The 57,671-nt window shown below is 46.1% G+C and carries 43 protein-coding genes and 2 pseudogenes (1 of these 45 only partly in view); 22 read left to right on the forward strand and 23 right to left on the reverse strand.

Features of this window, described 5'->3' with window-relative positions:
• A protein-coding gene (locus BQ7480_RS05440) for a type III pantothenate kinase (protein ID WP_072542037.1) crosses the window boundary here: on the reverse strand, window positions 1-448 show its 5' portion. The gene continues 278 nt to the left of window position 1, outside the view; 448 of the gene's 726 nt are visible here — the first part of the coding sequence; it begins with the start codon at window positions 446-448; its stop codon lies off the left edge, out of view.
• 183 nt (window positions 449-631) lie between these two features.
• Between BQ7480_RS05440 and lnb the strand changes: the two genes are divergently transcribed.
• From lnb to BQ7480_RS05490, 10 genes are all read left to right on the forward strand, one after another.
• Window positions 632-1,843 carry a lipoprotein N-acyltransferase Lnb gene (gene lnb / locus BQ7480_RS05445; protein ID WP_083581765.1) on the forward strand — a complete coding sequence of 404 codons (1,212 nt, stop codon included), beginning with the start codon at window positions 632-634 and terminating at the stop codon, window positions 1,841-1,843.
• Window positions 1,843-3,426 (forward strand): alkaline phosphatase family protein, encoded by a 1,584-nt coding sequence (locus BQ7480_RS05450; RefSeq protein WP_072542039.1) that lies wholly within the window; start codon window positions 1,843-1,845, stop codon window positions 3,424-3,426. Before lnb ends, BQ7480_RS05450 begins: the two co-directional genes overlap by 1 nt.
• A 98-nt stretch (window positions 3,427-3,524) precedes the next feature.
• Window positions 3,525-6,821, forward strand: coding sequence for a preprotein translocase subunit SecA (gene secA / locus BQ7480_RS05455; RefSeq protein WP_072542040.1), 3,297 nt, complete (start codon window positions 3,525-3,527; stop codon window positions 6,819-6,821).
• Window positions 6,822-6,965: 144 nt separating this feature from the next.
• Window positions 6,966-7,952: a DUF6340 family protein gene (locus tag BQ7480_RS05460; RefSeq protein ID WP_072542041.1), complete on the forward strand. Its 987-nt coding sequence runs from the start codon at window positions 6,966-6,968 to the stop codon at window positions 7,950-7,952.
• Window positions 7,953-8,009: 57 nt separating this feature from the next.
• Entirely contained in the window at window positions 8,010-8,459 is a 450-nt protein-coding gene (locus BQ7480_RS05465) for a hypothetical protein (RefSeq protein WP_072542042.1), read from the forward strand.
• Window positions 8,460-8,470: 11 nt separating this feature from the next.
• Window positions 8,471-9,469 carry an MBL fold metallo-hydrolase gene (locus BQ7480_RS05470; RefSeq protein WP_072542043.1) on the forward strand — a complete coding sequence of 333 codons (999 nt, stop codon included), beginning with the start codon at window positions 8,471-8,473 and terminating at the stop codon, window positions 9,467-9,469.
• 753 nt (window positions 9,470-10,222) lie between these two features.
• Window positions 10,223-10,729: an RNA polymerase sigma factor gene (locus tag BQ7480_RS05475; protein ID WP_072542044.1), complete on the forward strand. Its 507-nt coding sequence runs from the start codon at window positions 10,223-10,225 to the stop codon at window positions 10,727-10,729.
• A complete protein-coding gene (locus tag BQ7480_RS05480) occupies window positions 10,726-11,196 on the forward strand; it encodes a hypothetical protein (protein WP_072542045.1) in 471 nt (156 codons plus the stop codon). The genes BQ7480_RS05475 and BQ7480_RS05480 overlap by 4 nt, the downstream gene beginning before the upstream one ends.
• Window positions 11,197-11,219: 23 nt before the next feature.
• Window positions 11,220-11,669 (forward strand): DUF6108 family protein, encoded by a 450-nt coding sequence (locus BQ7480_RS05485; RefSeq protein WP_235816643.1) that lies wholly within the window; start codon window positions 11,220-11,222, stop codon window positions 11,667-11,669.
• A 29-nt stretch (window positions 11,670-11,698) separates the two neighbouring features.
• Window positions 11,699-12,586, forward strand: coding sequence for a hypothetical protein (locus tag BQ7480_RS05490; protein ID WP_072542047.1), 888 nt, complete (start codon window positions 11,699-11,701; stop codon window positions 12,584-12,586).
• Between the two features lie 95 nt (window positions 12,587-12,681).
• Here the strand turns inward: BQ7480_RS05490 and BQ7480_RS05495 are convergent, their stop codons facing one another.
• The 4 genes from BQ7480_RS05495 to BQ7480_RS05510 form a co-directional block, all read right to left on the reverse strand.
• On the reverse strand, window positions 12,682-15,360 hold the full coding sequence (locus tag BQ7480_RS05495; protein ID WP_072542048.1) for a valine--tRNA ligase: 2,679 nt from the start codon (window positions 15,358-15,360) through the stop codon (window positions 12,682-12,684).
• Window positions 15,361-15,653: 293 nt separating this feature from the next.
• Entirely contained in the window at window positions 15,654-17,960 is a 2,307-nt protein-coding gene (locus tag BQ7480_RS05500) for a hypothetical protein (protein ID WP_072542049.1), read from the reverse strand.
• Window positions 17,961-18,000: 40 nt separating this feature from the next.
• The gene (locus BQ7480_RS05505; protein ID WP_072542050.1) at window positions 18,001-20,214 is read right to left on the reverse strand and encodes a hypothetical protein; all 2,214 of its coding nucleotides are present in this window, start codon (window positions 20,212-20,214) and stop codon (window positions 18,001-18,003) included.
• 28 nt (window positions 20,215-20,242) lie between these two features.
• A complete protein-coding gene (locus tag BQ7480_RS05510) occupies window positions 20,243-22,096 on the reverse strand; it encodes a hypothetical protein (RefSeq protein ID WP_072542051.1) in 1,854 nt (617 codons plus the stop codon).
• Between the two features lie 382 nt (window positions 22,097-22,478).
• Between BQ7480_RS05510 and BQ7480_RS05515 the strand changes: the two genes are divergently transcribed.
• On the forward strand, window positions 22,479-23,705 hold the full coding sequence (locus BQ7480_RS05515; protein WP_072542052.1) for an MFS transporter: 1,227 nt from the start codon (window positions 22,479-22,481) through the stop codon (window positions 23,703-23,705).
• Between the two features lie 73 nt (window positions 23,706-23,778).
• On the opposite strand, the gene BQ7480_RS05520 is transcribed toward BQ7480_RS05515, so the two are convergent.
• The 7 genes from BQ7480_RS05520 to BQ7480_RS05550 all read right to left on the reverse strand — a co-directional run bounded on the left by BQ7480_RS05520 (window position 23,779) and on the right by BQ7480_RS05550 (window position 30,899).
• The gene (locus BQ7480_RS05520; RefSeq protein ID WP_072542053.1) at window positions 23,779-24,438 is read right to left on the reverse strand and encodes a carbohydrate-binding family 9-like protein; all 660 of its coding nucleotides are present in this window, start codon (window positions 24,436-24,438) and stop codon (window positions 23,779-23,781) included.
• Between the two features lie 31 nt (window positions 24,439-24,469).
• Complete coding sequence (locus tag BQ7480_RS05525) at window positions 24,470-24,625, reverse strand: YqaE/Pmp3 family membrane protein (protein ID WP_072542054.1); 156 nt, start codon at window positions 24,623-24,625, stop codon at window positions 24,470-24,472.
• Between the two features lie 551 nt (window positions 24,626-25,176).
• Window positions 25,177-25,605, reverse strand: coding sequence for a Fur family transcriptional regulator (locus BQ7480_RS05530; RefSeq protein ID WP_072542055.1), 429 nt, complete (start codon window positions 25,603-25,605; stop codon window positions 25,177-25,179).
• A 78-nt stretch (window positions 25,606-25,683) separates the two neighbouring features.
• Window positions 25,684-26,871, reverse strand: coding sequence for a C1 family peptidase (locus tag BQ7480_RS05535; protein ID WP_072542056.1), 1,188 nt, complete (start codon window positions 26,869-26,871; stop codon window positions 25,684-25,686).
• Window positions 26,872-26,902: 31 nt separating this feature from the next.
• Window positions 26,903-28,501, reverse strand: a complete 1,599-nt coding sequence (locus BQ7480_RS05540) for a dipeptidase (RefSeq protein ID WP_072542057.1) — start codon at window positions 28,499-28,501, stop codon at window positions 26,903-26,905.
• 305 nt (window positions 28,502-28,806) lie between these two features.
• The gene (locus tag BQ7480_RS05545; protein WP_022352996.1) at window positions 28,807-30,381 is read right to left on the reverse strand and encodes an Rne/Rng family ribonuclease; all 1,575 of its coding nucleotides are present in this window, start codon (window positions 30,379-30,381) and stop codon (window positions 28,807-28,809) included.
• Window positions 30,382-30,623: 242 nt separating this feature from the next.
• Entirely contained in the window at window positions 30,624-30,899 is a 276-nt protein-coding gene (locus tag BQ7480_RS05550; RefSeq protein ID WP_007563675.1) for an HU family DNA-binding protein, read from the reverse strand.
• A gap of 205 nt (window positions 30,900-31,104) precedes the next feature.
• Here BQ7480_RS05550 and mutY point away from each other — a divergent pair, with 205 nt between their 5' ends.
• The 6 genes from mutY to BQ7480_RS05580 all read left to right on the forward strand — a co-directional run bounded on the left by mutY (window position 31,105) and on the right by BQ7480_RS05580 (window position 39,360).
• Entirely contained in the window at window positions 31,105-32,187 is a 1,083-nt protein-coding gene (gene mutY, locus BQ7480_RS05555) for an A/G-specific adenine glycosylase (RefSeq protein WP_072542058.1), read from the forward strand.
• The gene (locus BQ7480_RS05560; RefSeq protein WP_072542059.1) at window positions 32,174-32,605 is read left to right on the forward strand and encodes a single-stranded DNA-binding protein; all 432 of its coding nucleotides are present in this window, start codon (window positions 32,174-32,176) and stop codon (window positions 32,603-32,605) included. Before mutY ends, BQ7480_RS05560 begins: the two co-directional genes overlap by 14 nt.
• Window positions 32,606-32,647: 42 nt before the next feature.
• Window positions 32,648-34,012 (forward strand): gliding motility-associated protein GldE, encoded by a 1,365-nt coding sequence (gldE, locus tag BQ7480_RS05565; protein ID WP_072542060.1) that lies wholly within the window; start codon window positions 32,648-32,650, stop codon window positions 34,010-34,012.
• A 2-nt stretch (window positions 34,013-34,014) separates the two neighbouring features.
• Entirely contained in the window at window positions 34,015-34,653 is a 639-nt protein-coding gene (locus BQ7480_RS05570; protein WP_072542061.1) for a 4'-phosphopantetheinyl transferase family protein, read from the forward strand.
• Window positions 34,654-34,697: 44 nt separating this feature from the next.
• Window positions 34,698-37,697 carry an AsmA family protein gene (locus BQ7480_RS05575; RefSeq protein WP_072542062.1) on the forward strand — a complete coding sequence of 1,000 codons (3,000 nt, stop codon included), beginning with the start codon at window positions 34,698-34,700 and terminating at the stop codon, window positions 37,695-37,697.
• 106 nt (window positions 37,698-37,803) lie between these two features.
• Complete coding sequence (locus BQ7480_RS05580) at window positions 37,804-39,360, forward strand: peptide MFS transporter (RefSeq protein ID WP_072542063.1); 1,557 nt, start codon at window positions 37,804-37,806, stop codon at window positions 39,358-39,360.
• Between the two features lie 278 nt (window positions 39,361-39,638).
• Here the strand turns inward: BQ7480_RS05580 and BQ7480_RS05585 are convergent.
• Window positions 39,639-40,385: pseudogene (locus BQ7480_RS05585) on the reverse strand (IS982 family transposase); the annotation flags it as partial.
• A gap of 468 nt (window positions 40,386-40,853) precedes the next feature.
• Between BQ7480_RS05585 and BQ7480_RS05590 the strand changes: the two are divergent.
• From BQ7480_RS05590 to BQ7480_RS05605, 5 genes and pseudogenes are all read left to right on the forward strand, one after another.
• Complete coding sequence (locus BQ7480_RS05590) at window positions 40,854-41,702, forward strand: PD40 domain-containing protein (RefSeq protein WP_139255722.1); 849 nt, start codon at window positions 40,854-40,856, stop codon at window positions 41,700-41,702.
• A gap of 396 nt (window positions 41,703-42,098) precedes the next feature.
• Window positions 42,099-42,332, forward strand: coding sequence for a hypothetical protein (locus BQ7480_RS17700; RefSeq protein ID WP_139255723.1), 234 nt, complete (start codon window positions 42,099-42,101; stop codon window positions 42,330-42,332).
• A 160-nt stretch (window positions 42,333-42,492) separates the two neighbouring features.
• Window positions 42,493-42,960 (forward strand): annotated as a pseudogene (locus tag BQ7480_RS05595) (cysteine peptidase family C39 domain-containing protein); the annotation flags it as partial.
• A 192-nt stretch (window positions 42,961-43,152) separates the two neighbouring features.
• Complete coding sequence (locus BQ7480_RS05600; protein WP_072542065.1) at window positions 43,153-44,754, forward strand: tetratricopeptide repeat protein; 1,602 nt, start codon at window positions 43,153-43,155, stop codon at window positions 44,752-44,754.
• A 146-nt stretch (window positions 44,755-44,900) separates the two neighbouring features.
• Window positions 44,901-47,207: an outer membrane beta-barrel protein gene (locus BQ7480_RS05605; RefSeq protein ID WP_072542066.1), complete on the forward strand. Its 2,307-nt coding sequence runs from the start codon at window positions 44,901-44,903 to the stop codon at window positions 47,205-47,207.
• A gap of 259 nt (window positions 47,208-47,466) precedes the next feature.
• Here the strand turns inward: BQ7480_RS05605 and BQ7480_RS05610 are convergent, their stop codons facing one another.
• The 10 genes from BQ7480_RS05610 to trpB all read right to left on the reverse strand — a co-directional run bounded on the left by BQ7480_RS05610 (window position 47,467) and on the right by trpB (window position 57,639).
• Window positions 47,467-49,254: a sensor histidine kinase gene (locus BQ7480_RS05610; RefSeq protein ID WP_072542067.1), complete on the reverse strand. Its 1,788-nt coding sequence runs from the start codon at window positions 49,252-49,254 to the stop codon at window positions 47,467-47,469.
• Between the two features lie 17 nt (window positions 49,255-49,271).
• On the reverse strand, window positions 49,272-49,958 hold the full coding sequence (locus BQ7480_RS05615; protein WP_072543919.1) for a response regulator transcription factor: 687 nt from the start codon (window positions 49,956-49,958) through the stop codon (window positions 49,272-49,274).
• Between the two features lie 105 nt (window positions 49,959-50,063).
• Window positions 50,064-51,113: an asparaginase gene (locus BQ7480_RS05620; protein ID WP_072542068.1), complete on the reverse strand. Its 1,050-nt coding sequence runs from the start codon at window positions 51,111-51,113 to the stop codon at window positions 50,064-50,066.
• A gap of 86 nt (window positions 51,114-51,199) precedes the next feature.
• Entirely contained in the window at window positions 51,200-51,979 is a 780-nt protein-coding gene (gene trpA / locus BQ7480_RS05625; protein WP_072542069.1) for a tryptophan synthase subunit alpha, read from the reverse strand.
• Window positions 51,980-51,991: 12 nt separating this feature from the next.
• Window positions 51,992-52,615 carry a phosphoribosylanthranilate isomerase gene (locus BQ7480_RS05630; protein WP_022353689.1) on the reverse strand — a complete coding sequence of 208 codons (624 nt, stop codon included), beginning with the start codon at window positions 52,613-52,615 and terminating at the stop codon, window positions 51,992-51,994.
• Window positions 52,612-53,406 carry an indole-3-glycerol phosphate synthase TrpC gene (gene trpC / locus BQ7480_RS05635; RefSeq protein WP_072542070.1) on the reverse strand — a complete coding sequence of 265 codons (795 nt, stop codon included), beginning with the start codon at window positions 53,404-53,406 and terminating at the stop codon, window positions 52,612-52,614. Before trpC ends, BQ7480_RS05630 begins: the two co-directional genes overlap by 4 nt.
• A gap of 3 nt (window positions 53,407-53,409) precedes the next feature.
• Window positions 53,410-54,408, reverse strand: coding sequence for an anthranilate phosphoribosyltransferase (trpD, locus tag BQ7480_RS05640; RefSeq protein ID WP_072542071.1), 999 nt, complete (start codon window positions 54,406-54,408; stop codon window positions 53,410-53,412).
• Window positions 54,409-54,457: 49 nt separating this feature from the next.
• Window positions 54,458-55,024: an anthranilate synthase component II gene (locus BQ7480_RS05645; RefSeq protein ID WP_022353686.1), complete on the reverse strand. Its 567-nt coding sequence runs from the start codon at window positions 55,022-55,024 to the stop codon at window positions 54,458-54,460.
• Between the two features lie 6 nt (window positions 55,025-55,030).
• Window positions 55,031-56,431, reverse strand: a complete 1,401-nt coding sequence (locus BQ7480_RS05650; RefSeq protein ID WP_022353685.1) for an anthranilate synthase component I family protein — start codon at window positions 56,429-56,431, stop codon at window positions 55,031-55,033.
• Window positions 56,432-56,442: 11 nt separating this feature from the next.
• On the reverse strand, window positions 56,443-57,639 hold the full coding sequence (trpB, locus tag BQ7480_RS05655; RefSeq protein WP_022353684.1) for a tryptophan synthase subunit beta: 1,197 nt from the start codon (window positions 57,637-57,639) through the stop codon (window positions 56,443-56,445).
• Window positions 57,640-57,671: the final 32 nt, after the last annotated feature.

Here is a 57,671-nt window from a genome sequence, read left to right on the forward strand (position 1 = left end):
CATTTAATGTCTTAAAACGTGTGTACAGCCCTGGTGAGATGTTCCCACCCCGGTAATTACCTTCTGCGTCAATAAATTCATAGGTAAGGGCGGTACCAGCATCGATTACCAGCAGATTTTTACCTGGAGCCTGATAGTTTGCGCCTACTACGGCGGCCAGTCTGTCCATTCCCAGTGTTTCTGGCGTTTTATACAGATTACGGATAGGGACGGGTGTCTGGTGGTTTAACTCTATGATTTCGAATGGGACCCCTGCCAGTTGCCGTCGTATGGTATTGCTGAGCGTAATGACTGATGCAATGATACCTCTTTTAATCGGATACTTGTTGCATAACATTGACAGCCAGTCCAGCGAATGGTTGGAACCTCTTAACACTTCCACCACTTTGTCACCCTCGAATACTGCCAATTTTGCTACAGTATTGCCAATATCAATTACTAGATTCACTTTTGTCTGCTTTGTTTTGGTTGCAAAGTAAGGTAAAATTTGGATATGTACGTCAATAAAACTGATTATTTATTTCGTCGGTCTGCAAGATTCCATGTATTTTTGCATGCGGAAAAAGGATATTATGTGTTATTCAGATTCTGGCAGGGAATTCTGTCGGCTGATGGATAAGTATTTAAAGTTATGAAGCGTAAGTTTATCTATTTATTATTATGTGTCATAGGACTGGCTCAATTGGCTTCTCCTATGAGAATGTATGGCGATGTCCGGACAGGTACGATGACACCTTCACAAAATGACAGCATTCAATTTAGTTTGTTGACATGTGCGCCCGGCCATGAAATTTATGCGCTTTTCGGTCATACGGCTATCCGTTACCAGAATTTCTCTCAGGGAGTGGATTGGGTATTCAATTATGGGATGTTCAGTTTTAATACACCTAACTTTATCTATCGCTTTGTGAAAGGGGAGACGGATTATCAGTTAGGTATTACGCCTTTTCCTTATTTTGAAACGGAGTATGCTTTGCGAGGTTCTTCCGTATATCAGCAAGTCTTGAATCTGACCCCTTCGGAAAAACAAACGCTGTTACGGTTGCTTCGGGATAATTATCTTCCGGAAAATAGAATCTATCGTTATAATTATTTTTATGATAATTGTACGACTCGTGCGCGCGATCAGATAGAAAAGAGTATCCAGGGGAAGGTGGTATATCCTTCCGTGAGTTGGACGAAGACGTTCCGTGGAATTGTACATGAATTTACGGTAGATTCTCCTTGGGATGAATTAGGAATTGACCTGTGCCTGGGGGCGGAGGCTGATAAAGCGATTGATGCCAGAAAGCAGATGTTTGCGCCTTTTTATATGCGTTATTTTGCGGATGGGGCTTACATTCAAGAGGCAGATGGAAATACTCGTCCACTTGTTTTGAGGGAAGAAAAAATTGTGGATGTGGCACCGGAAATGGAACCGCCTTTTGTATTGACCCCGATGGGAGCAGGTGTGTTGTTTTTGCTTTTGAATGTGCTGATTGGCTTTTGGCAATGGAAAAAGAAATGTATCTTCTGGGGCTGGGATGTGGTGTTGTATGCTGCGCAGGGAATTGCGGGGTGTATCATCGCTTTCTTGTTCTTTATTTCATCTCACCCGACGGTAGGCTCGAACTGGCTTCTGATTTTGTTTAATCCAATTCCTTTGTTTTATCTTCCTTTTATGGTTTATCGCGATATAAAACATAAAAAAGACTTGTATCATTTGGTGAATCTTCTTTATTTAACACTTTTTATGCTGTTATTCCTGCTTTTACCGCAAAAATTTAATTTAACAGTATTACCTTTGGCACTCGGTTTGCTGGTAAATGCTGCAAGCCATGTATTAGTTTTGAATAAGAAATAATGAAAGAACGCATACTGACATCTTTATTGACGGTATTTGTCATTACCGGCATTCAGTCTCAATCTCCCACACCCGTACCCAGATTGGTGGTCGGGTTGACGATTGATCAATTACGTGCAGATTATATCGAGGCTTTTTCGGCATTGTATGGAGAGAGAGGGTTTAAGCGCCTTTTAAAAGAAGGACGAATATATACAAATGCAGAATATGATTTTATCGATGTGGACCGCTCTTCTGCTACGGCGTCCATTTATACAGGGACCACTCCCTATTATAATGGAATACCTGCCAACCGATGGATGGACCGTAACTCCCTTCGGATTATAAAATCGGTTGATGACCAGAACTTCATGGGAGTGTATACTTCAGAAAGTTCATCGGCTAAACGATTGCAGTGTTCCACTCTCTCGGATGAGCTGAAAGTCGCCACTCAGGGCCGGGCTGAAGTTTATTCTATTGCACCTACACGCGAAATGGCTGTTTTAGCTGCAGGGCATGCGGCAGATGGGGCGTTCTGGCTAAATGATGAAACGGGAAAATGGTCCGGTACGACTTATTATGGGGATTGTCCGGTATGGGTTAGCAATTATAATGACAAGGAAGGACTTGATTTCCGTATTAATAATCTGGAATGGCTTCCTTATCTTCCGGTTACTTCCTACCAGTACATTACCACAGAAACCAAGCAGTTAAATTTTAAACATAATTTTTCAGATGAACGTTTGGACAAGTACAAGAAGTTTAAGACGAGTCCTTATGTGAACGATGAAGTGAACCGTTTGGTAAATGTTTGCCTGAATAGTACGCAGATAGGGCAGGATGCGGCCCCAGACTTATTGACCTTGTCTTATTATGCCGGCAATTATGATCATAAGCCCTCCACGGAATATGCCATGGAAATCCAGGATATGTACGTCCGTCTGGACAATAGCTTGGGGGATTTGTTGGATTTGATTGACCGTAAGGTAGGGCTGCGTAATACATTGTTTTTTATCACGTCTACCGGGTACACTGATCCGGATCCGGTGGATCCTGAACAATATAAGATTCCAGGAGGAGAATTCCATATCAAGCGTTGTGCGGCCCTGTTGAATATGTATCTGATGGCTATTTATGGTCAAGGGCAATACGTGGAGACTTATTATGACCGCCAGATTTATCTGAATCATAAACTGATAGAAGAACGAAAACTGAATCTGGTAGAGGTGATGTCTCGTTCTGCAGAATTTGTGGTACAGATGAGTGGGGTTCAGAATGCGTATTCTGCACAGCGTCTTTTGTTAGGTGCCTGGACACCGAAAATCGATAAGATTCGTAACACGTATAATCCGAATTGCTCGGGAGATATCTATGTGGAAGTCATGCCGGGATGGTCTGTAGTGAACGAATACTCCAAGAAGGTGGAAGTCATGCGGGCAGCCTATGCCACGGCTCCTCTTGTCTTTATGGGATTTGATGTAAAGCCGGAAAAACTGTATTCCCCGGTTAAGGTCACCACGATTGTTCCTACATTAGCTCATTTCATGCGCATACGGGCTCCCAATGCCTGTTCCGAAGCTCCAATGCTGAATATTCGTAAATAAATATTGTAATAGAGCGGGAAGATAATTTACAATTTGGTTATCTTTGCAGCGATGAGATAAAATAATTAATTAGCAAATAAATAAAAAAGAAATATATAATGGGATTTAATGAATTTATAAGCAAGCTGTTCGGGAATAAGGCAACTCGTGACATGAAAGAAATCCAGCCATGGGTGGAAAAAGTAAAGGCCGTTTATCCGGAAATCTCCAAGCTGACGAATGATGAACTTCGTGCAAAAACAGAAGAATTGAAGAAATATATCAAGGATTCTGCAGTAGAGGAAAACAAGAAAATAGAGGAACTGAAGGCTACGATTGAATCTACTGAATTGGAAAAGCGTGAAGCCATCTTTTCTCAGATTGATAAGTTGGAGAAGGAAGTGCTGGAGAAATATGAAAAAGCACTGAATGAGGTACTTCCTACAGCTTTTGCAATTGTAAAAGATACAGCCCGCCGTTTGGCCGAGAATGAGGAACTGGAAGTGACGGCTACGGATTTTGACCGTGAACTGGCAGCTCAGGGACGTGACTTTGTCCGCATTGAAGGAGATAAGGCTATCTGGAAAAACCATTGGAAGGCTGGTGGTAATGAAATGACCTGGAACATGATTCATTACGATGTACAGCTGTTTGGTGGTGTGGTTTTGCATCAGGGTAAGATTGCGGAAATGGCTACGGGTGAAGGTAAAACCTTGGTAGCGACTCTTCCGGTATTCTTGAATGCACTGACCGGTAATGGCGTACACGTGGTGACAGTCAATGATTACCTGGCTAAGCGTGACTCTGAGTGGATGGGACCATTGTATATGTTCCATGGATTGAGCGTAGACTGTATTGATAAACATCAGCCCAACTCTGAGGCTCGTCGTCGTGCCTATATGGCCGATATTACCTTTGGTACCAACAATGAATTTGGTTTCGATTATCTGCGTGATAATATGGCGGTTTCTCCAAGAGATTTGGTGCAGCGCAAACATAATTATGCCATTGTCGATGAGGTCGACTCTGTATTGATTGATGATGCCCGTACCCCGTTGATTATTTCAGGTCCGGTACCCAAAGGCGACCAGCAGTTGTTCGAAGTGCTTCGCCCGTTGGTAGAACGCTTGGTAGAAGCTCAGCGTAAGTTGGCAACCCAGTATCTGGCCGATGCAAAACGGTTGATTGCTTCCGATAAGAAGGAAGATCAGGAAGCTGGTTTCTTGGCCTTGTTCCGTAGTCATAAGGCATTGCCGAAAAACAAGCCGTTGATTAAGTTCTTGAGTGAACCGGGTATCAAGGCTGGTATGCTGAAGACGGAAGAAATCTACATGGAGCAGAACAACAAGCGTATGCCTGAAGCGGTAGAACCGTTGTATTTCGTGATTGATGAAAAACTGAAGAGTGTGGATTTGACCGATAAGGGCGTAGACTTGATTACAGGTAACTCGCAAGACCCGACCTTGTTCGTATTGCCGGATATTGCTGCCCAGTTGTCGGAACTGGAGAACCAGAAAGGACTTTCCGATGAAGAAAGACTGGCTAAGAAAGATGAGTTGATGACCAATTATGCCATCAAGGCAGAACGTGTGCATACCATCAATCAGTTGCTGAAGGCTTACACAATGTTCGAAAAGGATACCGATTATGTGGTAATGGACGGTCAGGTGAAGATTGTGGACGAACAGACCGGACGTATCATGGAAGGTCGTCGCTGGAGTGACGGTCTGCATCAGGCAGTAGAAGCGAAGGAAGGAGTGAAAGTGGAAGCAGCCACTCAGACTTTTGCTACAATTACTTTGCAGAATTATTTCCGTATGTATCACAAGCTGTCAGGTATGACTGGTACGGCTGAAACAGAGGCAGGAGAGTTCTGGGACATTTATAAACTGGATGTGGTGGTAATCCCGACAAATCGTCCGATTGCCCGTATCGATATGAACGACCGTGTGTACAAAACGAAACGTGAGAAGTATAAGGCGGTTATTGAAGAAATTGAAAAGATGGTACAGGCAGGCCGTCCGGTACTGGTGGGTACAACATCTGTGGAAATTTCTGAAATGTTGAGTAAGATGCTTACCATGCGTAAGATTGAGCATAACGTATTGAATGCGAAGTTGCACCAGAAGGAGGCTGAAATTGTGGCAAAGGCTGGTCAGAGTTCTACGGTAACTATTGCGACCAATATGGCCGGTCGTGGTACCGATATCAAGCTGAGTCCGGAAGTGAAAGCCGCAGGTGGTTTGGCGATTATTGGTACAGAACGTCACGAATCCCGTCGTGTAGACCGTCAGTTGCGTGGTCGTGCCGGACGTCAGGGAGACCCGGGTTCTTCAGTTTTCTTTGTTTCATTGGAAGATGATTTGATGCGTCTGTTCTCTTCCGACCGTATTGCAACCGTTATGGACAAGCTGGGCTTTAAGGAAGGAGAAATGATTGAGCATAAGATGATTTCCAATTCTATCGAACGTGCCCAGAAGAAGGTGGAAGAAAACAACTTCGGTATCCGTAAGCGTCTGCTGGAATATGATGACGTAATGAACAAACAGCGTACAGTGGTTTATACGAAACGTCGTCATGCACTGATGGGAGAACGTATCGGAATGGATATTGTAGATATGATTTGGGACCGTTGCTACAATGCCGTACAGCAGCCTACTTATGAAGATGCCAAGATGGAGATTCTTCATGTGTTGGCGATGGAAGCTCCGTTCTCTGAAGAAGACTTCCGTTCAAAGAAGAAAGACGACCTGGCTGAACAGACATTCCAGGAAGCGATGGCACTCTTCAAACGGAAAACCGAACGTATGGCCCAGATTGCCAATCCGGTGATTAAGCAGGTATATGAGGCACAGGGTCACATGTACGAAAACATCATGATTCCGATTACCGATGGCAAGCGGATGTATAATATATCTGTAAACCTGAAGGCTGCCTACGAAAGCGAGTCCAAGGAAATTGTGAAGGCTTTTGAAAAAGCTATCCTGTTGCATACCATCGATGATGCCTGGAAAGAAAACTTGCGTGAACTGGACGAATTGAAACATTCCGTACAGAATGCAAGCTACGAACAGAAAGACCCGCTGTTGATTTTCAAACTCGAGTCTGTCAACTTGTTCGATAACATGGTCAACAAGATTAACAACAATACAATCTCTGTATTGATGCGCGGACAGATTCCGGTACAGGAACCGGAACAAGTGCGTGAAGCTGCTCCGGAACCTCAGGCTCCTCGTCAGCAGTATCGTGAAGAAAAGCAGGATTTGAATGATCCGGCTCAGAGCGAAGCTGCAGGACGTGATACCCGTGAACAGAAACAGGAACCCTATCGGGCTGAAAAAACGGTGGGACGTAACGATCCATGTCCTTGCGGCAGCGGATTGAAGTACAAGAATTGCCATGGAAAGAATGCCTGATTGAGCATTTAAATTTATTCAGATAGACACGGATTCCGTCGTTTTCAGATTTTTATTTCTTAATTTAGAATAATCTGTGAAAACGATGGAATCCGTGTCTTTTTTATTTATTACTTTTGTTTCCAAACAAAAAAGTCGCAGATTATGAAGAAATATATGTGGGCCGGAATTATTCTGGCGGCAACGATGCTTGTTTCATGTGGAGGCTTGCAGACGTTTACTTTTGATCAGCTTCATCCGGCTGAGGTCACTTTCCCGGAACAGGTGCGTACAATTGCAGTGGTAAATCATGCTCCTTCCATTCCTTCGCCTAAAAAGAATTTGCTTACTCTGGGAAAACTGGAGGGCGATGGAAAAGTGCTGGCAGAAACCTTGGCAGGAGGATTGGCCGACAGCCGGTATTTTAATCAGGTGATTATTTCCGACTCTGTACTTACTCAGGAAAGAACCGGAGGAGAACTGATCCCTCAGGCGGTGGTAGACAGCTTGAGCCAGGTATTGGGAGCCGATATGATTCTTTCGGTAGATCAGATACAGTTGCTGACTGCCAAGAAGGAAATTTATTATCCGGGGTTTGTTCCGTTGTCTGCTTTCGATTTGAAAATCCGTCCCGTAGTGCGTGCGTATGTGCCTTCACGTCTGATGCCGGTAATGACACTGGCCAAGGTGGATAGCCTGTTATGGGATTTTACACCTGCATTGTCGGACTATAATGTGGTGAATGAGGCTTCCAACCATGCGGCCTACACGCTGGTCAACCAGCTGGTGCCTCATTGGGGAAATGCCGATCGGATTTATTTCGACGGAGGAAACCCGGATATGCGCGATGCGGCTGTGTCCTTGCGTGAAGGCGACTGGCAGGAGGCTGGCCGGATTTGGAAGAATTTGTATGATTCGGTGAAAAAAGGAAAGCTGAAGTCGCGTGCTGCCTTTAATATGGCTTTGGCCTGTGAGGTACAGGGGCGGATGGATGAAGCCAATTCCTGGATTGAAAAGGCCCGGAAAAGTGCTTCTCCAGGTTCTGAAGAGGAACGTGCCGCCACCTTCTATGCAGCCATTTTGCAGGAGCGCACAAAAGATTTCCAGAAATTGAATCTGCAAATGCGGCGATTTGGTAACAATTTCAACTAATAATTCTTGTCTGATTCATTTTTTTTGTACATTTGAGTACATATAAAAATATAGCCTATGGAATTAAGTGAACAGTCACGTGCTGCAATTGCTTCTGCTTTGCAGGAAGCCCTTTGCCGGTATGTTACGGGAGGAGAAGATTCTGTTGTGACAGATATTCATCTGCAACCGAATTCAGACAGTGGGGAATTGGTCATTTATGATGATGATGACCAAGAATTGTCTCGTACGATTATCAGTGAATGGGTGGATTATGAAAGCGATGACTTTTATACCGTAGTGGAACCGATTCTTCGCAAGGAGCTAGAAGCCTTAAAAGAGACGGGACGACTGGATAAACTCTGCCTGATGAAACCTTATTCATTTGTGCTGGTGGACGATGAAAAGGAGACTGTGGCAGAACTTCTGATTGTGGACGAGGAAGATACCTTGTTGTTGAGTGGCGAGTTGTTGAAGGGGCTCGATGAAGAGCTTGATGCCTTCTTGAAAGACTTGCTGGAGCGTTAAAGTCCGATACAATGGGAGAGCGAATCACATTCCGTCGTAACGAAGGGTTACGGAGCATACATCCCCAGTGGAGAGGGAATCCGACAGTCAATGGGAAATTTTTCAATCGCCAGCATCGTTGGAAACCCGGTATGGGGAGTGTGTTGAAATGGCGTTTCTCTCCCAATCCCCAGCGGAAGGAGAAACGGACCATCAAGTGGAATCCAAAAGTCCATTATCTCACTTCTTTGGAAAAAGTGGTGGGAAATTCTTTAATCTGGCTGGGGCATAACTCCTTCTTCCTGCAGCTGGGCGGCAAACGCCTGATGATTGACCCCGTATATGGGAACATTCCGTTTGTCAAACGTCGCAGCCAGTTTCCGGCCGACCCTTCTATTTTTCGTGAGATTGATTACCTGTTGATCAGTCATGACCATTTTGACCATCTGGACAAGCCCAGTGTAGCCCGTCTGGTGGCCGGCAATCCTCAAATCAAATTATTCTGCGGACTGAATACGGGGGCACTCATAAAGAGTTGGTTCCCGGAATTGGAGGTGATTGAGGCTGCCTGGTATGAACAGTACACCGATGGCGACTTGTGCCTCACTTTTCTGCCCGCCCAGCATTGGAGCAAGCGGGGAGTGAGCGATGGGGGAGAGCGCTTGTGGGGATCCTTTATGATTCAGGGAGGCGGCATTACCATCTATAATAGCGGGGATACAGGATATGCCCGTCATTTTGAGGAAATAGCACGGTTCTTTCCGCATATCGACTATTGTATGATTGGAATAGGGGCTTACAAACCTCGCTGGTTTATGAAGCCGAACCATATTTCTCCGTATGATGCCTTGACGGCTTCGGCAGACATGCATGCACGGGTCACGATTCCCATGCACTATGGCACGTTCGATCTTTCAGATGAACCGTTGTTCGATCCGCCTCATGTGTTTGCGGCAGAAGCCAGGAAGCGGGGGATGCCTGTCATCATTCCCGAACTGGGGGAGGTCGTGAAGCTGCAACCTCTTCGCTGAGGAAAATCTTGAAGAAAACGATAAAAAGAGCAGATAATAAAAAAAGTCCGGAAACCAACTTTTCTGAATGATTCAGAAAACTGATTTCCGGACTTTCTATATGAGTCTGTTTTATTCAAGTCGTACATAAATCCGCCGGTCATCGGCAGCGGGTTACTTCGTGTGAGTGTTTTCACTCAACATGACGTACCCCCAGATCATCGGATCTGCATTTGCAATTTTGTTTAGAATCTTTGTTACCTTTTTCATAACTGTTATCCTTTCATTTGCTTTTTGGTTAGTACCTATATCTAATTCTAGTCTAGTTTTTCCGGGTGCTCTTCGCAGAGGACCTTTCGAAGCTTTATGGTTTGTTCTTTTGTTATCCTTAATCTTTTTATCCTTTCCCTCCGGTACCCTTTCGGGTTCCTTCGTTCGTTTTATTACACTGCAAAGGTAATGCCTTTTTTCTGGAAAATATGTTTTATAGCATATAATTTTATTTTTCTCATGTTTTATTGATGTAAATCAACCAAGCCGACTGCTACTGACAAATTGTCGTTTTTGCCTGTCAGTATCAGCTGACAGAATTGCGTTTTTTTGTGTGGGGATAATGAAAATGGCAGTCTGACGAGGGATATGCCCCGATGGAGGATGTGTCAGGTTTCACTTGTCCTGAAAATAAAAGATAAGATTTTGTGTTTCTTTTGTTACAAAAGATATAGCTTTACGTTTACCTTTTTGAAAACAACTTGTACGACCGATTTAAGAAGCATGAGCAAAGAGACACTGACATCGACCTTCACTGATTTGAGAAAGAATTTTCTCAGGTTGGCAATGCGTTTTCTTCCCAATAGAGAGGATGCCGATGACGCATTGCAGGAGGCTTTCTTCCGCTTGTGGAAACATGCAGACCGGATTGACTCGCGCGAAGAGGCAGAAGCTCTTACGGTTGCTACGGTCAAGAACCTGTGCATTGATGTCCTGCGTAAAAAGGAGCATCTGTCTACGGTGGAACTGGACGAACACCGGGACGAATCTGTTACTGATTCGGCTGACGAGATTCTGGAGAAAGAAGAACGTTTCCGTGCGGTGGAACGTATCATTGCGCAGAGGCTGACACCGCTTCAGCAACAGATTTTGCGGATGAAAGAGTATGAAGGGAGAAAATACAATGAAATAGCCGATATACTGGGTATGCAAGAACCGGCAGTACGTATGCAACTGTCGAGGGCGAGAAAGGAAATCAGAGAATGTTATTTAAAACAGATGGAACGATGAAAAAATACGAACGTACTATCTCACAATGGAAAGAGCTGGCCAAACGTTATTTCGAGGCTGAAACAACTGAGGCCGAGGAGGATGCGCTGGTGCGCTTTCTGGCTACTCCTGCCGCGCAAGGCAAGGAATTCGATGAACTTCGTGCCGTGATGGGGTATGCAGCTACCGGACGTGTCCTATATGGCAGACGGCGCACACGAGGCATGCGGTTGCGGTATTATGCGGCGGCAGCAGTGGCAGGTCTCATCGTACTGACCACTGCCTGGCGGCTGACGGAAAGTGCAAATGTATGTGTGGCTTACATCAACGGACAGCGCTGTACCGACAAGGAAGTGGTGCTTTCCGAAGCGCTGAAATCAATCGAAAAGGTGAGTCACCGCTCCTCCGAAGAAACAGTCCAGAGTCAGTTGTCGGATATATTCCAGACACTGGAGGAAGGTGGAACGGAATCAGTTGACAAAAAATAAATTGAATAATAGGAGAAGACGATATGATAAGACGATGGATTATGTTATGGATGTGTCTGCTGGCTGTGCTGCCCGTGTGTGCACAGAAGGGGATGCATGTGGAAGACTTGTTTGGGAGCCGCTTCAAGCATGATAAACAGGCCGTGGAGGTCCTTATCAAAGGAAGGGAATTGAAAAAATATCATCTTACACTTTTCCGCAGCCTGACGATAACCGATGAACCGGCTGTGGCGGAAGAGATAGAGGCACTGGTAGGGCTGGATGCCCAAACCGCAGTCGACAAGGAAGTGGGCAAGGTCGGGAATAGACTGTACTACGGTTTCTACTGCTTTCCGGCACAGGACGATAATTACCGCTATCTGTTTTATCGGAATGCTGCGGTAGCTCCTGGCAGCAGTAAGAAGATGGAAGTGACCGTGGTATATATGGAAGGAAAAATCACGTTGGAAGAGTTGAAACGGATGTTCAAGTAAGAGAAAATAAACAAAATACGATAAGAGACATGAAAAAAATGATTTTGCTGGTGGTCACTTTGCTGACCGCAATGGGCGGATATGCCGAGGGTGGAGATTCGCTGAAAGTGGAAAATGTGATGTGTATACAGAAACCTGAGCAGGTGAAGATTACCGAATCGGGCAGTCGTTTCACAGTAGAAGTGGAGGGGAAGGAAGATAATCCGAATTTCCGTTATGTCCGTGAGGTGGAGATGTCTTCTTCAGACGTGTCGGTGACAAAGGAACGCAGCGGCAACTGGGATTTCCAGATTCCGTTCAGAAAGCGGACGTCGGAACGGAGGCATCACCAGAACCAGCTGGTGGTGAAAAACCTGAAGATAGGACTTTCCTGTGTACAGGGCGCTCCCGAGAACATGGACGTCAGTATGGGGTCGTCGTGGGAGATTACCACTCCTACCTTAGGATGGGAGTATTATCCGTGGGCTACGGAGACTTCTTTTTCCATTGGAGTGGCCTGCAGCTGGCGTAATTACCGGATGACCGGCAAGCAGCGTTTTATAAAAGAGGAGGGAAGAGATATGACGGTGGGACCCTATCCTAAAGGGGCCGATATTCAGTTCTCGCGTATCAAAGTGTTCAGCTGGGCTGTTCCGGTGATGCTGTCTCATAAAACAAAGCGTAATTTCAATTTCAGCCTGGGAGCCATTGTCAATTTCAACACGCATGCCAGCCTGAAAACGCGGTATAAGCTGGACGGAAATGAATATAAACTGACCGACAGCAATATCCATCAGACTCCGGTGACCGTCGACCTTCAGGCAGCCGTCGGTTATAAGACCGTAGGCTTTTATGTGAAATACAGTCCTTGCAAAGTGCTCGATTCTACCTACGGCCCTGAGTTCAGTGCGTTGTCTGTAGGCATCGTCTTGTTCTGAACCGGTAAAAATAAACCCCGTCCTGAGCCACCGTTACCAGGTTTGTGTTGCGTAACGGTTGTTCAGGACGGGGTGTGTTTTATAGAAACTGCGCGTTAGCGTTTCAATGCTGCAATGCTTTCTTTCAAGGCTGCAATCTTGGTTTCGGCGTCAGCCTGTTTCTTACGTTCCATTTCGATGACGTTGGCCGGAGCCTTGCTGACAAACTTTTCGTTGCTCAGCTTTTTCAATACGCTCTGCAGGAATCCTTCCTGATATTTCAGGTCAGCTTCCAGCTTCTTCAGCTCTTCTTCCACGTTAATCAGGTTGCCCAGAGGTACGGCATATTCGGTGGTGCCCACCATGAAGGCGGCTGCTCCGTCTGCCTTGGTAGCTACTTGCTTGATTTCCGACAGGTTGCAGAGTTTGGCAATGACAGAAGTGAACGCGGCTACCGGATTTTCTCCGATGACTTCCAGTGTCAAAGCTTCTTTCTGTGCGATATTCTTCTGCAAACGGATGGTACGGATGCCGCTGATGACTTCCTTCACGGCCTCAAAGCGGGCAATCAGTGCATCGTCGTACGGCATGTCTTTTACGAGGGTCTGCGTCATGATGCTTTCGCCCGGCTGGCGGTCGTAAATGTGCTGCCACAATTCTTCCGTGATGAACGGCATGAACGGATGCAGAAGTTTCAGCAATGTTTCGAAGAAGGCCAGGGTCTTTTCGTAAGTGGTCTTGTCGATGGGCTGTCCGTAAGCCGGTTTCACCATTTCCAGGTACCAGCTGGAGAATTCGTCCCAGAACAGTTTGTATACAGCCATCAGGGCCTCGCTCAGACGGTACTTGCCGAAGAGGTCGTTCACTTCTTCTGCAGTCTTGGCCAGCATGGAGTCGAACCATTCGGTAGCCAGGCGGGCATATTCCGGCTGTTCGATGTCGGCCACCTGCCATCCTTTTACCAGACGGAAGGCGTTCCATATCTTGTTGTTGAAGTTACGTCCTTGTTCGCACAGGGCCTCGTCGAAGAGGATGTCGTTTCCGGCAGGGGCTGCCAGCATCATTCCCATACGTACTCCGTCGGCACCATACTGGTCAATCAGTTCCAAGGGGTCGGGAGAGTTACCGAGTGATTTGGACATCTTGCGGCCCAGCTTGTCACGCACGATACCGGTGAAATATACGTTGCGGAACGGCATGTCGCCCATGTATTCGTAACCGGCCATAATCATACGGGCTACCCAGAAGAAGATGATGTCCGGTCCTGTTACCAGGTCGGAAGTCGGGTAGTAGTATTTGATTTCCTCGTTGCCCGGGTTGTTGATGCCGTCGAACAACGAAATCGGCCACAGCCAGGAAGAGAACCAAGTGTCGAGGCAGTCATCTTCCTGACGCAGGTCTTCCAGTTTCAGGTTGGCATCGCCCGTCTTTTCTTTGGCCAGTTCCAGTGCCTGTTCCGGTGTTTCGGCTACCACGAAGCCGCCTTTCGGCAGGTAATAGGCCGGAATACGGTGTCCCCACCACAGCTGACGGCTGATACACCAGTCCTTGATGTTTTCCAGCCAGTTGCGGTAAGTGTTCTTGTATTTGGCAGGGTAGAACTTCAGTTCGTCGTTCATTACCGGCGGCAAAGCCATGTCGGCAAAGTGCTGCATCTTCAGGAACCACTGCATGGACAGTTTCGGTTCGATGGCCACGTTGGTACGTTCAGAGAAACCTACCTTATTGGTATAGGCTTCCACCTTTTCCAGCAGTCCGGCAGCATCCAGGTCTTTTTCAATCTGCGCACGCACGTCGAAGCGGTCCATGCCTACATACAGGCCGGCAGCTTCACTCAGTGTACCGTTGTCGTTGAAGATGTCGATGGAAGGCAGGTTGTATTTTTCTCCCAGCATGTAGTCGTTCACGTCGTGTGCCGGAGTCACTTTCAAGCATCCGGTACCGAATTCAATGTCTACATAGCTGTCTTCAATCACCGGAATCTCACGTCCTACCAGCGGCACGATGACTCTTTTGCCTTTCAGCCACTGGTTTTTCGGGTCTTCCGGGTTGATACACATGGCCGTATCACCCATGATGGTTTCCGGACGGGTGGTGGCGACCACGGCATAACGGCGGCCCTGTGCGTCGCGGTGTACCACTTCGCCTTCAGCGCCTGTCTCGCCGCTCATGTCGTCGTTGGCAATATAATAACGCAGGTAGTACAGCTTGCTGTGTTCCTCTTTGTAGATAACCTCTTCGTCAGAAAGGGCAGTGAGTGCTTTCGGGTCCCAGTTCACCATACGTACGCCGCGGTAAATCAATCCTTTGTTATACAAGTCCACGAATACCTTGATGACACTCTTGCTGCGGGTTTCATCCATGGTGAAGGCCGTGCGGTCCCAGTCGCACGATGCACCCAGCTTGCGGAGCTGTTTCAGGATGATGCCTCCGTGTTCTTCCGTCCAAGCCCATGCATGTTTCAGGAACTCTTCGCGGGTAAGGTCTGTCTTTTTGATGCCCTGTTGTGCCAGACGGTTTACCACCTTTGCTTCCGTAGCAATGGAGGCGTGGTCCGTACCCGGTACCCAGCAGGCATTCTTGCCCATCATGCGGGCACGTCTTACAAGGATATCCTGGATGGTATTGTTCAGCATGTGTCCCATGTGGAGTACTCCTGTCACGTTAGGAGGAGGAATGACGACGGTGTACGGTTCACGTCCGTCGGGTTTAGAACTGAAAAGTTTGTGGTCCAACCAGTATTGGTACCATTTTCCCTCCACGTCAGCGGGATTGTACTTACTTGCTAATTCCATGGTTATAATAATCTTTTTTATGTATGTTTATCGTATAATCGGGTGCAAAAATAATAAAACTCCTTGGATTTTAGGGGAGATTCCTCCGAAAAGTTCACCTCTCATTGCGCGCGAACAGGCGGAATGTGCCATGTGGAAAGGTAAAATGGGTGTGTTTGGAAGGGGGTAAAAAAACGCAAGTGCGTTTGGAGTAAAACGTCAAAGAGTTTTTGTCCAAACGCACTTGCGTTTCAAGTAAAACGTCCTTACGTTTTCATCCGAACGCAAAGACGTTTTGGGAACGTTATTCATAGTCACTCATAGATATATTCCACGTCCGATTTTTTGAACCGCAGAAGGCGGGAATCATTGGAACCGGCCCCGTTCCTGGAGGCATAATACGCGTTCATGGCACCTGTAAAATACCAGCCTTGTCCGTTTTCTGGCGAGTAGGCAGCCCACAGCATGTTGTTATAGTGTCCATGGAGAATGCCGTTGTCGTTCCATTGTGCGGAAGAACCGTACCAAACCAGAGGTTCGTTCTGCGAAGGTGTGCCGTTGCTGTACATGGCGATGGTAATCAACCCGCTCAGCTTGACATTGCCCACTGTCACATCCTCTCTTCTCCGTTGGCGCCGTTGGATTTTAGTCCCGCCGTTCCAGGCAGTGCTGTGTTCGCCGTCCCACATCAGCCAGAGGTAGTCTTTCGTAATCTTCAATACTCGGTCGAAGTCTTCCACCGACGGCGTTTCGTACCCGTCGGGAGCCATGGCTGTAGGTTCCAGCTTGTTGATATGGACGTTTGAGGTACTGTATCCCTCCAGCTTGGCTACTCCGTTGTCATCTATCACCTGCATGCCTTGGGTGGTCTTTCCCTGATACTGCCATTTCCAGAGTTTGAAGAATTCTTCCGGAGTGCAGTCGCGCAGATAATCGAAAACAGTCTTTCCTGCTTTCGCAGCCGGGTCGTTCGAAGAAAGTATCTGGTCATTGAAATCCTTTGAGTTGCCCATGGCATTGTACTTGCACCACCACACGCCGTTGAGGTACGTCACCGGGAGTCCCCAGTTGCGTCGGCTCACCGTATATTCTTCGCGTTCCGTGCCGTCGTTGTTGCAAATCACCAGCGTGGCTTTCTGCACACGTCCGTTGGCCGTGGGGTCGTTGGGTTTCCATCCTCCCAGGATACGGAAGGAGTGGGAATTGTCTTCCCGTGCCGCCAGTTTGATCCAGTGGCCTTCTCCGTTCTCATATTCTACGGTCAGCTTTTTGGATTCCGGCAGGGTCAGTACCCCCAGTTCATTGTCGATATAACGGTCAAAGTGGCATTCGTAACTGTCGTTGTAATCGAGCAATCCTTCCATCCGGGTCGGGTTTTCCGTCAGGACCAGTGTCAGGTAATCGTCCGGATAGGTCTGTTGCAGTCCCTTCCGGTGGAAGCGCAGCTTGATTTCTTCTCCGGAAACGCCGAGGCGCCATCTGTCTTTCTGTATGCGGAACAGGTTTTTGCCTCTGGTTTCCGCACTGTTGCCTCCCAGTGTCTGTACGGTCAGCGGCATCGGGTCTGGGATGAACTCCAGTTGGTCGTCACAGTCGATGGCCAGTGTCAGTTCGGTAGCCGTATAAGGCAATACAATCCGGTTTTTCGCATCGTTTACCGTCACATCTCCCGGCAGGGTAGAGGCCTTCGTGTCTACCTTCAAGGCACCCGCTTCGGAAGAGAGGTTGTGCTCGCCTCCGTTTTCCCATTCGATGACCTGGAGTTTCACGCTGCCACTGACAGGGTCTTCGCTGAGGCTCAAGGTATAGACCGTATTGCGTTTCAGGGTAGAAGGCAGGCTGCTTTCTACGGTGGTTTCTTTTCCGTTTTTCACGACACCCACCTGGGCCTTTACGTCTGTACCGCTTTGTTCGTACAGATAGGCCACTCCTTGTGTCGATGCTTTCAGTGCTTCCGGAAATTCGATGCTTTCATCTTCCCAAGTCGTATTTCCCGGGCTGGATACCGGATTCTGAGGGAACAGGAAGGTCTGTTGCGCAATGTGGGTGAACACGATTTCCTTTACTTGGAGGGAACTGTTGGCCGGCAGAGAAAGGTCAAACCGGGCCGACCCTCTTTCCAGGTCCATGTGCAGCGTGCTTTCACTGCTTTTGCCCAAGTCGAGCATGCCCGAGAAGAATTCCGGTGCATGCGCATTACCGTGGGTATAATTCAGGGTTGTCTTCAGCCAGTCTTCTTCTGTAATCTTCTGTTCCTTCATTGCCTGAAGGTCCAGTTGTCCGTCCGTGTTGCCTACGAGATAAAGATGGCCGGACGACTTGTCGGTCTGGAGTACATACTGGCTCTCCTTTTTTGAGAACTCGGTATATACCGTAGTCAATACGCCCTCTTCGAACAGGCAGGCCTGCATGTCGCTGATGCTGTCTTCACCAGGAAGAGAACTGGTTTCTCCTTCCATCTGAAAGGCCTTGATGCTGGCATTTACAGTTCTGACGGGCACACTTCCGTTCTCATCATTAGGAGTGTCCTCGTTTTTGGGAATGTCTTCGTTGCTGCAGGCCGAGGCAAGGCATACGGCTGAGAGTATTCCGAAAAGCTGGATATATTTTTTTAAGTGCATATACATGAGTTTTCTTGCGTTTTTTGTTATAGCTCTATTCTTATTCATAGATATATTCTACAGGAGTCTTGATGCATCGGATGGTGCGGGTCTTCTGTGCGTTGCTGGCCGCATACTTGAACCAGTTTCCTTTGCCGGTGTTTTTGGCATAACCTTCTATCATCCACGTGTTGCCTGAATTGCCGTAGGTGGCAAACAGAATCATCATGCTGGAGATGCTGCTTTCATTCCATTGATGTCCCAGTCCGCAAAGCGTCAGATGGTTTCCTTCATATTCAAAATCGTAGAACGATATCGGGCCGTAGGTAAGGCCTTTGAAAGTCGCGTTGCGTTCCACCACGTTGAAATTGAGGCGTTGTCCCAGTCCGTTGTTGAAGACTCCGGGGTCAAAATAAGCCAGGTTGCAGTTTGAGCCCCATGTGTAGAAGCGGTAGTCGTCATAATCCGGAATCTGGTACCCGTCGGGAGCCATCTCGGTGGGAGCCATCGTGCCGAAGTTATCTGCCTGGCTTTTATACCCTTCATAATAGAACTGGCTGCCGTTGTGGGTCAGTTTCAGTCCGTCCGGATTTCCCGCCTGATACTGGTCGCCCAGCACCTGAAGGAAGTCATCATCCGAACAGGTTCTCAGATAATCGGCCAGGCTGCCGTGTGCCGCAGGGTCCGCTTTCACCAGAATCTGGTCGCTGAAGCTTTTCACATTGCCTCTCAGGTTATATTTGCACCACCACACACCGTTGATTTTCACGACGGGCAGTCCCCAGTTGAGGCGTCGGATGGTGTACACTTCCGGATGGCCGCCATTGGCATCCGCAATCACCAGTTCACCGGTTTGTGCCCGTCCGTCTGCGTTCGGGTCATTGGGTTTCCATCCTCCCAGCAGCCGGTAGGTACGGTCGCCTTCTTCTGTCAGTTTCATCCACCGGGCTTCTCCTTCATTGAATTTCAATGTCAGGTTTTTTCCTTCTGGGAGCGTGATACGGGCCAGTTCACCGTCAATGTAGGTGTTGAAATCACAAAGACCGTTGTCGTCAAACTGGAGGACGCCTGTCATCTGCACCGGATTCGGAGCAAATACCAGTACGACCCGTCCCGTCTGTATCTCGTTTTTATGTACATCCAGATACATATATTCATAATGGCTTCCCGGCATTTTCTGTTTGCTCTCGATGTGGAATTGTGCCACCGGGGAAAGGCTGCGGCCAAGCGGGGCAGGAGTGACCGTCACTCCCTCGGCCTGTCCCAGCACGGTTACCTCGGCTCCGGCTTCGGCTGCCAGTGTCAGTTGGAAATCACTTTTCCAGCATGGCACGAACACGGTATCGCCCTGTGCATTCAAGGTCACTCCTTCAGAAGGCTGTGAGAGTTCCTTGTCCACCAGCCCTTTGTGCGTGAGGCCCGATTCAGAAGAAGAGCCGGCCTCCCAGTCATCGGTCAGCACCTCCACTTTCCAGTCGGCTCCGTTTCCATACACTTTAAGCGTATAGATGGTGTTGCGTTTCAGGGCCGGGAGTGTGGTTTTCAGCCGGTGCCATCCTCCGTGCACTGTCATCATGATTTCTACCTCATGTCCGTTGGTATATTGTTCGGGAAGATAGAAAAGAGTAGTCTTGCCATTCTGGAAAGGCTGTTCACCGAAATCCTTTGTCAGGTCGGTTGCCTCCTGCTTTTCAGAGGGCTGAAGTGCGTCCTGTTCGTAGAGGTAGCCCGTCAGTGACACCCCTTTTATGGTGGCACTGTTTACCTGGACATCTTGGAAAGGCGATTCCAAATCGATGCGGGCTACAGCCCGTTTCAAGGCTACGGAGGCAGAAGTGGCATCTTGGTCCACATCGGCTTTTCCGGTCATCAGCACATAGTCGGAAGCCATATTCTCGGCCGTAGCCTGCTGTTTCAAGAACTCTTCCAGCGTGGTGACCCCTTCTTTCAGGTTTTCCGGGGAAACGGCCTGGTCGCCATTGGCCAGGAAATACAGGCTGCCCTGCGAGGGGTTGATATCGAGTTGGCAGGCACCCGCTGCATCCACTTTCAGCGAGGAGAACGTTTCTTTCAAGACGCCGTTCTCGAACTGATAACCATTGAGCGTGTTGATTTGTGATTCCGTGTCGTCGGCTGTTCCATTCGTCATTCCAGCCCGGGAGAATTTTACGGTAAACATTCCGTTTTGCGGCGTTTGCTGGATATCTTCATGCTGGCATCCGCACAGTAAGAACAGGCTGGCGCTTGCCAAGGCGAGTATATATTTCATCATCATTTTTCGTGATATTATTGTTATCGTCCGTTTATTTGTATTGGTAAGGGTTTTGCGAGCTGTTCAAGTAGCTGGGAGAATCGACCGGCATCTGTCCGATGTTGTCCACATAGAAGTTGTTCATCAGCTGTTCCGCCCAGGGTCCGTAGGTGAAAGAACTGCTGTGTCCGTATCCCATGACGTGTCCGAGTTCGTGGAACATGACGCTGCATGCATACCGGTTGAAGTAATGTTCGAACCATCCTCGCTGGTAGGCTCCGAAGGTGCTGCCTCCTCCTAATCCGATGATTCCATGCCCGGGATAGACCAGACCTACCTGGAGCGTTCTGCTGGCTCTCATTTTTTTCAATACCTCCTCTACCTTTACAGGCTGTTTGTTGTCATCGTAAAGCTGGTCGGCATTGTCCTTTAAAATCTGTTCGTGCTCCGGCATGTCAATCATGTAAGTGAAATTGAGGAAAAGGGCCACCGACTCCCGGCAATGTACCGGGCGGATTCCCATCCAGTTGCCCACCGGACCCCCGTCTTCTTTTTCCGGGTCGCCTCCGTAGAGTCCCCAGTAGATGGTCCATCCGTGCTTGATTTCCTGTAGCTTGCTCCAGTAAGGGTCGGCCGATTCAATCTTGAGCACAGCGTTGCTTAATTCAGAAGCCGTTTTCTTTTGTACCTCTATATATTTCCCGGATTCCGTGCGGCACATGGCAGCGCGCTGCATCAGCGGAATCTCTTCCCAAAAATCGCCGAAGGCCGGGATGGAATCAAAATAAGCCAGGTCGAAAAACTCTTCGCTCACCTGCGGCAGCTGCATCTTAATCAGTACGCCGGTCAGTTTGCGGGGAGAGTAGAAGCGCGTATGCAGTTTCCCCTCTTCTGTGACGGATACCTGCAGTGGCTGGGCGGTATTGAAGCACCGTACAGTCTTGTCGGTATATACTTCCTTCCGTTCCGTGTCTTGCAGGATTAAGCTGTGCTCACCTTTATTATACGCAGCAGGGGTGATGAACATGGTCACCGCCTTGTCATCCGGATGGTTCACTTGGGTTTCTACGAGATGAATGTGGTTGGAAGCCAGTTCCTTCTGCTCAAAGCTGTACACCTGCTTCCTGTTTTCTTTCCGGTAGTTGCGGGTAGAAAGGTTGATTTCTCCATGAAACGTAGCCCCCTTGCACAAGGGCATGAACAGGTAGGAAGTCTGTCGGTTCAGTGAAAGGGCCTTCACCGTACCGTTGCTTTCCCCTCCCAGTTCCCCGTTGCCGGAAAGGGTGGTGTAGAAGCGTACGTCTCCCAATGCCAGGCTTTTGTCTGTGACGGCATAGCCCACGTAGGGGTTTTGATACGCAAAGTCAAAATCCACCCGGCTGACAATCCGTTTCTGTGTCACTTCCTGTGGGATGGAAGCCACTTCCTGGATGCCATTTTCCGTTTGTTTCTCTACGATGGAGAAGGGAGTTTGCGAGTAGAAGTATTCAGCTTCCAACGGTTGCTGCAGGTCTTCAGGAAAAACGAGCCATTCCTCCTGAAGATTTTCCGGGCTATGGATAGTGGCCCGGTCTGCGGCTGGGTTGCCTTTGATGCCCAATACAACCAGCCGGTATTCTCCTTTGTGAAGACCTTCGGTATAAATCTCGGAGGTGGAAGCTTCATAATAGCTTTTGATGTTTTTTACCTTGTCGCCGTTTTCATCGACAATGAAGTAATGCAGCTCGTCATAAAGCGACGTTTCCGTTTCCGAGGCACGGGAAGAGACTCCTTCATAGCCTTGTTTTTGTAATTTGAATACAATCCCAGATTGGTTTTCGGTGGAAGATGTGCCTAAGTGCTCCTCCTGACTGCAAGAAACCAATAGCAAAGTGCATAGAAATGCAATAAATGTAAATTTTCTCATTTTGTTGTTGTTTTCTCTGTATGGCAATCTTTCTATAACTAATGTCCTTATTCTAATTTTACCCTAAAGGTGAATAATCGGTTGTTTTCCCGCTTGTTTTTGTGTATGTCGTTAGTAAAGCAGCTCGTTTTGTTCTTAAACGTAATTTGTTTTTGTTTTGTTCAGTCAGAAAAGTGATTTGCGTGTAATTTTTATACTTTATATCTGTTAACTGTTTGTAAGTGAATGGAATATAGAATGTGAAAGAGAAAAATAAGCTAAATTTTTGTTTGCATTCATCGTTTTTGTCGATGAATCTCATTGAGAAAAAGAGTTTTTCCGATAGATGGAGATTGGAGCCGGCTGTCTACCTTTGCTTCCATAATCATGAAAGAAAAAGGAAATGAAAGAAATGAATCGTTCGCGTGAGGCGGTCGCACGGTTTCGCCTGATACGTAACTGCATGTTTTTGTCCGGATTGTCGGTTTTTGCCCAACTGTATTTGTTTCAACCCATGCTTTCGGAAATGTGCCGGAATTTTGGTGTCAGTCCGGCAGAAAGCAGTCTGTCGGTGTCGGCCTCTACTGCCGGTATGGCGTTGGGGTTGATTATAATGGCTTTCAAGGCCGATTCCGTGTCACGTGAACGCCTGATGGGAGCTTCGTTGCTACTTTCTTCCCTGTTGACTATCGTGTCTGCCTTTACTGACAGTTATTCCCTTCTGCTGGCTCTGAATCTGTTGAAGGGAATGGTGTTGGCCGGGGTGTCATCGGTAGCGTTGGCCTATCTTTCGGAAGAGGTGGACAAAGCCATGATTGGACTGGCCATCAGTCTGTATTTGAGCGGCAATACGCTGGGAGGAATGTCGGGGCGAGTGGCTGCCACGCTGATGTCCGGATGGGGGGGATGGCAGTCGGCCGTGTGGCTTATCGGCATTGTCAGTCTGCTGCTGGGCGGATTGTTCTGCTGGAAGATTCCTGCTGGGAAAAACTTCTCCGCGGTGTCGGTGCCTTTTCGGGAGAAATTGCGTCAGATGCGTTTCCTTTTAACCCGGAGTACATTTCTTTCGATGTATCTCATCGCCGCGCTTTCGATGGGAATTTTTGTGAGTATCTACAATTATCTGTCTTTCCTGTTGGAGGCACCTCCTTTTTCGTTGCCCCATCATTGGGTGGCACTGATTTTCACCATGTATGTGGCAGGAATCATCGGTTCGGTCGTGGCCGGAGGTCTTTCGGACAAGTATAGTCCGGAAATGCTCTTGCAAGGTACGTTGGGACTGATGGGAGTCGGGATGGCCTTGTTGCTATGGATGCAGCTTTGGGCTATTGTGCTGGGACTGGGATTAATGACTTTTGCCTTTTTCGGGACCCATACGCTGGCCAGCCGGATTGTATCGGTGCATGCCGGGCAGATGAAAAGCAGTGCCACCAGCATTTACTGGCTGTTCTATTATGCAGGCTCCAGTCTGGTAGGTTCTTTTTCCGGCATCGTGCTGTCTCACTATGGGTGGGGGTCTTTCATGGAATTCCTTTTTGTGCTTTTGGCCGTGGCTTGGATTATTTCTTTGAGTGTCTTATGGCTGTTTAAAGGAAAGAAAAAGGTCTATGTGTGGATTGCGAGGAAGTGATACGGCTAGCGGCCTGCTTTCAAAACTCAATGTTTGAAGGCAGGCTGCCGGCGTGTTTATCAGGTGAAGGGGATTATTCGAATATAATCTTGCCGAAGAACTCCGGACAGTGGAAGCAAGGCTTCGGCAAGTCAATGGGATTCCATGACAGGAAGTGAGGCGTGTACTGCAAGTCCCCGCATTTGTAGAAGTTGGCATAAGCGGTCAGTCCTTTGAAGCCTTTCAGCTGATGACGGAAGAACGCTTCCTTGGGAATGCAGAGAGCCAGTTGCCAGCTACATTCTCCCATACGCTCTTCAAACGGAGCTTTTCCGAGTGAGCTCCAGCGGTCTACCTGCTGGAGAATCTCTTGGGGGGCATGAGGTCTGTCACCCGGTTGTCCGCCACCGATAAGGAGGGTTCCCCCGCAGTTACATTCAAAGTTATAATATACGTTTTCTTCCTGGTCTTCCGGAAGCTGGAAGAAGAATTCGCAACAGGAGTCTTCCCAAACTCTACCGTTATCTTCGGCGGCTATGGCTCGCACACTTTCTTCTTTTACGCGATAGTTCAACAGGATAAAGTCGCCTGTATGGGCAATGCGAAACGCGACTTCCGGACAGTAGGGAAAATCTTTCCAGTTCACGCAGGAAATCGGTTGGAATTCTACCTGATGTGCATCGAGCAGGGCCGGGATGTCTTGGGCGGCCACGCGGGACTGTCCGGTAATTTCGGGAACATGTAATTCTTTCATGATGTTTGATTTAGGATTTCGAATTAAAAATTTAATTTTGTTTGTTCAGGATAATAAGGGCACCGATGACTCCGGGAATCCATCCGCACAATGTGAGAATAAAGACAATCAGTACCGATCCGCAGCCTTTGTCGATGACGGCAAGGGGCGGAAAAATAATGGAGAGAATGACTCTGATGAATGACATTTCTGTGTTGGTTTTAGAAATTTGCAGGAAAGTTAGGGAAAAGATTTAGAACTGGCAAGAATTTGGAAAAGATTCGGAGAAGAACGAGGGGGATAAAAAATATCCTCCCGAGGACTTCGGAAGGATATCTTGAGGTGTATACCGGAAAATCCGGTATAGAATATGCAGTAAACTTTACAACTTTCAATCATTAAGCTGACATCCTGGTCAGCAAAGGGGTTACTTGCTCATTAGCTGAGCATTACGTAACCCCAAACCATCGGATCTCCCTTGAAGATCTTCTGAATGAAATTTTTCATCGTTTTCATGTTGTTACCCTTTCTTTTTTAGTTAAACCTTAATACCTTTCAATTTAATCTTAAAATAACGCGTCTCCCGACGAGGTTGAAAACAATCTTATAATCTAAAAAAACAATCTTTCTACTAGGTGAATCTTTGAACTTCTGTTCTTGATTACGCTGCAAAGATAGGGCTTTTTTGTATAGAATATATGCTTTAGAACATAAAAATAAGGGAAGGGCATGTTTTATTGATGTAGGTCAAAAAAACGGTCAGTTCCGATGTCTGGCAGCACAACGGGCGCATACTCCTTTCACGATGTAGTTGACTTTTCGGGCAACGAATCCTTCGGGAAGATTGATGTGCGGAATGAGGTCCTGGTTCAGGCAATAGGTATTGTGGCATACCTCACAGTAGAAGTGGCAGTGCTCTTCGTCTTCGTTGCACTGGCCGTGGTTGTGGCAGATGCAGTATTTGTGTGAACCGCTTCCGTCGTCCACGCTGTGGATGAGATGATGCTCGTGGAAAAGGACGAGGGTGCGGAAGATGACCGATTTGTCGATGCTGTCGAGCTGTTTTTCCAGCGTGCCCAGGCTGAATGTGTCGGTTTGGGAGGCAATGGCCTCATAGATGAGCAGTCGGGTGGAGGTAGGGCGGATGCCGGCTGTCTCCAGGATTGTGGCATAGTCTTCTGTTTTCATAAAAAAGGATGCTTATCTTGTGACTTGCTGCAAAGATAAGCATCCATTTTGGCAACCAGGTTGTTTTTCAGCCAGGTTTTATTCGTTCAGTCCCAGTTTTTTCTTCAGTTCCTTGGTCAAGGCATCCTTGTGCAGAAGAATATAGATGGTTTTGGCACGCACATAGCTTTCCGACATGTTCAGGTAGCCTCCGAAATCGTTCCGGTCGGTGCCCCAGGAATTCTTGGTAATATAGTATTTTGTGCCGTTCTGGTCTTTGGCAATGCCGGTGAGGTGCATCAGGTGGTCGTCGGTAGTGACAAAGGCCTCGTATCCTTTCTGACGGATTTCGGGTGTCACTTTCACTTCCGGACATGGGTATTCAAACTTGAAGGCCTCATCGAGTCTCTGTTTTGCATCCATGCTTTGCCAGCGGGCAAAGTCGGTATCTTTCAGGTCTTCGGTCTTTCTTGTTTCCGGATTGATGGCCACTCCGTGCTTGAAGGAGAATCCTTTTTCGCTGACATCGCCGTCCCAGCACACAGTATATCCGTTTTCCAAGGCATGGTCGGCGGCCTGCATCATCTCGTCGAGCGGCAGGTTGTACATCTTGGCATGCTCCCAGTTGTCCGGAATCTCCAGTTCAAATGCCTGATAGTAGGGCTGGTGGGTGAAGCTGGTCAGCATGACATAGTCTTCCGGATGGATGCCTAGGCTCTGCGCAAAGGATTGCGGAGTATATTCCTTGCCTTTGTAGGTGAACTTCTCAGGCAGTTCGCCCATGTAGATGTCGAACAGGCTCTGAATCAGTTTTTCGTATTCCGGGCTGCGCTGGCGCAGCTGGATGGCCTTTTCAGCAATGACTTCCATATAGGAGGCCAGCTCCTTGTGGTTGTGGGTCGGAGAGTGATAGTTGATGCCACTGTACACTTCTTCCGGCACGATACCTACCTGTGTGAAAGCTGTAAACCAGCTGGGTGAGATGCTCCCCTGACCGATATTGCCTTTTCCGTGACGCAGGTAATTGTCTTTCAGCTGGTTCATGTACTTCTGACGGACGATGTACATTTCCGAGAGATCGAATTCGCCTTTTCCCTGACGGAGGAGTTCGGCTTCGATGAATGAAGTGGTGGCAAAGCACCAGCAGGTGCCTGTGGCCGCCTGGTTCTTGACCGGAGTCACTTTCTGGTTGACGACGGTGGTAAATTGGTAGCCTTCGGCTTTAGGCTGTGCCTGAAGAGTGGCCGAGGCGAGCAGTAGGGCAGAGATAAATGTAATTGTTTTCATATTTTTATACGTTTCCAGCGAATTAGATGAATTAGAATCCGAAACGGTAATCGTTCCAGTATTTGGCAGTCATTTCGTCCCAGCGGAGTAGGGTGGCTCCGATGAAATCCTTTGTGTAATCAGTCAGATAGGCCTTGGCAGCGTCTTCTCCCTGATTCTTGACCAGTTCCGCATAACGCTGTTCCACCATCGGCAGTTCTTCCAGTCCTTTCCGTTCAAAGTGCATCTGGTTCTTTTCCATGATTTTCCGGGCGTTTCCCCATCTCACGGTAGCCAGCTTGTTGGCCTGACGGTAATGCCACAGGGCCGCATCCAGACGGTAGCGGTGGTTGCCGCAAATTTTGAACATGGCGGGCAGGTCGGTCGTGCCGCAGAAGATGGGCACGCGTGGACTCTGTCCGGGGTTGTCCATGGCAAACCAGCAGACACCTCCTACGGCATCCGGGAGCCAGCTGCGCAACTGTATGACGGTGGAGTAGGCACATTGCGGAACAGCCACGTTCCGGTTGGCTGTGACACTTCCCTTTTGGAGGGCATTGTACAGCTGGACTTCATCAGTACGCATCCACGGGTTGGCACGCGGGCTGGTGATGGTGTCGGTCTTTCCGGTCTTCCGGTCCTTGACAGCTACTTTCAGATTCTTTGTTACGCTCCATTCTGTGCCTTCATACGTCTGTCGCAGGTAAGCCATTACGTCGGCATTGCTGATTTTCTTTTCCGGCTTCACGCTCAGGGGCAGTTCCTCATCGTCCATGCTGAGCTTGAGTGAAGGAGCCAGGGTACTTAAGATAAAGAATTCCCGGATGCTGAATGCCTGCATCTTTCCGAAATAGTTCGGGCCTCCATAGGCTTTCCAGAACTTGAACGGTTCCTTTCCGTCCCACAGCTTGAGTTTCTTGGCTACGCTGAACACGTTTTCTGAGGCCATGTAATGGTCTGTATCTTTCAGGTGGAGTGTGCTGATACGGGAGATGTTGGCCGAAACTCCTACTTCATCGTCAGGAATACGGACGGCAGCCCATACACCGCCAACCTGGTCGGGACCTTCGCCGAAGATTTCAAAGTGCCACACTTCCTTCGGGTCGGCAATGGTCAGACATTCTCCCGAATCACCATAGCCGTATTCCTTTACCAGCTTGCCCATGAGCTGAATGGCCTCGCGGGCCGTGGTACAGCGTTGCAATGCCACGCGGGCCAGCTCTTCAATCATGAACATTCCTTTAGGGTTCCTCAGGGTATCCCGTCCGCTGATGGTGGTTTCCCCCATAGCCAGCTGTTTCTCGTTCAGACACGGGTAGGCCGTATCCAGAAAAGCGTAGGTATGTTTGGCTTGCGGAATCTGCCCTTTGACGGTCAGGTTGGTCTGGTCGTTGATCGATTCCGTGTGCATGCGTCCGTCGTAAATGTTCATTACCGTGTCGTTGGCAAAATCTGCCGCTGGTACAATGTTCACCCACGTACGGTACCAGCTGTCGCAAGTGTGGCTCGTCATGACCGAACCGTCGGTTGAGGCCAGTTTTCCCACCATGATGCTCGTGCAGCAATCCGGATCGCGCGGTAAGGTTTGCTGTGCGAAAGCAAGCTGGGAAAAGGTAACCCCGATAAAGAATAAAATGTTACTTATTTTCATGTTTTCGTATTAAAATGATATTTGTTTGCAAAGATAGTAAAAAAGGAGAAAAAGGGATAAGGATATTCTTCGTAAAATGGTTGAAGAATGATAGGTCTCCCTGAGTTTTCTTCTTGGCGACTTAGAAAAGAATGTACAGCACAGGCATAAAATTATCTCATCACGAACGAGTCGAGACCTCATCACGTTCGTGCGGGGATCTCGTCACGAACGTGATGAGGTAATTTCGTGTTGGAGTTTCTGAATGAAGAAAGGTAGGGATACAAAAAAGGCCGTCTTCGTTTCTCACGATGACGGCCTTCTGATTATTTGATTTCAAATTCTTCTTTCATATCCATTTCCTGGTTGTGTACGTCAAAGAATTTATACTGTAAAAAAGCCAGGTTCTGGTTCGGAACGATTTTGATGCCGAATCCATACTTCATCTGCCATTTGCGTTTCAGGGACATGAATCCCTGATTGACGTAGGCAGCTACGTAAGGATGGATATGCAAGGTGAATTTCTTCACTTTCAGCTTGTTGACCAGGTAATCAATCTTACTTTCCAACGTATCGGTAAACAGGATGGAAGGTTTGATTTTCCCCTTTCCGAAACAAACGGGGCAGTCTTCATCGGTAGTGACATCCATGGCCGGACGTACCCGCTGGCGCGTGATTTGCATCAGTCCGAATTTGCTCAAAGGAAGGATGTTGTGTTTGGCCCGGTCTTTCTGCATGTTCTGGCACATGCGTTCATAAAGTTTTTGCCGGTTTTCTGCCAGGTTCATATCGATGAAGTCCACCACAATGATTCCGCCCATATCTCTCAACCGGAGCTGGCGTGCCAACTCATCGGCTGCGCCCAAGTTCACATCGAGTGCGTTTGCCTCTTGTCCGTTGGTCGATTTGGAGCGGTTTCCACTGTTTACGTCCACCACGTGGAGTGCTTCGGTATGTTCGATAATCAGGTAAGCCCCGCTTTTGTAGGAAACGGTCTTTCCGAAAGAGGACTTGATTTGCTTGGTGATACCGAAATTATCGAAAATAGGAAGCTGGCCGGTGTAGCGTTTTACGATGCCTGCCCGTTCGGGGGCAATGAGCGCCACATAATCTTTTACTTCGTTATAAACGGTTTCGTCGTTTACGTAAATGTTCTCGTACGACGGGTTGAACAAGTCGCGCAGCATGGCTACGGTGCGGCTTGTCTCCTCATAAACCAATGAGGGCAGTTTGGTGGCCTTCTGTACTTTCGTGATGGTTTCTTCCCAATGTTTCAGCAAGACTTTCAGTTCCGCATCCAGCTCTGCCACCCGTTTGCCTTCGGCCACGGTACGTACAATCACGCCGAAATTTTTGGGCTTGATGCTTTGTAGCAGCTGTTTGAGGCGAGCTCTTTCCTCGCTGGATTTAATTTTTTGTGAGACGGATACCTTGTCGTTGAAAGGAATCAGTACCAGATAGCGTCCGGCGAACGACAATTCGCAGGTCAGGCGCGGCCCTTTTGTGGAAATGGGCTCCTTGACAATCTGCACGATGACCTCTTGTCCCTGCTGGAGTACACTGGAAATGGTTCCGTCCTTGTCAATGTCGGGAAGCATGGAGGCTTTCGACATGGGATAAAGTTTTTTCCGGTCACTGATGACTTGCTTGAGGTATTTCTGGTAAGAATGGAATTGTGGTCCCAAGTCTAAATAGTGGAGAAAAGCGTCTTTCTCAAAGCCTACATCTACGAAACAGGCGTTGAGGCCGGGCATGAGTTTCCGGACTTTCCCTACGTACATGTTGCCGACAGAGAACGAAAGGTTGCGTTCTTCTTTTTGGAATTCTACCAAGTTCTTATCTTCCATGAGGGCGATAGAAATTTCCTTGGGCTGTACGTCTACTACTAATTCGCTTGTCACTTTTTGCTTGGTTTTTTGTTTCTAATGGATTGCTAATTACACAAAGAACAAACCTGAAAGACTTTGTTTAGCTTTGCAAGTTTGTTCTTTATTGAAGTCGGACAGACTAACAATTATTTTTTGCTTTTATGTCTGTTCTTTCTCAGTCTTTTTTTACGTTTGTGAGTAGACATTTTATGTCTTTTTCTTTTCTTTCCGCTTGGCATAGCTTCAAAATTTTATGGGTTAATACTAAATGTTAATTATTTTTTTACTGATAGAGTAAATGTTTTTGCAGGTTTAAATGCCGGAATGTTGTGCTCCGGAATGATGATAGTTGTATTTTTAGAAATGTTACGAGCAGTCTTCTGCGCTCTTTTCTTCACAATGAAACTACCGAAACCGCGGAGATAGACATTTTCATCTTTCGACAAAGATTCTTTAACTGATCCCATGAACGCCTCAAGGGTTGCCAATACTGTTGCCTTGTCAATTCCTGTGTTTTTGGCAATTTCGTTTACAATATCTGCTTTAGTCATTTCGCTAATAATTATTGTTATACGTTATCTTAATTTTTTGGACTGCAAATATATAGCTTTTCTGTTTCTTTTGGAAATATATCGGGAATATTTTTTTTGAAAAGTCGTGCTTTTTGAGGGTTTTATTCCTTTTTGAAGGCAGTCTGGGGCCGTTTGCTGTGTATGTCGGGGAAATGTATTATTTTTGCAGGCAAATATGCAGCGAATGAGTTTTTTTGCAGATAAGATAATAGATTGGTACAAGGAAAACAAACGGGATTTGCCTTGGAGGGACACAAAAGACCCTTATAAAATATGGATATCGGAAATCATTCTTCAGCAGACCCGGGTCGTGCAGGGATATGATTACTATTGCCGTTTCATGACACATTTTCCGGATGTGAACACGTTGGCGCATGCATCGGAAGATGAGGTGATGAAATGCTGGCAGGGGCTGGGGTATTATTCTCGTGCCCGCAACCTGCATACGGCGGCCAAAATGATTGCGGAAAAAGGTTGTTTCCCTACGACGTATGAAGAGGTGAGAGCCTTGAAGGGAGTAGGAGATTATACGGCGGCGGCTATCTGTTCTTTTGCATACGATTTGCCATATTCGGTAGTTGACGGCAATGTGTATCGGGTATTGTCGCGCTGGATGGGGGTTGAAGACCCGATTGATACCGGTGCTGGCAAGAAGTTGTTTGCTTCTCTGGCAGATGAGATGATGGACAAATCACGTCCGGCCTTGTACAATCAGGCCATCATGGATTTCGGAGCCTTGCAGTGCGTACCGTCATCGCCCTCGTGCCTGTTTTGTCCGCTGGCGGACAGTTGTGTGGCCTTACAGAAGAATTTGGTAGACAAGCTTCCACGGAAAGAACGGAAAACAAAGGTACTCGACCGCTATTTCTCATATATTTACGTGCGTGCAGGCGTATATACCTATATAAAGAAGCGGGCAGCGGGCGATATCTGGCAAAATCTGTATGAGTTTCCACTGATTGAAACGCCGGGTGAGGTGGGGGAGGAAGCAATCCTGGGCCTTCCGGAATTTCATCATCTGCTGGGCGGTCATGACATTCAATCCTTCCGGATGGTATCACCTGAAATCAAGCATGTGCTCTCGCATCGGGTCATTCATGCCAAGTGTTATGAAGTGGTGCTGGCGGAGGAAAATGTGACACTTCCTGGTTTTCAGCGGATTCAAATTGACGATTTTCATAATTTCCCGGTATCGCGCTTGATATCTCGTTTTTTTTCGTTACTTTTGAAACCAAATCATAAAAAACAGAATCATGTCATTGAATAAAGTACAATTGATTGGAAATGTGGGAAAAGATCCCGAAGTGAGATATTTGGACAGTGGTGTGGCCGTAGCTACTTTCCCGTTGGCTACTACAGACCGTGCTTATACGCTGGCCAATGGTACCCAGGTGCCGGAGCGTACGGAATGGCATAACATCGTGTTGTGGCGTGGACTGGCAGAAACTGCCGAAAAATATGTGCACAAAGGAGACAAGTTATATATTGAAGGGAAAATCCGTTCTCGTTCGTACGACGACCAGAACGGGGTGAAACGTTATGTGACGGAAATTTTCGGCGACAATATGGAGATGCTGACTCCGCGCAGTGTGCAGTCTGCTGCTTCGGTGCAGTCTCAGGCAGCTCCCGCGGCTACGGCTTCTGCTCAGCCGGAAAGTAACCCTTCGGATGATTTGCCGTTCTGATATTCAGGCGGTCACTTTAATTAAAAATAGGAATATTATAGGATGGATCCTGACTCGTGTTTGCTCCGCTTGTCGGAGCTATGTGACGGAATAACCGTAATGCCCCTTTCATTAGGGGCAGCTTTTGCTTTGTTTCTGGCCCTCGTGCTGTTGTATGTATCGGGCTTTGTTTCAGCTTCTGAAATCGCTTTTTTTTCGCTTTCCCCTTCCGATTTGAATGAGATTGAAGAGGAAAATCATCCTTCTGACGCCAAAATCAAGGGGCTTTTGGATGATTCTGAACGTCTGCTGGCTACCATTCTGATTTCGAATAACTTTGTCAATGTGACGATTATCATGCTGTTGAACTATGTGTTTGCCAGTGTGATAGATTTCGGTCAGGCAAAAATTCTGGAATTTCTGATTGTCACGGTGGTGCTGACATTTTTGCTGCTGTTGTTTGGGGAGATTATGCCTAAAATTTATTCGGCCCAGCACACCCTGCCTTTTGCCCGCAAGGCGGCGCCGGTCATTACGGTGCTGCGGACGGCGTTTTGGCCGGTTTCTTCCCTGCTGGTCCGCTCTTCTTTTTTTATCAATCGTTTTTCTCAGAAGAAATCACGGAACTTGTCGGTGAATGAGCTTTCTCAGGCATTGGAACTGACCGATATTCAGGATACTTCGGAAGAAAGCAATATGTTGGAAGGTATCATCCGCTTTGGGGAAGAAACGGCCAAGGAGGTGATGACTTCCCGCTTGGATATTGTGGATTTGGACATTGAGTCGTCTTTTTCGGAGGTATTGAAGTGTATCAATGAAAATGGGTATTCACGTATTCCTGTATATGAGGAAACGCGCGACTGTATCAAAGGTATTTTGTATATCAAGGATTTGCTTCCTTATCTGGACAGAGGGGATGATTTCAAGTGGCAGAACCTGATTCGTCCGGCCTTGTTCGTTCCAGAGAATAAGATGATAGGTGACTTGTTGCGTGATTTTCAGGCCAACAAGATTCATATTGCAGTGGTAGTGGATGAGTTTGGCGGTACTTCGGGTATTGTCACCATGGAGGACATTATCGAGGAGATTGTGGGAGAAATCAATGATGAGTATGATGAGGAGGAACATTCCTATGTGAAGCTGACGGAGAATGTCTATGTGTTTGAGGGGAAGACTTTGCTTTCCGACTTCTATAAGATTATCAAGGACAGTGAAGATGTGTTCGACAAAGTTTCAGGGGATGCCGATTCGCTGGCGGGGTTGCTGCTGGAGCTGAAAGGTGAATTTCCGGCATTGCATGAAATCATCAATTATATGAATTACCGTTTTGAAATTCTGGAAATGAATTCACGGCGTATCCTGAAAGTCAAAGTAACCATATTGCCTTCTGCGCCAGAGGAGGACAAAGTCGACAAAGAGAAAAAATAACTATGCCGCTTCTGAAAATATGGAACGAAGATAACGGACTGTGGGGAATCTGGCATGTGACGGAAACACCGGAGGAACTGCGGGCTTGTCTGTCGGATGCGACGGTTTCTCAGGAACTGGAGATGTTGAAGGCTCCTTCACGGAAGCTGGAATATCTGGCGGTAAGGGTACTGCTGAAAGCAATGCGGGGAAGGGAGGTCCGGATTGGACATGAACCTTCTGGAAAGCCTTTTCTATGGAATGAACCTTGTCGCATATCCATCTCCCATACGAAAAATTATGTGGCAGTAGGCTTGCATGCGACTGCTTCGCCTGGGATTGATATCGAGACGTATGGGGAAAGAGTACGGAAAGTAGCGTCTCGTTTTGTCCGGGAAGATGAAATGCCGGGTAGGGAACGCATGGAGCCTCAGGAGGAATTATACCAGTTGCTGCTGCATTGGTCTGCCAAGGAGACCATGTTCAAGGTGATGGATTGTAGGGAAGTGGATTTTTTGGAGCACCTGAAAGTGAAGCCTTTCCCGCTGGCTTTTTCAGGCACTTTCGGAGGGGAATCTTTCCGTCTGAAGGAAAAACGACATTTTATGATTCATTATTTGATACATCCGGAGTTTGTCTGTACGTACTGTGTTGACACATGACGGAGAATACAAATGCAGAAAGATTTTGTTTTTAAGGAAAAAAGATGAACAAGAAGTTGCGTAAAACCATTCGGCTGACAGCTATTTCATTCGGTGCGTTACTGGCTGTTTTCTTGTTGGCCGTAGCAATTGTGGTGAATTTTATTTTTACGCCGGAGAAGTTGACTCCGGTAGTGCTGAATGTGGCTAACCGTACGCTGAATGCCCATTTGCAGATGGAAAAGGTGGAGCTGACATTTTTCTCTACTTTCCCGCGGTTCGGGCTGAAGGTCACTGACGGGGTTTTGGTATCCAAAGCCATCAACGATACGTTGTGGCAGAAAACAGATTCCCTGCTTTCTTTCAAGAAATGTGTGGTAGTGGTGAATCCTGTAGATTATTTATGGAAACATAAAATCAGTCTGCGTTACTTGGGTTTGGAGGATGCCACGGTATATGCTTTCACGAACAAGGAAGGAAAAAGCAACTGGGATATCGTGAAGAGTACGTCCGACCAGCTGGAGGAGGATACAGTGTCGCAAAGGGATACAACCATCCAGGAAATAGATATCAATCGTGTCTCACTGAAACGGTCTAATGTGACGTTTGACGATCGTAATACCAGGGTTTATACCCGGGTGCAGAATCTGAACCTGACTTTGAAAGCTTCCTTGAAGAAGGACTATTCGGCCCTGACTTTAAATTATGACAACGAGAATCTGCTTTTTTGGCAGGATGGCCAACTGCTGGTCAATCATCTGGCCGTGGGGCTGAATGCCAATATGCAACTGGACCGTACGTCCCGGAAACTGACCTTTAAAGATACCGGACTGACGTTGAACGGAGTGGCGCTTGACTTGTCGGGAACACTCGGACGGGATAGTGTCGGCGGACCTGCCCGGGTAGATTTAGGTTACAAACTGCATGCTCCTTCTTTGGAAACGGTTCTGAATATGGTCCCGGAAAGTGTGTTGAAGCGGCAGAAACTGACAGCCAATGGAGAAGTGATACTGGAAGGAACCTTGAAGGGACTTTATGGCAAAGAATACATGCCGGAGGCCACGTTGAAAGTGAATATCAACAAAGCTTCCGCCCAATATGCCGGCTTGCCTTATGGGGTGGATGAGCTTACGGCGGAATTCAACGGTTATGTTGATTTGATGCGTCAGAAACCATCGTATGCTCATCTGAAGATTTTTCAGTTCAAGGGGGCCCATACGGACATTCTGGCCGATGGGAAGGTGGAGGATTTGCTGGGTGACCCTGACATCACATTTCACACGCGTTCGGAAATTGACCTGACTGCATTGGCCAAGACATTCCCTTTGCAGGAAGGAGTGTCTATCGGTGGACGTGTAGGAGCTGATTTCCGGTTGCGGTGCCGTCTTTCGTCTATTCAGAAACAAGACTGGGGACGGGTGCGTCTGAAAGGTAAACTGGATATGCAGGACATGTATGTGCGCGATACGACAAAGAATTTTGAGTTCTCCAGCAATGCCGATTTGCGCTTCATTGGAGAGGATAATCTGGCCGCAAAGGTGACGATACAGAAGGCCGTGCTGCGGGCTTCTTCCTTATCTGCCGAACTGGACGAATTGAATGCGACCGTAAAATCAACGAATCCTCAGGATACCACTCGTCTGATTGACGTGGAATGTAAGTTGCAGATGAGCCGTCTGAAAGGAGGAATGGGCGATTCATTGAAGGTGTTTACGAAAAAGGCAAAGGCTTCACTGCATTTGCAGCCAGGTAAACGGAATCCTGCCATGCCGAATGTGAAAGTGGCTTTGGAGACGGATACGCTTTTCTGCCGGATGGGGCAGATGAAGATGGGAATGGATAAAGGTGGTTTTAACTTGACGGCTGAGAAAATCCGTGACTCTCTCTGGCTTCCGAAAGGAATTATCGGTTTTAACCGGTTGACATTGCGGACGCCGGAACTAGCTTTGCCGATTAGGATGCGCAAGACTGCGGTTACCGTAGGCGACCGGAATATTACCTTGAGGAATGCCAGTTTGCGTATCGGACGTTCCAATCTGACGGCCAGTGGGGCGGTATATGGGTTGTATGCAGCCATGAAGAAGGGTAAGCTCTTGAAAGCCAATCTTGAGATTTCGTCCCGCAACCTGGATTGCAACCAGCTCATCAATGCGTTGAATTTCCCGCAGGATACGCTTCAGGCAGAAACCGATACGGTGTCAAGTTCCGAACCTTTGCAGTTGTTTGTCATTCCGCCGAAGATAGATTTCGAGCTGAAAACCAACTTGAACAAGGTGACCTACGGCAATATGGTCTTTGAGCATGTGAAGGGAGAAGTGGATATCCGTAATCAGGCGGTCTATCTGAAGAAGCTGACCATGCGCGGTCTGGAGGCGGATGTGGAGACCACATTGGTTTATCGTGCCCGTAAGAAGACGCGCGGCTATGCCGGTTTTGATTTCCGGTTGAGGCAGGTAAATATCGGAAAGCTGGTAGATTTCATTCCTTCCCTTGATACCATTGTGCCGATGTTGCGTTCGTTCAAGGGAATGGTCGATTTTGATGCGGCTGCCGAAGCGGTACTCGATTCTAATCTGAACGTGAAGATTCCGACGTTAAAAGCAGCCATTCATATCAAGGGAGACAGTCTGGTGCTGATGGATGGAGAAACCTTTGCGGAGATATCCAAGACGTTGATGTTCAAGAATAAGAAACGGAATGTGTTCGACAGTATTTCGGTGAACCTGACCGTGAAGGATGGAAATGTGACGGTGTATCCTTTCCTGCTTCAGATAGACCGTTATAAAGCGGCTGTAGGAGGTACGCAGGGGTTGGACATGAATTTCAATTATCATATTTCCGTGTTGAAATCTCCTTTGCCTTTCAAGGCCGGTGTCAATATTACCGGAAATCTGGACAAGATGAAAATACGTATCGGGAAGGCGAAGTATAAAGATGCAGTGACACCTGTGGCCATTCGGAAGGTCGACAGTACCCGTGTCAACATGGGACAGGAAATCATTCATAGTTTTGAACGGGTTATGAACCGGGCCTATCGTGGAAGGCTTCCGAATGGAGCGGAGTAAATGAATCTCTATTTTGCATATTTATCTGAATAATTGTATATTTGCGAACTAGAGACAGAATATATACGAGTATTAACACTATTAATCATTAAAATCTTCATTATTTATGTTTAACAAGCATCCTAAAGGTCTGATACCTGCTGCACTTTCTAACATGGGGGAGCGTTTCGGCTACTACATCATGAATGCCGTGCTGGTATTGTTTCTTTGTTCTAAATTTGGTATAAGTGAGGAAAAAAGTACACTTATCTATTCATTCTTTTATGCAGGTATCTATCTGTTAAGTCTTGTAGGGGGTCTGATAGCCGACAGAAAGCAGAATTATAAAGGTACAATCATGGCCGGTCTCGTGGTCATGGCTGTGGGATATATTGCATTATCTATTCCTATTACTGCCAATGCAGGCAATACATCATGGTTGCTTACACTTACTTGTATTGCCTTGTTCTTCATCGCATTTGGTAATGGTCTGTTCAAGGGAAACCTTCAGGCCATTGTAGGTCAGATGTACGATGACCTTGAAGCAGAGGCTGCACAGAAGGGAGAAAAGGAACTGATTGAAGCCAAGAGCAAGAGAGATTCCGGATTCCAGATATTTTATGTATTTATCAATATTGGTGGACTTATCGCTCCGTTTATCGCTCCTCTGTTGAGAAGCTGGTGGCTGAGTGCACACAATATGGTCTACAATGCAGGCCTTCCTGCTCTGTGCCATGAATATATAGCGAAAGGTGCAGACGGTATGTCGGCTGAGGCTATGGGAAATTTGAATCAGCTGATGTCACAGTGCGTAGGTGCAACTACCGATATGGCTGCTTCTTGCGCACAATATTTGCAGATATTTAATGAAGGTATCCATTATTCATTTTTGGCATCTGTAGCCGCAATGCTTATTTCTTTGATTATCTTCTTTGTGACCAAGCGTCAGTTCCCAAATCCGGGAAAGAAAGAAGCCGCAGCTGCTGTTACTTATTCAGCCGAAGAAAAGGCTGCCATGGCGAAGGAAATCAAACAGCGTCTTTACGCTTTGTTTGCAGTGCTGGGTGTGGTTATTTTCTTCTGGTTCTCATTCCATCAGAACGGTACTTCACTTTCACTCTTTGCGAGAGACTTCGTAGATACATCTACCATTGCTCCGGAAATATGGCAGGCAGTGAATCCTTTCTTTGTGATTACATTGACTCCGATTATCATGATGATTTTTGGTTCTCTTTCAAGAAGAGGAAAGGAGATTTCTACTCCGCGTAAGATTGCCATCGGTATGCTCATTGCAGGTCTGGCTTATCTCTTCCTGTCTGCATATTCACTCATTATGGGTTATCCTTCAGCTGCAGAATATCGGGAACTTCCTATTGACCAGCAGGTAAAGGCAGGAGCATGGGTGTTGATTGTTCTTTACTTCCTGCTTACCGTGGCCGAGTTGTTTATCTCTCCACTTGGATTGTCATTCGTTTCGAAAGTAGCTCCAAAGCATCTTCTGGGACTTTGCCAGGGATTATGGCTGGGTGCGACTGCTGTAGGTAATCTTCTGTTGTGGATTGGTCCTCTTATGTATAACGCCATTCCTATCGGATATTGCTGGGCTATTTTCATGATTGTATGTCTCATTTCAATGGGAGTCATGCTGTTCATGGTAAAATGGCTGGAACGTGTAGCAAAATAAATTTCTCGAAATAGAATTTACTTGTGGAGGAGGCTGTTTCAAATTATATTTCAATTTGAGACAGCCTCTTTTATTCGATTGTAACCTATAAGTCTACTGATGTTTCTACTTTGAGACCTCATTGTTTTATTTTCTTTCTTCTCCCTTTTATATGCCATTTGTTTCCGTGTATCAGACTTTCGAGGCTTATGAATAAAATTGAGGTGCAAAGGTATATGTTATGGCAACTATTAAAGTAACGTGAGTTCGATATAAAATTAGAAAATAGACAGTTGTCCGTCATTGACCGTTTCAATCAAGGCCCTTTTTCTGAGCAGAATCTTGTCGGCAATGCTCATTAGCGAGTTCTTCATATTGTTTTTAACTTTTGTGACAAGCTGAATGCCATTAAGGAAAAGGTTCTCGAACAGAGCCTGGCCAATATATCCCTTGTCTGCACATAGTTTTCCTTTGATGTTTTTCAGAAACTTACCCTGCTTCAAAGGCTCCCGGTCATCCACGTTTCTAGGAGTAAACATAAAATTGAGAATTTCCCCTTTATCATTGATTATCAGATGTAGTTTGAATCCGAAGAACCATCCCATAGAACATTTTCCACGCTCGGCAAGTCCTTCAAATGTCTTATGAATAAGGATTCTTTGGTTACGGCAGACACGTAAAGGAGTGGAGTCGACAAAACTGATGCCGGTACAGGTTCCCAGTAAAACTTTCTTGATGAAGATGGTCATGGGAAGCAGCACTTCCTTCTCCAGCTCCACAAAACGGTTATAAGAAACCTGACGCGGAAAAAGGTGTTTCAGATGTTTACAGACATATTCCTTGTAGTAATGCTTGAAACAGCGGAAACCACCGGAGTGAAACAGGATTAGAATAACCATAATCTCAGCATCATTCATACGGTTAGGTTTGTTACGATGCCTGGTTTTCTTATCCTCAATCATATATTTTTTCTGGTGCAATGTAAATTCCTTGCAAAAATCATCGGCCATACAATAAATCTCTGTAACTTTAGACTCTGGAAACATAGTGGTAATCGTTTAAATCTTATAATTCAGCACTATAAATTTAATACTTTTATCGCTATGTTTCTAATTATCACTGAAATATATTTATTACTATTTCGAACTCACGTTAAGTACAAAACTAATATTAGAAAAAAAATTGATATTCCTGAAGGTGGAGATATTATCTTATTTTTAGTTGAAAAACTAGACTTATAATTGCTTTGTCTTATATTACAAGCATTTATACTGTATAGTGTTTGATAATCAGATATATACGAATCTATATTACAAGCTTATTTCTATGGATTACCAATGGTTTAATGGATCGTTTACCTTAATTTCGCATCAAACAAATATCTGTAGTCTGATGGTATTATTGCCATAATAATAAATTAATAATAGATCATTAGTGTCCCGATTTTAACGGGACACTAATGAGATTGTCATATAATATTGTAAATTGATATCAAATTAAAATTGTGAACTAATATGAAAGCTTTAAAAACTACATTGTGTGTACTATTTTTGTTTACAACGACATTAATGGCACAAAACCCTTTTACCGTAAAATCCAATGTAATCATTGATTTTAACATTTCTCATGATGGGAAAATGATGGTTTATAAACAATTGTCGTCCGATGCTACCTCTACTGTTTTCATTAAAGATTTAGAAACAGGAAGAGTCACTCCTATTTATAAGAACAGTCTTAAAGACTATAGTGAGTTTGACGCTTCCTCTGGAGTGGATTTTCTGTCAGACAATGTTATTGTTTTCGGTAAAGAAAAAAACATGGTTTCATTCAATCTTACAGATAAGAAATATAAGAATCTCTTCAGATTACCTGACGATGTCATTTTTTCTGTTAAAGCATCTGCTGATGGTAAAAGAGTATATTTCAGTTCGGATGAAACAATGTACTCTTCTCCAACTGAGCGTAGCTCTATTACAAAAACCAATGAAAAGAGAGGTATAATAATATCAATTGATATCGACTCTAAAGGGAATGCTTATTATACAATATGTAAAAAGGCCAGTAATGATAAATTTCATATCTTATGTTATGATGGTCTGAATAAGGAAGAAGACATCACATATAAATTTGATAATATTGTGACCGACCCATATTTGATAGAAAGTACTCCTAATAAAGATTGTTTTATTGTTGCTGGAAAGAATGGAGTATTTAAGGTTGATTTAACCAACTCCAAGTCAGTAAAATTAATCACCAATGATGGAGAGAATCGTTTAAACAAAATGCGTTTATCACCGGATGGTAAGACTCTTTATTATCAAACAATAAAAGATAAGAATAAAATTATTACCTTAAGTCTATGATTCCCTAATAAGGAGTTATACATTTTACTCTTTTATAATAGCTTGTAATAAAAAAGAAACCTAACAAAAGAACAGCAAACTGTAAACAGGGTATTGCTCTGATAAGTATCATTGTAGAATTTGACGGCACTAAACGTGATACTGAAATAAAGAAAAGTCTGAGCAAAGAAGTCGATGACAAAGCTTTGCGGGCGGTAAACATGATACCAAAATGAAAGCCGGCAAAAGTTGGTGGAAAAGTCGTAGCCATGGTATATAACATTCCTTTTATTGTAAAATGATTATATAGTAAATAACCAGTACTATGGGCGATAATACAGATAATAAAGAAATGATAAGTGAACGTTCTGAGGAAGTGCAGGCCATAATAGACCGTATGCCTACGAGTTGGGTGAAATGGTTGGCACTTGGGACCGGTGGTCTTATGGACTGATACTGACACTTGGCTTCCTGATAAAATATCCTGATACAGTTGATGGGGAAATCTCCATGACTGGAACTACTGCTCCTGTGAGACTGGTGGCCAACAGTAACGGACGGATGATATTGCTGGCAGACAACAGGCAGAAAATGTCTAAAGGTGACGTGATAGCATATATTGTGAGTGGTGCGGATTACAGGCTGTGCTGAAGGTGGATTCCTTACTTAAGGACATATACATGAACTGTGACTCGGAATACCCATTGCCTGACAGTCTCATGCTTGGTGATATAAGTTCGGCATACAGTTCTTTTTATCTGTCGTACATGCAGTATAGCAGGATTATGGGTTCTAAGAGGAGAAAAATAACATGCTTTTTAATAGGTTTCCGGTAGAATATCAGATGGACTCTCAGGATTGCGGACCTGCTTCGCTTAAGATTATAGCAAAATACTTCGGGGAATACTACTCTCTGCAATATCTTCGGGACAGATGTGGGATAACCAAGGAAGGAGTGTCATTGCTTGACATAAGCACCAGAGCAGAAAGTATAGGATTGCGTACGCTGGCTATAAAATGTACTATAGACGATGTGGTAAACATTGTACCTCAGCCTGCCATAGTATATTGGAAAGAAAGTCATTTCATTGTAGTATATGCTACTGACAAAAAACACGTGTGGGTTTCAGATCCGGCTAAAGGAAAAATAAAATATACCCACGAGGAATTCAGAAAGGGATGGTATCCGAAAGGTGAAGACCATGGGGTATTACTTGCGGTAGAGCCTACAGTGGACTTCAAGGATAGCAAAGCTGAGAAAGAACAGAAACGGCAATCGGCTCTATGCGAAAGATTCTTCCAAGTTTTACTCTTCAAAGAGCAGCCGATATTTTACCTTTCTTCTCGGCTTGATGCTCGGAGCTATCTTATTTCAATGCCAATATGACTAAATTAATATTCTGTTTGATGTATCCTTTTTCTTAGCGGTTTCTTAAAAGAAATATATACTTTTGCATCAAAAGGGACAAATATGAGAAATATACTATATGTCATTATATTAGTAGTAGCATTATGTGCATGTAACAATTCCACACAAAAAGATAGGATTTTGGATACGGCAGAATCAATGGCCGTTGAGCATCCCGATTCTGCCCAAACGATACTGGAAACATTATATCCATATTCAAGATTGACCCAGCAGCAAAGAGCACGATGCGGCATATTGCTTGCTACGGCAAAACTTCAACAAAACAAAGCCTTTGCTTCCGATAGCCTTTTGGACAACAGTATATCATATTTCAAGCAAAATTGTGACAGCATAGAGTTATTCAAAGCCTATCAGCTCAAAGCCTATCAGGCTATGTGGCGTGGGCAACAGGATTCAATGTTCTATTATTTGCAGCAGTCAATCAACATGATAGGTGAGGGAAATAAAACCCAGCTATATTCTTTGTATATGAAACTGGCAGATATTTATTGTGAACCATCTGCTGAAAAAGATTACAATAAAGCAATACTATATGCAAGGAAAGCATTAACTTATGCGGAGACAGAACAACAAAAGGCCTATGCTTTGCACCAAATTGGAGCCTGCTACGGCTTCATCAATGAAAATGACTCCGCATTGGTTTATATCGCCCGTGCCATTGATTTTTCACAACAAAATAAGGGAGAATCTAATTATACCACCTATGTGCTGAATTATGCAAATACACTAGGCGTAAATTACGAAAAAGCCAAAAGCTATTTAACGGAATTACCCGAAAACAGTTTGGGAAGGTTGATTACTTTAGGTTTTCTCAATCTAAACAACAGGCATACAGGCATTGCAAAATATTTTTGCGACAAAGCTGATTCGTTATATAGTAGCGCCCCTGATAAGTATTCAATCAATACATACAACAGTCTTAGAATACTCCATGCATGTGTAAAATACACCTTGGGTGAAGAAGTTTCTGCAAGTGAAGGGATTTCAAGGAACGATTCAATTTCACAAGTCATTTCAAGAAAGGAAGCTCTGAATAGTGAGATTTCAAGCAACAACTTACTATTGCAGAAACACATTCATGAATCTCAACTAAGAACTCAAAGAAAGATTGTCATCATATTGTCAATCGTATTCTTTGGTATAATATTGTTCTTCCTATACGACAGAAATAACAAGAAACGATATATCAAAATAAGAAAAGAACTGGACCAGATTCGTGTCAATCAGATAGAATTACAATCTATCGATTCTGAAAATGACCAAGATTCTGAATTGACTAAGATTTGGAAAAAAAGAGCTGATATTTGCAGAGACAATTTCATTCGAAATGGATGGATGAAGAAACTTCAAATATTGGAAGGGAATGACAAGCATTCCAATGGTTCTTTTCTCCCGCCTGCAGAAAGGGACAGACTCAGGAAACAGTTATTCGAAGAATTCACAGACATGATAATCGATATAAAAGCGGCAGGCAATGGAGTCAATCTGGACGATTTGACACTATGTCTTTTTTGTCTTTTGAAAATAAATAATACAACGATTTCCAAGTGCATGGGGGCTTCGGAAAACGCTATCAGAACCCGAAAAAGCAGACTTAAAGAAAAGCTTGACCCTCAGATGTATCAATTTATATTCGGTAGATAATAGACTGATATACATTATAATATACAAATATTGAAACAAAAGTGAAACACGGAAACCTTCATTGCAATAAATCTGCAATGCATAGTTTTAAGGCCCCTATAACTAAAATCATACTTTTGCATTGAGTCATAAAAATGCAAGCAAGTATGAAAAGAAATCTTTTATTTATTTTCGTTTTAATGATTGTGCCATTTACTGTCAAGGCACAAATCAAAGGTGTGGTATGTGATGAGAACCAGACCCCCGTAGAGTTTGCAAATGTTATTTTGATGGGTACTGATTCCGTATATATCGCAGGAACAGTAACAGACGCAAGCGGTAAATTTGATTTTTTTACCGATTATGCAAAAGCAAAGTTTCTACAAATTTCCGCTCTCGGATACAAGACAATTATAAAAACGCTGGATAAGAAAAACGATATTGGAACACTCGTGCTCGTTTCAGACAATATCCTGCTGGACGAAGTTACAGTAACGGCACAACGACCTTCTCCACATTTGACAAAAGGTGGCATAATCACAACTGTAAATGGGTCTGTTTTGAGCCTGCTCGGGAATGCAATGGATGTGATTGGACAACTTCCAGGCGTGATGCGTGAAGATGACAAATTTACTGTTTTTGGCAAAGGGACCCCAATCATATATGTGAATGGGAGAAAACTGACAGACAACAGCGAATTATATAGATTGTCATCAAAAGATATTGCAAGTGTGGAAGTCATCAGTAATCCGGGGGCTAAATATGGTGCGGAAGTAAAATCGGTGTTATTAGTCCGCACAATCAAGAAACAAGGAGACGGATTAAGCGGCTCAATACAAGGTGTTGTCCGAACTGCTCACTCCTGGTCTAATTCGGACAACCTTTCTCTCAATTTCAGGAAGAATAATCTTGACATATTCGGAGCTTTTGCTTTTGACCATTCAAGAAGATATCAGCAGCAGAACAATGTCACCATGATTAATACCGGGCATAATCTGTATGAGCTGAATTCTGACATTATCATATTGCCTGTCAGCACAACTTATAATGCCAATGTAGGTCTCAACTGGCAAATTAACCCTAAGAATGTATTGGGAGCAAAATATGAATTTCAAGGTACACCTTACAATCATTCAGACTGGACCACAAATGAAACAATCGAATTAAATGGTACCCTCGATGATAAAATAGATTACTATACATACTGGAAAAGAAAGGATATGCCGACAAACATATTGAACATGTATTATATAGGCGAATATGGTGATTGGACGCTTACTGTAAATAACGACTATTATTCAAGCCGCAATAAAGCTGAACAGGAAATAGATGAAGTCAGTTTATCGGAAGGAGAATCGACAATAAGCAGCCTGAATCACATCCACAGTTCAATGTTTGCCTCCAAATCCGTCCTGGAATACGACTTTGGCAAAAATACACTTGAGGTCGGTTATGAGTACACCTATACAAACAGAACTGACCGATATGATAACTATAATGATTTTTTGCCGGATGCAGATGACAATATCAAGGAACATAATATTGCCGGTTTCATAAGTGCCACTTTCCCCATAGGAGTCTATGAACTTTCAGGGGGATTAAGGTATGAGCATACTATATCCGATTACTATGAGAATGGGCTCTTGATATCAGAGCAAAGCCGAAAATATGACCGTCTGTTTCCCAATATAGACTTTACGTTCCCCATTAAAAAAGCTAAGTTTACTCTATCATATACAGCCAAGACAAAGCGTCCGCTGTATAGTCAATTGAGCAGCAATATACAATATGACGACCGCTTTACCTATGAGACAGGAAATCCTCTATTGAAACCGGAAATGAATCACGATGTTTCTTTGGCTGGTATTTACAAATGGGTTTTCTTTTCAGCAAGCTATCAATATGTAAAAGATGCTATAGTCGGCATTGTGGAAGCATATAAGGAAGGAGAACCTGTAAATCTGATGACTTATATGAATTATGATCATATCTCAAAATATACAGCGATGGTATCTCTATCCCCTAAAATATCAATCTGGTCACCTCGTCTCCAATTTAATCTGATGGGGCAAAAACTTAAAATACCATTTATGGGGGCAGAACTACGAATGAACAATCCATTGTTGTTTATCGATTTCTACAACAGCCTATCTGTCGGAAAAGGTTTCACCATTACAGGTGATATGCTATATCATTCATCGGGAGATATGGATGTGGTTACACTAAAACCGTCATGGCAAATCAATCTGGGTGTAGCCAAGACAATTGGTAACTGGTTTTTCCAGCTTAGTGCCACAGACATCTTCAAAACGGCCCGTAATTCAATGATAACCTATGGAACTCAAATGAAACTTGACAAATGGAACTATAGTGATTCACAGGCTGTTCGGCTTACCATACGTTATGCATTTAATTCTACGATGAGCAAATATAAAGGAAGGGGTGCCGGTCAAAGCGAAAAGAATCGTTTATAAGATTCAGATTAAGAGAATTAATACTTTACTAAAAAGGGAGAACCCGGCGGCAATACACCGAAAGATTCTCAGTTTATCAACTGAAAAATAGTCTGGTTAAATCAGGAAAACTCTTCTCAGTACTGCCAAGGAAGTACTCCAGTACTTTCAAAGGAGTACTGCAGTACTTTCAGGGGAGTACTCCAGTACTTCTTAGGAAGTACTGGTATTTGGAAAAATTGTAGTAGTTTTAATTACAGAATGTCTTGCCTGAAGTGCCTTATCCCTGTTTTGCTTTCTGTAGCGTGAATACAAACTCCAGTCCGCCGGTCGGCATGTTTTTGGCAAAGATGGTACCTCCGTGGAAAAGAACGGCATTCTTGACGATGGCCAGTCCCAAACCTGTGCCTCCCAGTTTCCGCGACCGTCCTTTGTCTACACGGTAGAAACGTTCGAACAGGCGGTTCAGATGCTCTTCCGGAACTCCCACGCCTGTGTCTGAGAAGCTGAAATAGTAGAACTTTTCATCTTCCCGGAAACACTTGATGGTGATTTGTATGTTCGTTCCTGCGTATGCGATTGCATTATCTGTAAGGTTCCGGAAGATAGAGTAGAGCAACGAACTGCTTCCGGTCAAGATGATTTCCGGCGGGAGCTTGTTGACCACCGTGATGTGTTTCTCTTCCAGTCCCAGTGTCACTTCATTCAGAATGTTCTCTACAATCTTGCTTAAGTTGACAGATTCCTTTTCTACCATTTCCGGGGCTTCATCCATTCGGGTCAGGACGGAGATATCCCGTAGCAGGAAGGTCAGCCGGTTGCTTTGCGCATAGCTTCTTTCCAGGAAAGTCCGTACATTCTCCTGAGGAATATTTGGATTGTTGATGATGGTTTCCAGATATCCCTGAATACTGCTGACGGGCGTTTTCAGTTCATGGGCAATGTTTTGGGTCAGCTGACGTTTCAGGCGAGCCTGCTCTTCTTCCTGCGTGATATCGATGATGGATATCTCAAACGACATATCTTGGAAGATGATACATTCTAGCGTGAAGCTGCGCGCATTCTTGTTGATATGTAGAGAATAGCGTTTCTCTTCTTTGTTCAGATTGCCTTCATTCCGGTTCAGAAATTCCGTGATAGGTTTCAGTTCCGGAATGTCGAAAATCTCATTGGTGGAACGCAGGTTTCGGTCAGAAATGTTGTTGATGTATTGTGTGAACAGGTTATTGACCAGAATCTCCTTTCGTTCCTTGGTGAAAACACCCAGTCCCTCGTGTGAGGTCTGGAGGTGAGAAATCAGTTTTTCACGTTCAATGTAAAGCGCTTCTTTGGCCCGGTGCAGACGTTTGTATATCTTGATGATGTGCTGAGAGATTTCTCCCAATTCGTTTTTAGGGAAAGTTTGCAGAATATCCATGTCAATCGGCTCATTGCGGTCGGCCTTCATCGCGAACTGCTGCAGTTTGGTGATAGATTTTCCCAGTTTCCGGGTGAAGCGGTAGAAGATAAAAATCAATACCAAGCAGATGACAAGGGCAAACCACAGGTAGCCGGAGTCTGCTTGCAGATGCTCAGCCAGGCTCAGGTTGTAGGGTAGGGCGGCCCGGATGATGAGACGATACGGGGGAAAATAACGTGCCGAGTAGAAATATTCTTCTCCCTGAATGCTTTCCGACTGTCGGCTGATGGAATACCCGCTTCCATACATCAGTGCTTCCTGTACTTCCTTGCGGGAGGAATGGTTGGCAAATTTCTGCCAATTGGCGTTGGTGTTGTCATAAATCACCTTTCCGGAAGGTTCGATAAGGGTTACACGCAGGTTCGGCATCATGTGAGTGCTCACATAACGCTGCATGGAATCCGGGTTGAATCCGTGGTGTTCGGAAATGAAATCGCACAGCTGGTTGTTGTAATTCTGTAGTTGTGTGTTCAGCAGTTCTATTTTATAGGCTTTTTCGCGTTTGTATTGGAACAGCATGAAGCATACTGCATATCCCAGAAACAGGAATATGACAGAAAAAAACAACCTCTGGCTGAAAGGGAGGATGCGGTAAGAAAATTTTGTCATGGTTATACAGCCCTCATTTATTCACATTCAAAACAGTAACCATAGCCGAGGCGGGTTACAATGTATTGTCCATATTCACCGATTTTTTTGCGAAGACGTGTGATATTGACGTCGATGGTGCGGTCGAGCACATAGACTTCGTCATGCCATACTTTGGCCAGAATGTCTTCGCGCGAGAATACTCGTCCTTGATTTTGAAGCAACAGCAGAAGTATCTCGAACTCTTTCTTGGTCAGTGAAACTTCTTCATTATTAATGGTGACTTTTTTCTTGGGTATATTGACCACCAGACCTTTATAAGTGAGCTGGTCTGGCACTTGGGTCTGTACACCAGCCGTACGGCGCAACACGGCCTTCACCCTCATGATTACTTCACGGAGGGAGAAAGGTTTGGATATATAGTCATCCGCTCCCAGGTTGAATCCGGTCAGCGTATCGTTTTCCGTGTCTTTGGCCGTAATGAAAATGATAGGAATATTTTCGGTGTCCTTGTTCTTTTTCATCATACTGGCCATTTTGAAGCCGGAGATTTCTCCCATCATCACGTCCAGCAATATCAAATTGTAGTGTGGAAGATCCAGTTTCAACGCTTCTTCGGCAGAGTTGGCTGTGTCTACCGTATAACCTTCCATTTCGAGATTGAATTTCAGAATCTCGCACAGGTCTTCTTCATCGTCTACGACTAAAATCCGATAATCGTTCATGCGCATTTTCTATTAAGATTAATACAAAATTCTATATGATTTAGTTTTCGTTACAAAGATGACCTCTTTTTGTTTCGTCCTTATGAAATAGATGTTACAATTGGGTTACAATACCGGTTTGGTAATCTCTCCAGCAATGGAACGGCTCATTTCAAGGCGTATTTCCTTGGGGCTGAGTCCGTGGCCAAGCAGGAACATCAGTTTGGTCAACACGCTCTCCACTGTCGCATCGTATCCACTGATGACACCGGCATCCAGCAAGTGAAGTCCGGTTTCGTAACGTGCCATCTCTACCATACCCGTCTGGCATTGGGAGATATTGACTATGACAATGCCTTTTGCAGTAGCCTCTGACAACAGACGGATGAACCAGGGCTTTTGAGGGGCATTTCCAGAACCGTATGTCTTTAGTATTACGGCTTTCAGACCGGGAGTATTAAGGACCGTGTGTACCATGTTTTCCTGGATGCCAGGGAAAAGAGTGAGTATGATGACATTGGTATCAAATACGTAATGAGGGTGCATGGGTAAATTGGGATCTACCTTTCGGATACGGTCATATTCGTATTTGATATGGATTCCTGCGGTGGCTAGTGGCGGATAGTTATAGGAGCGGAAGGCGTTGAAGTTTTCCGCATTAATCTTGGTGGTACGGTTGCCGCGGAGTAGGAGATTTTCAAAAAAGATGCAAACCTCTGGTACTACCGCTGTCCCATCGGGATGCTTGGCGGCTGCAATTTCAATGGAGGTAATCAGGTTTTCCTTTCCGTCTGTACGCAATACTCCAATAGGTAACTGGCTTCCTGTAAGAATCACCGGTTTGCTGAGGTTTTCCAACATGAAACTCAAGGCTGAAGCGGTATAGGCCATGGTGTCGGTACCATGCAGAATGACGAAACCGTCAAAATTGTCGTAATTGTATTGTATAATCTTCACCAGTTTTGCCCATAAAGCAGGTTCCATGTCGGAAGAATCGATAGGAGGATTAAACTGATAGGAGGAAATACGGTAGTTGAATCGCTTCAGCTCCGGTACGTTTTCCTGTAGTTGGTCGAAGTTAAAAGCTTCCAGTGCACCGGTTTCTGGGTTTTCAATCATACCGATTGTTCCTCCTGTGTAAATGAGTAATACGGAAGGATAATCTGGTCTTATCATTTGCTATTTCGTTTAGTTTGGCACAAAGATAGCAAAAATATGTTTATACTGATAAATTACCCCTATAAAAATAACAGAATGATTAATTATTCCTCCTTTTTCAGCATTTCTAAAAGTCGGTCGATAGCCTTTTCTGGATTTTTCTCTTCTTCCAGCAGGCTGACGAATTTGCTTCCAATGATACATCCGGCTGCATGAGCGGCGGCTGCCTCGTAAGTATTCTTGTTGGAAATGCCGAAGCCAATCATGCGTGGATTCCGCAGGTGCATCTGTTCGATACGCTGGAAGTAGGCTTGTTTCTGTGCGTTGAATTCTTTCTGTGCTCCTGTGACGGCAGCCGAAGAGACCATATAGATGAATCCATTCGTGTGTTCGTCGATTTGGCGGATACGTTCTTCACTGGTTTCCGGAGTAATCAGCATGATGACATGGAGTCCGTATTTGTCGGCTACGGGACGGTATTCGTTCATATAATCCTTGAAAGGCAGGTCGGGGATGATGACTCCGTCGATGCCGCACTCCTGACATTTCTGGCAGAAATTTTCAAAACCATACTGCATGATAGGATTCAGGTAGCCCATCAGCACCAGTGGCATCTGTACTTCCGGGCGGATATGCTCCAGCTGGCTGAACAAGGTGCGGAGGGTCATGCCGTTGCGCAGGGCCTGAGTGGCTGCATGCTGGATGACAGGTCCGTCGGCCATCGGGTCGCTGAATGGGATTCCGACTTCAATCATTTGTACACCTTTTCGCTCCAGCGTGCGGATTACCTCGGCAGTTCCCTCCAAAGTGGGAGTACCTGCGCAGAAATAAATGGAAAGTACATGGTCTTTGTGTGTGCGGAATAATTGGTCAATACGGTTCATAGTTGCTAATTTTTAAAAGTTGTACTTGTCTTGTTTGAATGAATGAATAAAAGTGGAAAGGGAAGAAGCGTCTTTCATGCCTGGTGCTTGTTCGAAGCCACTGTTCAGGTCGATGCCGGCCCAGCGGGGATGATGGAAAGCAGACAACGCTTCCAGACTGGTGGGGTTCAGTCCCCCGCTCAACAGGAAGGGAACCGAACCTTGATAGTGGGTCAACAGTTCCCAGTCAAAACTCTTTCCGGAACCTCCATATCCTTGGCAGGGAGTATCGAACAGGAAATAATCACAATATGGAATATAATCTTCCGTTGGCTGCATATCTTCTGGCGTACGCAAGGAGAATGCTTTGATGATTTTCACTCCTGTAGTTCGGAGCTGCCGGCAAAATCCGGGTGATTCCTTGCCATGAAGCTGTACGAAATCCAAATGCCAGTCAGCGATTCTTTTCTGGATGCGTGGAAAGGAAGCATTGACAAACACTCCTACCTTTTGTAGTGAGACCGGAAGGTACTCCGGTACTCCTTTTACATAACGTGGAGAACGTTCGTAGTCGATGAATCCCATCCAGTCGGCCCCGGCTTGTTCTACCTGACGGATATTTTCAGCGTCCCTCATGCCGCAAACCTTGACAATCATAGGGCTGCTGCTTGAAGAAAGTCCGACAATGCCTGTGCGGGGGAAGGGGTTTTCATAAACCTTTCTCCCATCAGGAAGCCCCTGAATCCGGTTTCCCGCAGTTGCTTGAGCGTCTCGGGTTGGGAAATACCGCTTTCGGATACCCATAAAAGTTCTTTGGGAAGTTTCCGGGCCAGGCGGAAGGAATTCTCCACATCGGTATGGAAGGTACCCAGGTTGCGGTTGTTTACCCCAATCAGGTCTACATATTCATGCAGGTAGTCGAGCTCTTTTTCCGTGTGAATCTCCAACAGCACCTCCATTTCCAGCTGATGGGCCAGTTTGCCCAAGTCTTTACATTCGTCGATGGTCAAGGAGGCTGCAATGAGGAGAACCACATCTGCTCCTGCCAATTTGGCCTGATAAAGCTGGTAAGGGCTGATGATGAAATCTTTGCGCAGCACCGGAAGCTGGACCAGCGGACGGACGGTCTGCAAATCTTTCAGGCTTCCTCCAAAGAACTCCTGGTCGGTCAATACTGAGATGCCGGAAGCGCCAGCCTGTGCATAACCCGGAACAATGATTGCCGGGTCTGCCTCTGGAGCTATCCATCCTTTGGACGGAGAGCGTCGCTTGAATTCGGCGATGATGCCTGTCGGAGAGCTGGCCAAAGCTTGTTTCAGGCTTTTTGTCGGACGGGAAGGATTCGTTTCCAATTGCCGTATCAGGAAGTCGCGGGATACCGCTTCTTCCTGATGGGTAATTTCTGTACGTTTATGGGCGACGATAGTCTGTAAAATATCAGTAGTCATAATTTATTCTTGGTTAAGAGTAAGGAATTTGTGTAATGTGGCCAATGCCTTTCCGCTTTCGAGCGATTCTTTGGCCAACGCCACACATTCTTCTATTTTCTTTTGCGGTTCCAAAGCCTGGATGGCAAAGGAAGCATTGATTAGTACGCAATCAGTCTGTGCTTTGCTGCCTTCATTGTGAAGCACACGGTCGAAAATGGCGGCAGCTTCTTCCGGGGTCTTTCCTCCGTAGAGTTCTTCCTGACGTGCCATCGAGAAGCCCAGTTCAGAGGGACGGTAGATGGTTTCATAGCGGTTGGTCATGACCTTGAATTCATCGGTCAGCGAGATTTCATCGTATCCGTCCAGGTTGTTGACCACGGCAAACTGGATACCGAGTTTCTGGAGGGTATTGGTATAAAGCCGCATCTGCTGCAGGTCGGCTACCCCCAGCAGCTGGCAGGCCGGATGACAGGGATTGACCAGCGGGCCCAGTAAGTTGAACAAGGTACGCACGCCCAATGCCTTCCGGACAGGAGCTACGGTTTTCAGGGCCGGATGGAAAAAGGGAGCATGCAAATAAGCCATGCCGCACTCTTCAATCGACCGTTTCAGTTTATCCGGGTTATTGGTGAATTTCACTCCGTAATGTTCCATGACGTTGCTGGCCCCGCTCACTGAGGTGGCTCCGTAGTTGCCGTGCTTGGCTACCCGGTAGCCGGCTCCGGCCACTACAAAGCAGGCACAAGTAGAAATGTTGAAGGTATTTTTTCCGTCTCCTCCAGTTCCTACGATGTCAATCGGATGAAATTCATGAAGGTCGATGGGGACACAGGCCTCCAGCAAGGCATCCCGGAAGCCAATCAGTTCGTCTACCGTGACACCCCGCATCTGAAAAGCAGCCAGCAAGGCTGCAGTTTGGGCCTCGTTCATTTCACCACCGGTCATTTTGTGCATCAGCGAGCAGGCCTCTTCACGGGTCAGTTCTTCGTGGTGGAAGATTCGTTTCAGTATTTGTTTCATATTGTATGTCAAAGTTTTATCAGTTATCAAATGGGATTCATTTAGAGACTTATCGGTGCTGTATCCAGTTGGCCAGCATTTGTTTGCCGTCGGGGGTCAGCACGGATTCTGGATGGAACTGCACGCCGCGTACGTCGAGGGTTTTGTGACGGAGCGCCATGATATAGCCTTCTTTGCTGACGGCAGTGACTTCCAGACAGTCCGGAAGCCCTTTCTGGTCTACTACCCAAGAGTGGTATCTTCCGACCTGAATCTGCGAGGGAAGTCCTTCAAACAGATAGTCCGGTGTGGTCAAGGTAATGGTACTCTGGATGCCGTGGAACACCTCATCCAGGTTGGTAAGGTTACCTCCGTACACTTCGCCAATGGCCTGTTCACCCAGGCAGACCCCGAGAATCGGTTTCTTTCCGGCATACGTACGGATGACATCCAGCAGGAGTCCGGCTTCTTCCGGGATACCGGGTCCGGGAGAGAGAAGAATCTTGTCGAATGCTTCCAGTTCTTCCAGTTGGAACTGGTCGTTGCGTTTTACGGTGACTTCTGCTCCCAGCTCTTTCAGCAGGTGACTCAGGTTGTATACAAATGAGTCATAGTTATCGATGATGACAATTTTCATGGTATGTTATCTTTTTTCAGCCAGGAGGATGGCTTTCTTCAAAGCTCCCAGCTTGTTGTTTACTTCTTGCAGTTCATTGTTCTCGTTACTCTTGGCTACGATGCCGCCTCCAGCCTGGAACCAGAGTTCGTTGTTTCGGCTTACAAAGGTGCGGATGGTGATGGCCTGGTTCAAGTCGCCGTTGAATCCGATGAACCCGATGCAACCTCCGTAAGCGCCTCGGTTGTGCGGTTCTATTTCGCTGATCAGCTGCATGGCCTTTACCTTCGGAGCTCCGCTCAGGGTACCGGCTGGAAATGTATCTATGAACGTCTTGATGGGGTCGGCTCCTTCATCCAAGGTACCGCTAACCCGGCTTACCAGATGGATGACGTGGCTGTAGTATTGCGGCTGCTTGTAGAATTCCACGTGCGTATGGTGGCAGTTCCGGCTCAAATCGTTGCGGGCCAGGTCGACCAGCATCACGTGTTCCGCATTTTCCTTCGGGTCGGCCAGTAAGGCTTGGGTCAGGGCCTCATCTGTCTTTTTGTCTCCACTTCTGCGGGTAGTGCCGGCAATGGGGTCGATGGTTGCTTTTCGGTCTTCAATCTTGCAGTGTGTTTCGGGAGAAGAACCGAAGATGCGGAATCCTCCGAAATCAAAATAGAACAAGTAAGGAGAAGGATTGATGCTTCTCAAGGCCCGGTAGAGGGTGAAATCATCTCCCTCATAGCGCTGGATGAAGCGGCGGGAAAGTACAATCTGGAACACATCGCCTCTTTTGCAGTGGGCAATGCCCTTGCGGATGTTGGCTTTGTGCTCTTCATCGGTCAGGGTACTGGTCGTTTCACCTACCGCCCGGAAGTCGTAGGTCGTATAGTTTCGGTTGTGGACTGCCTTTTCAATTTCATCGATATGGCTCGGTTCGTCGTCTGCCTGCAGTTCCACCAATACCATTTCGCTTTGGAAATCATTGAACACAATCAGGTATTTGTAGAGGATGTAGAGAATTTCCGGTGCATCGTTTTTCGGGTCGCTGCTGTCTTTTACTGGAATTTGCTCAAAGTAGCGGACGGCATTGAACGTGGTGTAACCGTATACACCTGCGTAGCGGGCATATTCTCCTTTCACCTGAAACCGTTCCAAAAAATTCTTGAAGGCATCTTCCACTTGGAAGTCGGGTGTCAGCGGACGTTCCTCACGGCTTTTATCCGGAAAAGCGGTGGTGACGATTCCGTGGTTTACAGAGAAACTGGCGATGGGATTCAGTCCGATAAAGGAGCGGTTGTTTTCCACTCCGTGATAATCTGAACTTTCCAGCAAGATGCTCTGCGGGAACAAGTCGCGTACTTTCAGGTACGTGCTTACCGGGGTCAGCAAATCACCGGGGAGTGTTTTATAGCTGGTTGTATAAGCAAAAGTTTTCATTGTTTTCTCGTTTAAAATTGTTCAGGGTGGTTTTTGTATCTCAAATAAGTTTCGATGTCTTTGTCTCCTCTTCCCGATACGGTCAGGACTACGATGTCAGACGGCTGGAATTTGACTTTTTCCAAGGCTCCCAGGGCATGAGCCGATTCCAATGCCGGAATGATGCCTTCCAGCCGGGTCAGTTCGAAAGCGGCACGCAAGGCTTCATCGTCGTTGATGGCCAGTACGGTAGCCCGTTTCTGTGCGGCCAGATTGGCATGCATGGGGCCTATGCCCGGATAATCCAGTCCGGCAGATACGGAGTAGGGTTCCAGAATCTGTCCGTCTTCATTTTGCATCACCAGGGTTTTGGAACCGTGGATGATTCCCAAGCGTCCCAACTGGATGGTAGCGGCCGAGAATCCGCTGTGGATACCCTTTCCTCCGGCTTCTGCCAGAATGATTTTCACCCGGTCGTCGTCCAAGTAGTGGTAGATGGTGCCGGCGGCATTGCTTCCGCCCCCTACACAGGCCATCAGGTAATCCGGATAGTCACGTCCTTCGTGTTCCATCAGCTGTTTCTTGATTTCTTCGCTGATAACCGATTGCAGACGGGCTACCATGTCCGGATAAGGGTGAGGCCCTACCGTAGAACCAATCACGTAATACGTGTCTTCCGGGTGGCAGCACCAGTCGCGTATGGCTTCGTTGGTGGCATCCTTCAGGGTCATGTTGCCGGAGGTGACGGCTTCCACTCTGGCTCCCAGCATTTGCATGCGTTCCACATTCACCCGCTGGCGTTCCACATCGGTCTTTCCCATGTAGACCACACATTCCATTCCCATCAGGGCACATACTGTGGCTGTGGCCACACCGTGCTGTCCGGCTCCTGTCTCAGCGATGATGCGTTTCTTGCCCATTCTCCGGGCCAAAAGCACCTGGCCGATGGCATTGTTGATTTTATGGGCTCCCGTGTGGTTCAGGTCTTCCCGTTTCAGGTAGATCTTGCATCCGTATTTTTCCGACAACCGTTTGGCGAGGTAAAGAGGAGAGGGGCGTCCTACGTAGTCTTTGAGCAAGGCTTGATATTCTTTCTGGAAACTTTCGTCTGCCAGTACCTTGAGGTAGGCGTTTCGTAATTCTTCCACACAGCGATGGAGAATCTCCGGGATGTAGGCTCCACCAAAATCTCCATAAAATCCTTCTTGATTGACTTGATAAGTTTTCATGAGTGTATTTGTATTTTAGGGGTAAAAAACAA

The sequence above is a fragment of the Bacteroides mediterraneensis genome (assembly GCF_900128455.1).
Classification (GTDB): domain Bacteria; phylum Bacteroidota; class Bacteroidia; order Bacteroidales; family Bacteroidaceae; genus Phocaeicola; species Phocaeicola mediterraneensis.

Excerpts from the sequence above, each read along its gene's own strand:
- lnb (WP_083581765.1), top strand. The coding sequence starts at position 632 with ATGAAGCGTAAGTTTATCTATTTATTATTATGTGTCATAGGACTGGCT.
- BQ7480_RS05450 (WP_072542039.1), top strand. The coding sequence starts at position 1,843 with ATGAAAGAACGCATACTGACATCTTTATTGACGGTATTTGTCATTACC.
- secA (WP_072542040.1), top strand. The coding sequence starts at position 3,525 with ATGGGATTTAATGAATTTATAAGCAAGCTGTTCGGGAATAAGGCAACT.
- BQ7480_RS05460 (WP_072542041.1), top strand. The coding sequence starts at position 6,966 with ATGAAGAAATATATGTGGGCCGGAATTATTCTGGCGGCAACGATGCTT.
- BQ7480_RS05465 (WP_072542042.1), top strand. The coding sequence starts at position 8,010 with ATGGAATTAAGTGAACAGTCACGTGCTGCAATTGCTTCTGCTTTGCAG.
- BQ7480_RS05470 (WP_072542043.1), top strand. The coding sequence starts at position 8,471 with ATGGGAGAGCGAATCACATTCCGTCGTAACGAAGGGTTACGGAGCATA.
- BQ7480_RS05475 (WP_072542044.1), top strand. The coding sequence starts at position 10,223 with ATGAGCAAAGAGACACTGACATCGACCTTCACTGATTTGAGAAAGAAT.
- BQ7480_RS05480 (WP_072542045.1), top strand. The coding sequence starts at position 10,726 with ATGAAAAAATACGAACGTACTATCTCACAATGGAAAGAGCTGGCCAAA.
- BQ7480_RS05485 (WP_235816643.1), top strand. The coding sequence starts at position 11,220 with ATGATAAGACGATGGATTATGTTATGGATGTGTCTGCTGGCTGTGCTG.
- BQ7480_RS05490 (WP_072542047.1), top strand. The coding sequence starts at position 11,699 with ATGAAAAAAATGATTTTGCTGGTGGTCACTTTGCTGACCGCAATGGGC.
- BQ7480_RS05495 (WP_072542048.1), bottom strand. The coding sequence starts at position 15,360 with ATGGAATTAGCAAGTAAGTACAATCCCGCTGACGTGGAGGGAAAATGG.
- BQ7480_RS05500 (WP_072542049.1), bottom strand. The coding sequence starts at position 17,960 with ATGCACTTAAAAAAATATATCCAGCTTTTCGGAATACTCTCAGCCGTA.
- BQ7480_RS05505 (WP_072542050.1), bottom strand. The coding sequence starts at position 20,214 with ATGATGATGAAATATATACTCGCCTTGGCAAGCGCCAGCCTGTTCTTA.
- BQ7480_RS05510 (WP_072542051.1), bottom strand. The coding sequence starts at position 22,096 with ATGAGAAAATTTACATTTATTGCATTTCTATGCACTTTGCTATTGGTT.
- BQ7480_RS05515 (WP_072542052.1), top strand. The coding sequence starts at position 22,479 with ATGAAAGAAATGAATCGTTCGCGTGAGGCGGTCGCACGGTTTCGCCTG.
- BQ7480_RS05520 (WP_072542053.1), bottom strand. The coding sequence starts at position 24,438 with ATGAAAGAATTACATGTTCCCGAAATTACCGGACAGTCCCGCGTGGCC.
- BQ7480_RS05525 (WP_072542054.1), bottom strand. The coding sequence starts at position 24,625 with ATGTCATTCATCAGAGTCATTCTCTCCATTATTTTTCCGCCCCTTGCC.
- BQ7480_RS05530 (WP_072542055.1), bottom strand. The coding sequence starts at position 25,605 with ATGAAAACAGAAGACTATGCCACAATCCTGGAGACAGCCGGCATCCGC.
- BQ7480_RS05535 (WP_072542056.1), bottom strand. The coding sequence starts at position 26,871 with ATGAAAACAATTACATTTATCTCTGCCCTACTGCTCGCCTCGGCCACT.
- BQ7480_RS05540 (WP_072542057.1), bottom strand. The coding sequence starts at position 28,501 with ATGAAAATAAGTAACATTTTATTCTTTATCGGGGTTACCTTTTCCCAG.
- BQ7480_RS05550 (WP_007563675.1), bottom strand. The coding sequence starts at position 30,899 with ATGACTAAAGCAGATATTGTAAACGAAATTGCCAAAAACACAGGAATT.
- mutY (WP_072542058.1), top strand. The coding sequence starts at position 31,105 with ATGAGTTTTTTTGCAGATAAGATAATAGATTGGTACAAGGAAAACAAA.
- BQ7480_RS05560 (WP_072542059.1), top strand. The coding sequence starts at position 32,174 with ATGTCATTGAATAAAGTACAATTGATTGGAAATGTGGGAAAAGATCCC.
- gldE (WP_072542060.1), top strand. The coding sequence starts at position 32,648 with ATGGATCCTGACTCGTGTTTGCTCCGCTTGTCGGAGCTATGTGACGGA.
- BQ7480_RS05570 (WP_072542061.1), top strand. The coding sequence starts at position 34,015 with ATGCCGCTTCTGAAAATATGGAACGAAGATAACGGACTGTGGGGAATC.
- BQ7480_RS05575 (WP_072542062.1), top strand. The coding sequence starts at position 34,698 with ATGAACAAGAAGTTGCGTAAAACCATTCGGCTGACAGCTATTTCATTC.
- BQ7480_RS05580 (WP_072542063.1), top strand. The coding sequence starts at position 37,804 with ATGTTTAACAAGCATCCTAAAGGTCTGATACCTGCTGCACTTTCTAAC.
- BQ7480_RS05590 (WP_139255722.1), top strand. The coding sequence starts at position 40,854 with ATGAAAGCTTTAAAAACTACATTGTGTGTACTATTTTTGTTTACAACG.
- BQ7480_RS17700 (WP_139255723.1), top strand. The coding sequence starts at position 42,099 with ATGGTTGGCACTTGGGACCGGTGGTCTTATGGACTGATACTGACACTT.
- BQ7480_RS05600 (WP_072542065.1), top strand. The coding sequence starts at position 43,153 with ATGAGAAATATACTATATGTCATTATATTAGTAGTAGCATTATGTGCA.
- BQ7480_RS05605 (WP_072542066.1), top strand. The coding sequence starts at position 44,901 with ATGAAAAGAAATCTTTTATTTATTTTCGTTTTAATGATTGTGCCATTT.
- BQ7480_RS05610 (WP_072542067.1), bottom strand. The coding sequence starts at position 49,254 with ATGACAAAATTTTCTTACCGCATCCTCCCTTTCAGCCAGAGGTTGTTT.
- BQ7480_RS05615 (WP_072543919.1), bottom strand. The coding sequence starts at position 49,958 with ATGAACGATTATCGGATTTTAGTCGTAGACGATGAAGAAGACCTGTGC.
- BQ7480_RS05620 (WP_072542068.1), bottom strand. The coding sequence starts at position 51,113 with ATGATAAGACCAGATTATCCTTCCGTATTACTCATTTACACAGGAGGA.
- trpA (WP_072542069.1), bottom strand. The coding sequence starts at position 51,979 with ATGAACCGTATTGACCAATTATTCCGCACACACAAAGACCATGTACTT.
- BQ7480_RS05630 (WP_022353689.1), bottom strand. The coding sequence starts at position 52,615 with ATGATTGTCAAGGTTTGCGGCATGAGGGACGCTGAAAATATCCGTCAG.
- trpC (WP_072542070.1), bottom strand. The coding sequence starts at position 53,406 with ATGACTACTGATATTTTACAGACTATCGTCGCCCATAAACGTACAGAA.
- trpD (WP_072542071.1), bottom strand. The coding sequence starts at position 54,408 with ATGAAACAAATACTGAAACGAATCTTCCACCACGAAGAACTGACCCGT.
- BQ7480_RS05645 (WP_022353686.1), bottom strand. The coding sequence starts at position 55,024 with ATGAAAATTGTCATCATCGATAACTATGACTCATTTGTATACAACCTG.
- BQ7480_RS05650 (WP_022353685.1), bottom strand. The coding sequence starts at position 56,431 with ATGAAAACTTTTGCTTATACAACCAGCTATAAAACACTCCCCGGTGAT.
- trpB (WP_022353684.1), bottom strand. The coding sequence starts at position 57,639 with ATGAAAACTTATCAAGTCAATCAAGAAGGATTTTATGGAGATTTTGGT.